Annotated in this window: 65 protein-coding genes, 1 pseudogene and 1 riboswitch (1 of these 67 only partly in view); of the genes and pseudogenes, 16 read left to right on the forward strand and 50 right to left on the reverse strand. The window is 37.3% G+C overall.

The features are described from left to right. Nucleotides 1-177: 177 nt before the first annotated feature. A pseudogene (locus BTHG_RS09900) lies at nt 178-915 on the reverse strand (REP-associated tyrosine transposase); the annotation flags it as partial. A gap of 310 nt (nt 916-1,225) precedes the next feature. Here BTHG_RS09900 and BTHG_RS09905 point away from each other — a divergent pair. Next, nucleotides 1,226-1,621: an NUDIX hydrolase gene (locus tag BTHG_RS09905; protein WP_010676595.1), complete on the forward strand. Its 396-nt coding sequence runs from the start codon at nt 1,226-1,228 to the stop codon at nt 1,619-1,621. A 3-nt stretch (nt 1,622-1,624) separates the two neighbouring features. On the opposite strand, the gene BTHG_RS09910 is transcribed toward BTHG_RS09905, so the two are convergent. From BTHG_RS09910 to BTHG_RS10000, 18 genes are all read right to left on the reverse strand, one after another. After that, nucleotides 1,625-2,131 (reverse strand): hypothetical protein, encoded by a 507-nt coding sequence (locus BTHG_RS09910; RefSeq protein WP_010676596.1) that lies wholly within the window; start codon nt 2,129-2,131, stop codon nt 1,625-1,627. Nucleotides 2,132-2,312: 181 nt separating this feature from the next. After that, the gene (gene uvrA / locus BTHG_RS09915) at nt 2,313-5,180 is read right to left on the reverse strand and encodes an excinuclease ABC subunit UvrA (RefSeq protein ID WP_010676597.1); all 2,868 of its coding nucleotides are present in this window, start codon (nt 5,178-5,180) and stop codon (nt 2,313-2,315) included. Nucleotides 5,181-5,188: 8 nt separating this feature from the next. Next, a complete protein-coding gene (gene uvrB / locus BTHG_RS09920) occupies nt 5,189-7,168 on the reverse strand; it encodes an excinuclease ABC subunit UvrB (RefSeq protein ID WP_010676598.1) in 1,980 nt (659 codons plus the stop codon). A gap of 332 nt (nt 7,169-7,500) precedes the next feature. Further along, the gene (locus tag BTHG_RS09925; RefSeq protein ID WP_010676599.1) at nt 7,501-7,728 is read right to left on the reverse strand and encodes a DUF2198 family protein; all 228 of its coding nucleotides are present in this window, start codon (nt 7,726-7,728) and stop codon (nt 7,501-7,503) included. Between the two features lie 76 nt (nt 7,729-7,804). Further along, nucleotides 7,805-8,758: an ABC transporter substrate-binding protein gene (locus BTHG_RS09930; protein ID WP_010676600.1), complete on the reverse strand. Its 954-nt coding sequence runs from the start codon at nt 8,756-8,758 to the stop codon at nt 7,805-7,807. Nucleotides 8,759-8,923: 165 nt separating this feature from the next. Continuing rightward, complete coding sequence (locus BTHG_RS09935) at nt 8,924-9,715, reverse strand: ABC transporter ATP-binding protein (protein ID WP_010676601.1); 792 nt, start codon at nt 9,713-9,715, stop codon at nt 8,924-8,926. A gap of 9 nt (nt 9,716-9,724) precedes the next feature. Next, entirely contained in the window at nt 9,725-10,783 is a 1,059-nt protein-coding gene (locus BTHG_RS09940; protein ID WP_010676602.1) for a FecCD family ABC transporter permease, read from the reverse strand. A 57-nt stretch (nt 10,784-10,840) separates the two neighbouring features. After that, a complete protein-coding gene (locus tag BTHG_RS09945) occupies nt 10,841-12,424 on the reverse strand; it encodes a peptide chain release factor 3 (protein WP_010676603.1) in 1,584 nt (527 codons plus the stop codon). 393 nt (nt 12,425-12,817) lie between these two features. Continuing rightward, nucleotides 12,818-12,902, reverse strand: a riboswitch (cyclic di-GMP riboswitch). A gap of 25 nt (nt 12,903-12,927) precedes the next feature. Next, entirely contained in the window at nt 12,928-13,497 is a 570-nt protein-coding gene (locus tag BTHG_RS09955; protein WP_010676604.1) for a phage protein, read from the reverse strand. Between the two features lie 131 nt (nt 13,498-13,628). After that, nucleotides 13,629-14,084: an NUDIX hydrolase gene (locus BTHG_RS09960; protein WP_010676605.1), complete on the reverse strand. Its 456-nt coding sequence runs from the start codon at nt 14,082-14,084 to the stop codon at nt 13,629-13,631. A 12-nt stretch (nt 14,085-14,096) separates the two neighbouring features. Then, nucleotides 14,097-14,381: a hypothetical protein gene (locus BTHG_RS09965; protein ID WP_010676606.1), complete on the reverse strand. Its 285-nt coding sequence runs from the start codon at nt 14,379-14,381 to the stop codon at nt 14,097-14,099. A 254-nt stretch (nt 14,382-14,635) separates the two neighbouring features. Then, nucleotides 14,636-16,033, reverse strand: coding sequence for a S1C family serine protease (locus tag BTHG_RS09970; RefSeq protein ID WP_010676607.1), 1,398 nt, complete (start codon nt 16,031-16,033; stop codon nt 14,636-14,638). A gap of 210 nt (nt 16,034-16,243) precedes the next feature. Then, nucleotides 16,244-17,650: a sensor histidine kinase gene (locus BTHG_RS09975; protein ID WP_010676608.1), complete on the reverse strand. Its 1,407-nt coding sequence runs from the start codon at nt 17,648-17,650 to the stop codon at nt 16,244-16,246. Continuing rightward, on the reverse strand, nt 17,647-18,348 hold the full coding sequence (locus tag BTHG_RS09980; RefSeq protein WP_010676609.1) for a response regulator transcription factor: 702 nt from the start codon (nt 18,346-18,348) through the stop codon (nt 17,647-17,649). Before BTHG_RS09980 ends, BTHG_RS09975 begins: the two co-directional genes overlap by 4 nt. Nucleotides 18,349-18,421: 73 nt before the next feature. Then, complete coding sequence (locus tag BTHG_RS24645; protein ID WP_010676610.1) at nt 18,422-19,705, reverse strand: serine hydrolase domain-containing protein; 1,284 nt, start codon at nt 19,703-19,705, stop codon at nt 18,422-18,424. Nucleotides 19,706-19,755: 50 nt separating this feature from the next. Further along, complete coding sequence (locus tag BTHG_RS09990) at nt 19,756-20,703, reverse strand: cation diffusion facilitator family transporter (RefSeq protein WP_010676611.1); 948 nt, start codon at nt 20,701-20,703, stop codon at nt 19,756-19,758. A gap of 12 nt (nt 20,704-20,715) precedes the next feature. Then, nucleotides 20,716-21,024, reverse strand: coding sequence for an ArsR/SmtB family transcription factor (locus BTHG_RS09995; RefSeq protein WP_010676612.1), 309 nt, complete (start codon nt 21,022-21,024; stop codon nt 20,716-20,718). A 16-nt stretch (nt 21,025-21,040) separates the two neighbouring features. Beyond that, a complete protein-coding gene (locus BTHG_RS10000; protein WP_010676613.1) occupies nt 21,041-22,090 on the reverse strand; it encodes a flavin-containing monooxygenase in 1,050 nt (349 codons plus the stop codon). A 196-nt stretch (nt 22,091-22,286) separates the two neighbouring features. Here BTHG_RS10000 and BTHG_RS10005 point away from each other — a divergent pair, with 196 nt between their 5' ends. Genes BTHG_RS10005 through BTHG_RS27345 form a run of 3 tightly spaced genes read left to right on the forward strand, consistent with a single transcriptional unit; the run spans nt 22,287 to nt 25,218 of the window. Further along, nucleotides 22,287-22,730: a hypothetical protein gene (locus BTHG_RS10005; protein WP_010676614.1), complete on the forward strand. Its 444-nt coding sequence runs from the start codon at nt 22,287-22,289 to the stop codon at nt 22,728-22,730. Between the two features lie 2 nt (nt 22,731-22,732). Further along, nucleotides 22,733-24,535: a molybdopterin-dependent oxidoreductase gene (locus BTHG_RS24650; RefSeq protein WP_232284448.1), complete on the forward strand. Its 1,803-nt coding sequence runs from the start codon at nt 22,733-22,735 to the stop codon at nt 24,533-24,535. Nucleotides 24,536-24,555: 20 nt separating this feature from the next. Then, a complete protein-coding gene (locus BTHG_RS27345; RefSeq protein WP_232284449.1) occupies nt 24,556-25,218 on the forward strand; it encodes a molybdopterin oxidoreductase family protein in 663 nt (220 codons plus the stop codon). Between the two features lie 53 nt (nt 25,219-25,271). Here the strand turns inward: BTHG_RS27345 and BTHG_RS10015 are convergent, their stop codons facing one another. Next, nucleotides 25,272-25,835, reverse strand: a complete 564-nt coding sequence (locus BTHG_RS10015) for a GNAT family N-acetyltransferase (RefSeq protein ID WP_010676615.1) — start codon at nt 25,833-25,835, stop codon at nt 25,272-25,274. A 167-nt stretch (nt 25,836-26,002) separates the two neighbouring features. After that, a complete protein-coding gene (locus tag BTHG_RS10020; RefSeq protein ID WP_010676616.1) occupies nt 26,003-27,100 on the reverse strand; it encodes an FAD-dependent monooxygenase in 1,098 nt (365 codons plus the stop codon). Between the two features lie 181 nt (nt 27,101-27,281). Here BTHG_RS10020 and BTHG_RS10025 point away from each other — a divergent pair, with 181 nt between their 5' ends. Continuing rightward, entirely contained in the window at nt 27,282-28,106 is an 825-nt protein-coding gene (locus tag BTHG_RS10025; RefSeq protein ID WP_010676617.1) for a PdaC/SigV domain-containing protein, read from the forward strand. A 453-nt stretch (nt 28,107-28,559) separates the two neighbouring features. Here BTHG_RS10025 and BTHG_RS10030 read toward each other — a convergent pair whose 3' ends face one another. The 12 genes from BTHG_RS10030 to BTHG_RS27070 form a co-directional block, all read right to left on the reverse strand. After that, a complete protein-coding gene (locus BTHG_RS10030; protein WP_010676618.1) occupies nt 28,560-29,426 on the reverse strand; it encodes a putative RNA methyltransferase in 867 nt (288 codons plus the stop codon). Nucleotides 29,427-29,795: 369 nt separating this feature from the next. Then, nucleotides 29,796-31,250 (reverse strand): DHA2 family efflux MFS transporter permease subunit, encoded by a 1,455-nt coding sequence (locus tag BTHG_RS10035; protein ID WP_010676619.1) that lies wholly within the window; start codon nt 31,248-31,250, stop codon nt 29,796-29,798. Further along, nucleotides 31,219-31,392 carry a hypothetical protein gene (locus tag BTHG_RS26750; RefSeq protein ID WP_157256165.1) on the reverse strand — a complete coding sequence of 58 codons (174 nt, stop codon included), beginning with the start codon at nt 31,390-31,392 and terminating at the stop codon, nt 31,219-31,221. The genes BTHG_RS10035 and BTHG_RS26750 overlap by 32 nt, the downstream gene beginning before the upstream one ends. A 41-nt stretch (nt 31,393-31,433) precedes the next feature. Continuing rightward, nucleotides 31,434-32,000, reverse strand: coding sequence for a TetR/AcrR family transcriptional regulator (locus BTHG_RS10045; RefSeq protein WP_010676620.1), 567 nt, complete (start codon nt 31,998-32,000; stop codon nt 31,434-31,436). Nucleotides 32,001-32,256: 256 nt separating this feature from the next. Further along, nucleotides 32,257-32,664 (reverse strand): GNAT family N-acetyltransferase, encoded by a 408-nt coding sequence (locus tag BTHG_RS10050; protein WP_010676621.1) that lies wholly within the window; start codon nt 32,662-32,664, stop codon nt 32,257-32,259. Between the two features lie 121 nt (nt 32,665-32,785). Then, entirely contained in the window at nt 32,786-33,331 is a 546-nt protein-coding gene (locus tag BTHG_RS10055) for a DUF1697 domain-containing protein (protein WP_010676622.1), read from the reverse strand. Continuing rightward, complete coding sequence (locus BTHG_RS10060; RefSeq protein ID WP_010676623.1) at nt 33,328-34,017, reverse strand: VOC family protein; 690 nt, start codon at nt 34,015-34,017, stop codon at nt 33,328-33,330. Before BTHG_RS10060 ends, BTHG_RS10055 begins: the two co-directional genes overlap by 4 nt. Before the next feature lie 88 nt (nt 34,018-34,105). Next, the gene (locus tag BTHG_RS10065) at nt 34,106-34,285 is read right to left on the reverse strand and encodes a hypothetical protein (protein WP_026021770.1); all 180 of its coding nucleotides are present in this window, start codon (nt 34,283-34,285) and stop codon (nt 34,106-34,108) included. Between the two features lie 102 nt (nt 34,286-34,387). After that, nucleotides 34,388-35,206 (reverse strand): SDR family oxidoreductase, encoded by an 819-nt coding sequence (locus BTHG_RS10070; protein WP_010676624.1) that lies wholly within the window; start codon nt 35,204-35,206, stop codon nt 34,388-34,390. 26 nt (nt 35,207-35,232) lie between these two features. Continuing rightward, on the reverse strand, nt 35,233-36,777 hold the full coding sequence (locus BTHG_RS10075; RefSeq protein WP_010676625.1) for a collagenase: 1,545 nt from the start codon (nt 36,775-36,777) through the stop codon (nt 35,233-35,235). A 180-nt stretch (nt 36,778-36,957) separates the two neighbouring features. Beyond that, nucleotides 36,958-37,308: a hypothetical protein gene (locus tag BTHG_RS10080; RefSeq protein WP_010676626.1), complete on the reverse strand. Its 351-nt coding sequence runs from the start codon at nt 37,306-37,308 to the stop codon at nt 36,958-36,960. Between the two features lie 31 nt (nt 37,309-37,339). Continuing rightward, nucleotides 37,340-37,504 carry a hypothetical protein gene (locus BTHG_RS27070; RefSeq protein ID WP_198420974.1) on the reverse strand — a complete coding sequence of 55 codons (165 nt, stop codon included), beginning with the start codon at nt 37,502-37,504 and terminating at the stop codon, nt 37,340-37,342. A 206-nt stretch (nt 37,505-37,710) separates the two neighbouring features. Here BTHG_RS27070 and BTHG_RS10090 point away from each other — a divergent pair, with 206 nt between their 5' ends. Then, nucleotides 37,711-38,679: a hypothetical protein gene (locus BTHG_RS10090; RefSeq protein ID WP_010676627.1), complete on the forward strand. Its 969-nt coding sequence runs from the start codon at nt 37,711-37,713 to the stop codon at nt 38,677-38,679. Between the two features lie 22 nt (nt 38,680-38,701). Here the strand turns inward: BTHG_RS10090 and yiaA are convergent, their stop codons facing one another. From yiaA to BTHG_RS10105, 3 genes are all read right to left on the reverse strand, one after another. Beyond that, nucleotides 38,702-39,166 (reverse strand): inner membrane protein YiaA, encoded by a 465-nt coding sequence (gene yiaA, locus BTHG_RS10095; protein ID WP_010676628.1) that lies wholly within the window; start codon nt 39,164-39,166, stop codon nt 38,702-38,704. A gap of 102 nt (nt 39,167-39,268) precedes the next feature. After that, nucleotides 39,269-39,577 (reverse strand): hypothetical protein, encoded by a 309-nt coding sequence (locus BTHG_RS24655; protein WP_010676629.1) that lies wholly within the window; start codon nt 39,575-39,577, stop codon nt 39,269-39,271. 68 nt (nt 39,578-39,645) lie between these two features. Next, entirely contained in the window at nt 39,646-40,371 is a 726-nt protein-coding gene (locus tag BTHG_RS10105) for a hypothetical protein (RefSeq protein WP_010676630.1), read from the reverse strand. Between the two features lie 347 nt (nt 40,372-40,718). On the opposite strand from BTHG_RS10105, the gene BTHG_RS27920 reads away from it, so the two are divergent. Beyond that, the gene (locus BTHG_RS27920; RefSeq protein WP_232284464.1) at nt 40,719-40,847 is read left to right on the forward strand and encodes a YjcZ family sporulation protein; all 129 of its coding nucleotides are present in this window, start codon (nt 40,719-40,721) and stop codon (nt 40,845-40,847) included. 102 nt (nt 40,848-40,949) lie between these two features. Here BTHG_RS27920 and BTHG_RS10115 read toward each other — a convergent pair whose 3' ends face one another. Then, nucleotides 40,950-41,147 (reverse strand): hypothetical protein, encoded by a 198-nt coding sequence (locus tag BTHG_RS10115; protein ID WP_010676632.1) that lies wholly within the window; start codon nt 41,145-41,147, stop codon nt 40,950-40,952. Nucleotides 41,148-41,364: 217 nt separating this feature from the next. On the opposite strand from BTHG_RS10115, the gene BTHG_RS10120 reads away from it, so the two are divergent. Beyond that, nucleotides 41,365-41,562 carry a hypothetical protein gene (locus BTHG_RS10120; RefSeq protein WP_010676633.1) on the forward strand — a complete coding sequence of 66 codons (198 nt, stop codon included), beginning with the start codon at nt 41,365-41,367 and terminating at the stop codon, nt 41,560-41,562. Between the two features lie 16 nt (nt 41,563-41,578). On the opposite strand, the gene BTHG_RS10125 is transcribed toward BTHG_RS10120, so the two are convergent. Then, nucleotides 41,579-41,914 carry a YnfA family protein gene (locus tag BTHG_RS10125; protein ID WP_010676634.1) on the reverse strand — a complete coding sequence of 112 codons (336 nt, stop codon included), beginning with the start codon at nt 41,912-41,914 and terminating at the stop codon, nt 41,579-41,581. Between the two features lie 409 nt (nt 41,915-42,323). On the opposite strand from BTHG_RS10125, the gene BTHG_RS10130 reads away from it, so the two are divergent. Both BTHG_RS10130 and BTHG_RS10135 read left to right on the forward strand, forming a co-directional pair. Continuing rightward, complete coding sequence (locus tag BTHG_RS10130; protein WP_010676635.1) at nt 42,324-42,866, forward strand: sigma-70 family RNA polymerase sigma factor; 543 nt, start codon at nt 42,324-42,326, stop codon at nt 42,864-42,866. Continuing rightward, a complete protein-coding gene (locus BTHG_RS10135) occupies nt 42,847-43,815 on the forward strand; it encodes a DUF4179 domain-containing protein (protein WP_010676636.1) in 969 nt (322 codons plus the stop codon). Before BTHG_RS10130 ends, BTHG_RS10135 begins: the two co-directional genes overlap by 20 nt. A 198-nt stretch (nt 43,816-44,013) precedes the next feature. Here BTHG_RS10135 and BTHG_RS10140 read toward each other — a convergent pair whose 3' ends face one another. Continuing rightward, nucleotides 44,014-44,397 carry a hypothetical protein gene (locus BTHG_RS10140; protein ID WP_010676637.1) on the reverse strand — a complete coding sequence of 128 codons (384 nt, stop codon included), beginning with the start codon at nt 44,395-44,397 and terminating at the stop codon, nt 44,014-44,016. A gap of 71 nt (nt 44,398-44,468) precedes the next feature. Further along, nucleotides 44,469-44,888, reverse strand: coding sequence for a hypothetical protein (locus tag BTHG_RS10145; RefSeq protein WP_010676638.1), 420 nt, complete (start codon nt 44,886-44,888; stop codon nt 44,469-44,471). A gap of 194 nt (nt 44,889-45,082) precedes the next feature. On the opposite strand from BTHG_RS10145, the gene BTHG_RS24665 reads away from it, so the two are divergent. Further along, the gene (locus BTHG_RS24665; protein WP_010676639.1) at nt 45,083-45,700 is read left to right on the forward strand and encodes a hypothetical protein; all 618 of its coding nucleotides are present in this window, start codon (nt 45,083-45,085) and stop codon (nt 45,698-45,700) included. A 155-nt stretch (nt 45,701-45,855) separates the two neighbouring features. Here BTHG_RS24665 and BTHG_RS10155 read toward each other — a convergent pair whose 3' ends face one another. The 7 genes from BTHG_RS10155 to BTHG_RS26755 form a co-directional block, all read right to left on the reverse strand. Continuing rightward, nucleotides 45,856-46,356, reverse strand: a complete 501-nt coding sequence (locus tag BTHG_RS10155; protein ID WP_010676640.1) for a DUF1259 domain-containing protein — start codon at nt 46,354-46,356, stop codon at nt 45,856-45,858. Nucleotides 46,357-46,677: 321 nt separating this feature from the next. Further along, entirely contained in the window at nt 46,678-47,874 is a 1,197-nt protein-coding gene (locus tag BTHG_RS10160; protein WP_010676641.1) for an MFS transporter, read from the reverse strand. An 88-nt stretch (nt 47,875-47,962) separates the two neighbouring features. Then, nucleotides 47,963-48,469 carry a GNAT family N-acetyltransferase gene (locus BTHG_RS10165; RefSeq protein WP_010676642.1) on the reverse strand — a complete coding sequence of 169 codons (507 nt, stop codon included), beginning with the start codon at nt 48,467-48,469 and terminating at the stop codon, nt 47,963-47,965. Nucleotides 48,470-48,586: 117 nt separating this feature from the next. After that, entirely contained in the window at nt 48,587-50,104 is a 1,518-nt protein-coding gene (mqo, locus tag BTHG_RS10170; protein ID WP_010676643.1) for a malate dehydrogenase (quinone), read from the reverse strand. A gap of 521 nt (nt 50,105-50,625) precedes the next feature. Continuing rightward, nucleotides 50,626-51,006 carry a YkvA family protein gene (locus tag BTHG_RS10175; RefSeq protein ID WP_148361192.1) on the reverse strand — a complete coding sequence of 127 codons (381 nt, stop codon included), beginning with the start codon at nt 51,004-51,006 and terminating at the stop codon, nt 50,626-50,628. Between the two features lie 87 nt (nt 51,007-51,093). Beyond that, nucleotides 51,094-51,336, reverse strand: coding sequence for a glutaredoxin family protein (locus BTHG_RS10180; protein ID WP_010676645.1), 243 nt, complete (start codon nt 51,334-51,336; stop codon nt 51,094-51,096). 385 nt (nt 51,337-51,721) lie between these two features. Beyond that, entirely contained in the window at nt 51,722-51,859 is a 138-nt protein-coding gene (locus tag BTHG_RS26755; protein WP_157256168.1) for a hypothetical protein, read from the reverse strand. A gap of 90 nt (nt 51,860-51,949) precedes the next feature. On the opposite strand from BTHG_RS26755, the gene BTHG_RS10195 reads away from it, so the two are divergent. From BTHG_RS10195 to BTHG_RS10215, 5 genes are all read left to right on the forward strand, one after another. After that, a complete protein-coding gene (locus tag BTHG_RS10195) occupies nt 51,950-52,969 on the forward strand; it encodes a DUF2332 domain-containing protein (RefSeq protein ID WP_010676646.1) in 1,020 nt (339 codons plus the stop codon). Between the two features lie 2 nt (nt 52,970-52,971). Next, nucleotides 52,972-53,127 carry a hypothetical protein gene (locus BTHG_RS27075; protein WP_187370773.1) on the forward strand — a complete coding sequence of 52 codons (156 nt, stop codon included), beginning with the start codon at nt 52,972-52,974 and terminating at the stop codon, nt 53,125-53,127. Nucleotides 53,128-53,400: 273 nt separating this feature from the next. Then, nucleotides 53,401-54,330, forward strand: a complete 930-nt coding sequence (locus tag BTHG_RS10205; RefSeq protein WP_010676647.1) for a hypothetical protein — start codon at nt 53,401-53,403, stop codon at nt 54,328-54,330. After that, nucleotides 54,330-54,899, forward strand: a complete 570-nt coding sequence (locus BTHG_RS10210) for a hypothetical protein (protein WP_010676648.1) — start codon at nt 54,330-54,332, stop codon at nt 54,897-54,899. The genes BTHG_RS10205 and BTHG_RS10210 overlap by 1 nt, the downstream gene beginning before the upstream one ends. Beyond that, complete coding sequence (locus tag BTHG_RS10215; RefSeq protein ID WP_010676649.1) at nt 54,900-55,331, forward strand: DUF4275 family protein; 432 nt, start codon at nt 54,900-54,902, stop codon at nt 55,329-55,331. Between the two features lie 120 nt (nt 55,332-55,451). Here BTHG_RS10215 and BTHG_RS10220 read toward each other — a convergent pair whose 3' ends face one another. The 3 genes from BTHG_RS10220 to BTHG_RS10230 all read right to left on the reverse strand — a co-directional run. Further along, entirely contained in the window at nt 55,452-55,832 is a 381-nt protein-coding gene (locus tag BTHG_RS10220) for a RidA family protein (protein ID WP_010676650.1), read from the reverse strand. Between the two features lie 22 nt (nt 55,833-55,854). Then, nucleotides 55,855-56,511 (reverse strand): carboxymuconolactone decarboxylase family protein, encoded by a 657-nt coding sequence (locus BTHG_RS10225; RefSeq protein WP_010676651.1) that lies wholly within the window; start codon nt 56,509-56,511, stop codon nt 55,855-55,857. Between the two features lie 77 nt (nt 56,512-56,588). Then, nucleotides 56,589-57,671, reverse strand: partial view of an APC family permease gene (locus tag BTHG_RS10230; protein ID WP_010676652.1) — the 3' portion only. It continues 294 nt past the right edge of the window; 1,083 of the gene's 1,377 nt are visible here — the last part of the coding sequence; its start codon lies off the right edge, out of view; it ends in the stop codon at nt 56,589-56,591.

The raw sequence follows: 57,671 nt of genomic DNA on the forward strand, positions 1-57,671 counted from the left end.
AAAAAATAGCTCCTAACAAAATCTCAATAACTCGAATCGTGATTTTCATTTTCTCCCTCCTTTTGGTGAACCATAGGGACGGTTCTTGTGGTTCCCTTATTTTTAACTATTCCGAAAATTGTGCAAGATGGTGCCAGGAGAACCGTCCCCGTGGTCCCTGGTTCCCTTGTCCCGTGGTTATATTTTTGATATTACTTTGCGGCTAATTCCGGTAAGTCGTGCTAGCTGTCTTGAGGAGAGTCCTTTTGATTTTAGTTTTTTGATATGTGTATCTCGAGTGTCTGGATTTGTTATTTTTTGAAGGTCTATGCAGTGGTCTACTTCGCAGATATTTTTGATGATTTCTATTGCTTGTTTGTCGGTAAGTTTGGTATTTTCATTGATTTCAAGGTAATCCACTTCAGATTCTTGCATGTGGAATTTTTTGAAATGAACCAGTGCTATATTTATATCTTTATGAAACAATTTCAGAATAAAGTCCTTTTCTATGATTCTAGACTTTCCGATATATTCACCATAGCTACTCCATGGGTAGCTTAAAAGATTCTCAACAATTCCAGCTTTTAATGGATTTTGGTGGACATATCTAAGTACATTTAATAAATATGAAAGATCCTCAACCACCTCACTTTTAAATCTATCTTGAAACAAATGCCCGTTTCGCTCATACTTTGAGTTATACCAATAGACAAAGCTTGTACCAACACGCCTCATTATACTGCCAATCTCTTCATCCCCCTCCTTTAAGAGAAGATGAACATGATTCCCCATTAAACAATACGCGTAGATTTCAAAGCAACTTTTCTCTTTAACTCTCCTAAGAGTCTCCAAAAATTTTATAGCATCCTCTTTTTCCTCAAATATTGTTTGACGATTAATACTTCGTAAAATGACATGATAAACATTTGTGCGACTTTTTTTCCTTGCCGTCCTAGGGCATAAACATCACCTCATACTATTTTTTATACGTTGGGAATTTGAAACAATCAAGGAAGGAATAGCGGAAAATAGAAAAGAATTAAAAGAAGAGTATAATGGAGAAACTTACCAAATATATAGTATCATAATTTACAAGAAAAAACGTTAGATAATTTTATGGCTATCCCTGAGAAAACCATGGGGAACCACAGGGACGGTTCTCGTGGTTCAGTTCTTTTTGGGAATGACATTCCAATATCCCCTGCTCCCTACCATAGGAGTAGAATCGTAGTAAAGGAGAATTTAAATGAGGGACAGAGGTTCAGTGGTATTAATTGAAAACAATAAAGTTGGTCTTATCAAAAGGGTTTGGAATAATCTTGTTTATTATGTATTTCCTGGCGGTGGCATGAAGGATGGAGAATCCCCCAAAGAATGTGCGGTAAGAGAGGCCTATGAAGAAATAGGGGTCAAAGTCAGGATTCATGAATGCATTGGAACTGTCGAATATAAAGGAACCCAATATTTTTTCTTAGCAGAGATCATTCTAGGCGAGTTCGGAACAGGCACTGGAGATGAGTACTCTGATACGAATAGAAACAGGGGCTCATATACTCCCGTTTGGATAGAACTAGAACAACTTCCATTACTCGACGTAAAGCCAAAGGAAATTGCTATAAAGATCCAAAACCTGTTCGCTTAAAATTTAACTGCGGTAATTCCTCAACTCCCGCGCCAAAATCGACCGGCGAAAGCCTTTTTGATGGATGAACTCTTTTATTTCCTCTACGATCATATAAGAAAGGCGAATGTGATAATAATTGATATGTTCGATGATGGCAAATCCATATAAGAAAAGATACCAATAAAGTCCTTTCGAAAACGTGGTTTGGTAGACAAGTACAGGTATGCCAATCATAATTAATACGAGATTACTAACCTTAAAGAAACGAAAACGTGCAAGATGTTTATCAGTTAATGAAGAACTTTTGCCTTGTTTGACCTGTTTCCACTTAAGGCACCAATATAAACTCCCCTGGAGTAAGATGTATTCTAAAATACAAAAAACAAATATATGGGGAAATGTGGTTAGATAATGATTAGACCAATCAAACGTTGGGATATATATCATCCATAAGATTGGGAATAGAACGGCAGCTGATAATTCTCCGGTCCAAAGACTAAATAACTTTTTCTGGGCTTTTTCTTTCATGGGTATCACCTATCAGTTAGATTCTCTTAACAGAATACCATATTTTCCCTGAAACGAAAGAATTAATTAAAAAATCCCGTTCTGCCTCTTTCGCAAGAATCGGGATTATTTTGATGCGAGGAGCCACAAGAACCGTCCCTGTGGTTCCACATTGGGACCAAGAGAACCGTCCCCCTGGTTCCTAAACGGTTTCTTTTTCTTTGATTAGTTCTTTCATGCGCTGGCGGTCGCGTTCTAGGACTGGTTTTAGGTAATGTCCGGTGTGGGATGCTTCGATTTTTGTGATGTCTTCTGGTGTACCAGTTCCTAGGATGGTTCCACCTTTGTCACCGCCTTCTGGTCCTAGATCAATGATGTAGTCGGCAGCTTTGATGACATCGAGATTATGTTCAATGACTAAGACCGTATCACCATTTTCTACAAGTCGTTGCAATACCTTAAGCAGTCTTGAAATGTCATCCACATGTAGGCCTGTTGTTGGCTCGTCTAAAATATAAAATGATTTACCAGTGGAACGACGATGTAATTCTGAAGCGAGTTTCACACGTTGCGCTTCTCCACCAGACAAGGTTGTTGCAGGTTGTCCCAATTTGACATAGCCTAACCCAACATCATAGAGCGTTTCAATTTTACGCTTGATACGTGGGATATTTTCAAAAAAGGATAGTGCATTCTCAACTGTCATGTCTAAAATATCTGAGATATTTTTGTCCTTATATTTTACTTCTAATGTTTCACGGTTATAGCGTTTCCCATGACAAACTTCACATGGCACATACACATCGGGTAGGAAGTGCATTTCAATTTTAATAATCCCATCACCACGGCAAGCTTCACAGCGTCCACCTTTTACATTGAAGCTGAAGCGTCCCTTCTTGTAACCTCTTACCTTCGCTTCATTTGTATTAGCGAATAGGTCACGGATATCGTCAAAAACACCAGTGTAAGTAGCTGGATTTGAACGAGGTGTTCGTCCAATCGGTGATTGATCAATATCGATTACCTTTTCTAATTGCTCAATCCCTTTAATCGCTTTATGTTCTCCAGGTTTAACTTTGGCACGGTTTAGTTTCTGTGCTAGTGCCTTCTGGAGAATTTCATTTACTAATGTACTTTTTCCAGAGCCTGACACACCAGTTACCGCAACGAACATACCAAGCGGAAACTTCACCGATACATTTTTTAAGTTGTTTTCTTTCGCTCCAACAACTTCAATATAACGTCCATCTGGCTTCCTTCTTTCAACTGGAAGTGGAATGAATTTTCTTCCAGAAAGATATTGACCGGTTAAGGAATCTGGGTCCTCCATTACTTCTTTTGGTGTACCCGCTGCAATAACCTCTCCACCGTGAATTCCAGCGCCCGGCCCGATATCAATTAAGTAATCAGCAGCAAGCATTGTATCTTCATCATGTTCAACCACGATTAACGTATTTCCAATATCCCGCATTGTTCTTAATGTCCCGATAAGTCGATCGTTATCCCGTTGATGTAAACCAATTGATGGTTCGTCTAAAATATAGAGAACACCGGTTAAGCGTGAACCGATTTGAGTAGCAAGACGAATTCGTTGTGCTTCACCACCAGACAAGGTTCCAGCTGCCCGACTTAATGTTAGATAATCCAACCCGACATTAACTAAGAAACCAAGTCTTTCTTTGATTTCTCGAAAAATGAGATTAGCAATCTTCATATCTTTTTCAGAAAGCTCTACATTTGCAAAAAACTCATACGCTTCATTAATTGAAAAATCGGTAACATTGGAGATATGCTTACCCGAAATAAGAACAGCCAGGCTTTCCTTTTTTAAACGGTGACCTTTACAGGTTGGACAAGGCCGTTCTGCCATGTATTTCTCCATTTGTTCACGAATATAGTCTGAACTTGTTTCTTTATAGCGTCTTGCCACATTATTGAGGACTCCCTCAAACTGAATAAAGTTTTCACGAACTTGGCCGAAATCATTTTCATAATGAAAAAAGATTTCCTCACCGTCACTACCATATAAAACCTTATCCATAAGATGTTTCGGTATATCCTTTACAGGAACATCCATATCAATTCCGTAATGATTACAAACCGCTTCAAGCAATTGCGGATAATATTGTGAGCTTGTTGGTTCCCATGGGGCAATGGCATGCTTTCGAAGTGATAAATCCCAGTTCGGAATTACAAGATCAGGATCCACCTCAAGTTTACTACCTAACCCATCACAATCGGGACATGCTCCAAATGGACTGTTGAAGGAGAACATTCTTGGCTCAAGTTCCCCAATTGAAAAGCCACATAATGGACATGAATGTAGCTCACTGAACAATAGCTCTTCTTCCCCAATCACATCTATGATTACTTTACCTTCCCCGAGACGAAGGGCTGCTTCAAGGGAATCTGAAAGTCTTGCTGTAACTCCCTCTTTTACTACAATTCGGTCAATAACAACCTCTATTGAATGTTTTTTATTTTTTTCAAGTTCAATCTCTTCAGATAGCTCAAGCATTTCCCCATCAACGCGAACCCTAACATACCCCTGCTTTTTAATATCCTCTAAAACTTTCACATGGGCACCCTTACGACCTGAAACAACAGGAGCAAGTACTTGCAACTTTGTTCGTTCAGGATATTCTAAAATTCGATCCACCATTTGCTCAACGGTTTGAGAAGTGATTTCGATTCCATGATTCGGACAAACTGGTTTTCCGACACGTGCAAACAACAGTCGTAAGTAATCATAAATCTCCGTGACTGTTCCAACGGTTGACCTTGGGTTCCGACTTGTTGTTTTTTGGTCAATAGATATCGCAGGGGAAAGGCCTTCGATTGAATCGACGTCTGGTTTATCCATTTGTCCTAAAAATTGACGTGCGTATGCAGAGAGGGACTCGACATAACGACGCTGCCCTTCCGCATAAATGGTGTCAAATGCAAGGGATGACTTTCCTGAGCCAGATAGACCTGTTACAACAACTAATTTATCTCTTGGAATCGTCACATCAATATTTTTTAGGTTGTGTGCCCTTGCACCTTTGACAACTATCTTTTCTAATGCCATGTTTTACGTCATCCTTCCGCTTTTAACTCCAAAATTAAATCACGTAATTCAGCTGCTCGTTCAAAATTAAGTGCTTTTGCTGCTTCTTTCATTTCTACTTCCATATCAGCAATCACTTTATCGCGCTCTTTCTTCGATAATCCGGTTAACTTAGGTGCTGCTTCGTAGTTTTCCGTTTCCTCGGCCGCAACAGTAGCACGAATGACATCTCGAATATCTTTTTTGATGGTTTGCGGGGTAATTCCATGCTTTTTATTGTATTCCTCTTGGATTTCACGACGACGTTTTGTTTCATTAATCGCAATTTCCATAGATTTTGTCATCTTATCCGCATACATGATGACTCTTCCGTTCGCATTTCTTGCCGCACGACCAATGGTCTGGATAAGTGACCGTTCAGAGCGCAGGAATCCTTCCTTATCCGCATCAAGAATCGCAACAAGTGACACTTCTGGAATATCCAAACCTTCACGGAGAAGGTTAATTCCTATTAAAGCATCATGTTTCCCCATCCGAAGATCGCGAATTATTTCAATCCGCTCAAGGGTCTTGATTTCTGAGTGTAAATAAGTTACTTTGATTCCGATTTCCTTCAGGTAATCCGTTAAATCCTCTGACATTTTTTTCGTTAATGTTGTAATAAGAACTCGTTCATTCTTGCTCACACGATCTTGGATTTCACCTAATAAATCATCAATTTGGCCTTGAATTGGTCGGACATCAATGATTGGATCAAGTAATCCAGTTGGACGAATGATTTGTTCCACCATCTCATCCGTATGTTCAATTTCGAATGGTCCAGGTGTTGCGGAAACATTAATAATTTGGTTAATATGCTTTTCGAATTCCTCAAAACGTAAAGGTCGGTTATCCAATGCTGAAGGAAGACGGAAACCGTGATCGACCAATACTTGTTTCCTTGCTTGGTCACCATTAAACATACCTCGAATTTGCGGTAATGTAACATGGGACTCATCCACAACAATTAACAAGTCTTCAGGAAAATAATCCAACAATGTATATGGTGTTGATCCAGGTGGTCGCAATGTTAGATGACGTGAATAGTTTTCGATTCCTGAACAAAAGCCCATCTCACGCATCATTTCAAGATCATAATTTGTCCGTTGCTCTAGTCGTTGTGCTTGTAGAAGTTGACCATTTTCTCGAAGTTCTGCCAACCGTTCTTCAAGCTCTGCTTCTATATTTTTAATCGCAATTTGCATTTTTTCTTCACGTGTTACGAAGTGGGATGCTGGGAAAATTGCAACATGCTCTCGTTCACCAAGTATTTCCCCGGTTAGAGCATCGACCTCACGAATCCGGTCGATTTCATCGCCAAAAAACTCCACACGAATACAGTGCTCATCACGTGAGGCTGGAAAAATCTCTACTACGTCCCCTCTAACACGGAAGGTTCCGCGCCGGAAATCAATGTCGTTTCGTTCATACTGAACGTCCACTAATTTATGTAAAAGTTCATTTCGTTCGATTTCCATTCCTGTACGGAGGGAAACAACGAGTTCCCGATATTCCTCCGGAGAACCCAATCCATAGATGCACGATACACTGGCAATGATGATGACATCACGTCGTTCAAAAAGCGAAGATGTTGCAGAGTGGCGTAGTTTATCAATTTCATCATTGACGCTTGAGTCTTTTTCGATATATGTATCAGAGGATGGAACATACGCTTCCGGCTGGAAGTAATCATAATAGCTGACAAAGTATTCAACAGCATTATTAGGAAAGAATTCTTTAAACTCACTATAAAGCTGCCCTGCCAACGTTTTATTGTGTGCGATTATAAGTGTTGGCCGATTAACTTCTTTGATGACATTTGAAATCGTAAATGTTTTTCCTGTTCCAGTCGCACCTAACAAGGTCTGATATTTTTTTCCCACCTTAATTCCATCAATAAGTTCTTTGATTGCTTTCGGTTGATCACCTTGAGGTGAATACTTGGAGACTAATTCAAATTGATCCTTCATTTGCCTTCCTCCCATCTATTTTTCGCTATCTATCTGAACTGTTTTGTGTAATTTTCGTTGACTATTTCTCGATAGAAACATTGTACCACAAACTGACCTAAAACAAACAAAAATACGAACTGATATTCGATTTTTTTAAAATCATTTTCTTTGAATTCGGGATAATTAGGAAAAAGGAGTTTGAACTAGTAGTGGAGCAACTGGAAACGTAGACATTAAGAGAGTCATAATCGAAGTTTGAGAAGATTATTAATGTGAAAAGTTCCACTCTAAAATGATTATTCAGAGCAAAACCAAAGAAAAAAATCCTTCATAACTCGATGAAGGACCTTTTATTTTTTCGCTCTTTTTCCCATATTTCTCGCGTAGAGGAAACCTGCTCCGAGCGAAATGATATCCGCAATGATTACAATAGTGAATTCCGCGTATCCTTTATAAATAGACGCAGCAATAAGGGCAAAAGCTAGTAATAAACCTACATAATAATTATAGGTCACCCTTGTAAAAAAAACGACGAGTACACCCGGAAGAATGATCGCCAGCAATAATTTCAATAGCATCAAATTCGATTCCTTTCAACATTTTCATAGTTTAAATATAACAAAACTATGAAAGTAAAACACGTTATTAACACTTCTATTTAAACAAGTCCGGATAAAACCCTTTCGCCATTGTCTCTACTGCATATGCCATGCGATTTCCTGGCAATACGCTCTCTAACGAAATGACGAGAAAGTTTTCATTTTTGACACTCTCCAGTTGCGAGAGGGCTGGATCATTTTTAATATCCTTTATTTTTTGCTCAATCGACGGAGCATCATAGTCGTGAATGAGTATGACATCTGGTTGCCTTGAGAGTACTTCCTCGTAGCTAACAGTTGTCCATTGTTTATCTGTAATATCGTCAAAAATGTTTCGGCCGCCAGCAAGTTCAATCAATAGTGTTTCAAAATTTGTACCCCCTGCAGTGAATACTCCATTTCCACCACTATCATACACTAAAACATCAACTGGATCCTGACCTGACAATTTATCCTGCACTTTAGCAATTCGTTCCTTTTGCCCGGCGACAAATGCCTCAGCCCGGTCTTCGATTTCAAAAACCTTACCGATATCACGAATTTCCTGATAGATTTCTTCCAGCGTTGTCGCTTTATTCATATACACCTTGATTCCATAACTTTCTAACTCATCGACATCAAGGCCTTCGCTTCCGAATTCCCAATCGATACCGTAGATAAAATCAGCTCCGCTTGTTAAAACAGCTTCCCTAGTAGCAGAACCGTAAGTGAGCTCAGGAATCTTATCATAATCATCCGCATATTCAGGTAAGGCACCACGACTGTGATTGTCCAAGCTATTTCCAATTACATAATCAGCTAGCCCTAATGCGATAAATAACTCGGTCGCATTTGGTCCCAATGTTAAAGCCTTTGAAGGCTTTTCTGTGATTTCTACGTTTCTCCCATAATTATCAATAAGTAGAGATTGCTCAGATTGCTTTTGAGGGGTAGCAGCTTCTTCCTCTGCACCACATCCTGTTAATACTAATATAAGAATACCAGTGAAAAGCAAAACTAGTTTTTTCATTTATTTTTCTCCTTCAGATCAAATACACCTCGGCGTATGTACGCACGGTTCTTTGTGCCTACACAGGTGGGTCTCAAAAGACGGTACCACAGGAAACTGCGTTTTTAATCTTTTATCGTACGCTCGATAAGTTTCCTTTGAAAATCTGAGGCATCCGCCATAACTTTATTCAGCTTCATCTGGATAAAGCAAACTTACTGGTAAATAGGTCACAGTTACTTTTTTTGTTGCTGGATGAATATTTACATCAGTTCTGACTCCGTAAATCTCATAAATCGATTCAGGGGTTAAAACCTCTTCAGGAGTTCCTGCTCTCAACATTCGGCCATCCTTAACGACGTATAGCCTGTCACAGTAAAGAGCAGCCAGATTTAAATCATGGATAGCGGAGATTACGGTAACTCCCAACCCTTTAATTAAATCAAAGATTTGCAACTGGTGTTGAATATCTAAATGATTCGTAGGTTCGTCTAAAAGCAGCAAATCGGTTTGCTGTGCAAGCACTCTGCCTAGCAATACACGCTGTTTTTCTCCACCTGATAGATTACTATAATTTCGTTTTTCCATATCGGTCATCCCAATATGTTTTATCGCATTTGCGACAATCTCTTTATCTTTCGCACTGTCTCCAGTGAAAAATCCTTTGTATGGGCTTCTCCCCATCGCAATGATTTCTTCGACCTTAAAATCAAATGGAATGACTTGTTCTTGTCCGACGACCCCGATTTTCATCGCGACCTTTTTGGAATTCATTTTATCAATATTATCCCCATCTATAAAAACTACCCCGGAGTCTGGTTTACGCGCACGATATATATTTTTTAGAAGGGTTGATTTCCCGCTTCCATTTGGCCCGATGATTCCAATAAATTCGCCCTCTGAGACATGTAGATTCATATCTTCAATAATACTTTTCTCATTCAATGAATAGTTCAAATTCTCAACCTGAAGTTTCAATTTTTCACCTCATTGTTTTTTTGTTTTTAATAACCAAATAAAAAAGGGACCACCGATTAATGCGGTTAAAATTCCAATAGGAAGCTCTTCTGGCGCAATGATCATTCTTGCAGCAACATCGGCCCATACGACAAAAATTCCACCCAGTAATGCACTTATAGGAAGAACTCGTTTATGGTCCGAACCAACGAGAAGTCGTGTGATATGTGGAACCATTAATCCGATAAACCCAATTGTGCCACTAACCGCGATTGTGACACCTGCTAGAAGTGAAGCAACGAGGATTAACATGTTATGCAATCTACGGACATTAAAGCCCAATGTCCCCGCAGTTTCATCGCCAAAAAGCAAGGCATTCAGAGCACGATATTGACTCATTAATGCAATCATACAAATGATAGCCACAATAAGTGGAAGAGTTAAATAGCCCCATTTTGCTCCCGCCAAGCTTCCTGACATCCAAAAAGTGGCATTATGTAATCCCAACGCATTCGGAGCACTTAATGTGATAAACCTAGTGAGGGCATCCATCATCATTGCAAGCGCAACACCTGAAAGTAATAGATGAGTGACATTAATTCTTCCGTTAACCCTTGAAAGAATATAGACTAAAATAATGGTCACAGCCGCTCCAAGAAAAGCGCTGATGGAAAGAGAGTATGTCCCAAAAATTGAAAAGACACCAAATAACATTCCTAATGTTGCCGTTGCGGACGCACCTGATGAGACACCGAGAATGAACGGATCTGCCAAGTGGTTTCGAACCAATGCCTGCATGACAACACCTGTTATCGCTAAGGAAGCACCAACAATGATCCCTAATAACACCCTAGGTAGGCGCAAGCCCCAAACAACATTAACCTCAATCTGTGTCCAGTTATGTTCAATCGTAAGAAATGGAAGTTTTGCGAGTAGGATTTTGATAACTGTTAACGGATGAACAGAGACAGGCCCGATGCCAATTGCCAATAGGATGGACAAAATGCTTACCATAAGCAGAAGCAATGTGATAACCTTCATATTCGGTTCGTCTTGATTAAAAATTTTTCGAATCGAATTCCTGATCATACCTAATCCTTTCTACAAAAACACGAACGCCCAGATACGTGTTCTGAGCGTTTTGTTTTACACACTTTTATAGTCATTGCTTTCATATAAATCGATAAGTTCGATATCTTTATGCTTATCTTGGAAATAACGATACGTAAAGTCATTTTCAAATAATACAACAAAACGGTCATTACGGTCACGAACAAGTAGACTTCTTGAATCAAATTGACGTGTATCCACATCCTTGTTTGCAATCCATCTTGGGATACGACTTCCAAGTGACGTGAACTCGACAGTAACATTATACTCTGCCTCTAATCGGTATTCAAACACATCATATTGAAGCTGACCAACCGCCCCAAGAATGAAATCATCATTGGTTTCCTGTCTGAATAATTGAATCGCACCCTCTTGGACGAGTTGCTCAATCCCTTTTCTAAATTGCTTCGCCTTCATAACGTTCTTAACGCGAACTTTACGATACATTTCAGGTGGGAACACTGGAAGCTCCTGATAATGCATATCTGCTTTACCTGCCGTTAATGTATCACCAATTTGGTACACGTTCGGGTCATAAATCCCAATTATATCACCTGGATAAGCCTCATCAACTGTTTCGCGGCTTGCTGCCATAAATTGCTGGGTCTGATTCAATTTTATTGATTTACCTGTACGAGTGATAGTAACACTCATTCCACGCTCAAACTTTCCAGAGCAGACACGTAGGAACGCAATTCGGTCACGATGTTTCGTATTCATGTTTGCTTGGATTTTAAAAATATAGCCTGAGAATGTTTCATCTTCTGGTGGAATTAAGCCAACATTTGTTTTACGAGGCTTCGGTTCTGAAGCAAATCGTAAAAATGTGGTAAAAAAGGTTTCCACTCCAAAGTTAGCGAGCGCACTCCCGAAGAACACAGGTGTAAGTTCACCATTTACTACACGCTCCACATCAAAATCGTTTCCGGCCTCGTCTAGTAAAAGTAATTCATCTTGTGTACTGTCATAAACAGGGGTATCTGTAATTGCTGGATGTTTTCCATCCTCTAATTCCTGTAATGGAATAATTTTTTCATCTTCGTTTCCGGTAAAATGAACAAATTGATTGTTATATCGATCAACAATACCTAAAAAACGTTTCCCCATTCCGACAGGCCAATTCATTGGATATGACTCGATTCCAAGGACTTCTTCGATTTCGGCTAAAAGATCTAATGGATCCTTACCTTCACGGTCAAGCTTATTAATGAATGTAAAAATCGGGATTCCTCTCATTCGACAAACCTTAAACAACTTAATCGTTTGCGGCTCAACACCCTTTGTGGAGTCGATTATCATTACAACACTGTCCACAGCTGTTAACGTACGATAGGTGTCCTCACTGAAATCCTCGTGTCCTGGTGTATCAAGAATATTGACATAGTAGTCCTCATAAGGAAAACTCATGACACTTGATGTAACCGAAATTCCACGTTGCTTTTCAATCTCCATCCAGTCTGATGCAGCAAATTTCCCTGTTTTTTTTCCTTTTACCGTACCTGTTTCACGAATTACATTTCCAAAATATAATAATTTCTCAGTCATCGTCGTTTTACCGGCATCCGGGTGAGAAATGATGGCAAATGTTCTTCGTTTTTGAACTTCATCTATATAGCTCATGCAAATTATCCTTCCGTTATCACAGTTTCTATCTAAAAAAATATATCATATTAAAAAAAGAACTACAACGTGAATTGATTCCAATTTCGCAACGGATTTTTTTGAAAAAAGGGGAAATCTGTGATACAAATCACAGCCTCGCATGTAGGTGCACACTATACTAAATGTAGAAATAGAAAATCAATAACGAGGTGAAGGTACATGTTTGCAGCATATTTTATAGTTTTCAGTCTTGTTTTGATTTGCGTAGGTTTTACAGTACAAATAATGAACGGTGTTAAAGAAATAGATCGTAAATCACTAAACAAATAGAATAGAAAAAGAAAAGGGGAGAACTAGTTTTCACTAGACTCTCCCATTTTTTCGTCATCAAATAAAGGTACCCTTCCATTCTATAGCAACCCGGCCACCTTAGAGAATCCTCCTTAGGCCCGTGGCTTTGCGTCATTGTCTTTCAACAATTTTGCCTTTTGTATAGTTTGGCTTTTATCTATGATGGTTTTTTATTTTGCGGCTTTACTCATACGTTGATATTTTCGTTGAATGCTAATCGGGCTACGATTTAGTCTTTTTCCAATGTCGGAAAAGGTTGTACCAGTTGCCACAAGCTCAATCATCGAGTGAATTTCAACAGTTGTCCATGCTCGATAATTAACCCTTTTTTGCTTAGAGCGTTCCCCTTCTACCCAACTTGGCTCAGGGACGATTGCATTTTTCTCGATTTTTGAAAAGTCAATTCTGTCTTTATTACACCTTGCCCATTCCCAAAAATCCTCAGGTTTAATAAAATAAAATTTTCGTGTATTTCGTGTTGCCTTTTTAGTGTACTTTAATCCATGGTTATCAATCCAAAGCTTTACAGATTTCGGATCAATTTTTAATAGAGTTGCCAATTCATGCATCGTCAACTGGCCAGTGAAGGATTTCGTATTTGAAATCCCTAATCTTTTAATCTTCAACTCTACCGCTGTTTCGGTTCTATGTAGCTGATTAGCAATAGTAGAGATTTTCATACGACCAACATTATCCTTCAAAAACTCTATTTCCTCATACGTCCATGTTCTTCTTTTCAAATCAAAAATCCCCTTTTCATTCTTAATCGTACTAAGAATGAAAGGCCTTTTGATGACATACTAATCATATCATACTATTGTACTAAAAAAACACCGGTATTTTTAATTTTGCAAGAATTGTCAAGTGCTTTTTATACTTTTCTAGTTTGAAGGTATGTATGTAGCACATTTGGAATAAGTGGATTTATGTTTTCTGGAAGTTGATATAGACCAAAAAATTGTGCATCCAGACCTTCTTCTTTGTTCACTTCAAGTTCTCCCCCAAGAATCTCTTTTGTGACATAGGCAATTGTGATTGGATAAAATTCATCACCATTTGGTAGCGTAACGAAGTGCTCTTTACCAGAAAATACACCTACCAGTTCCAACTTTCCAATTTGAAGCCCTGTTTCCTCTAGTACTTCTCTCCTACCAGCATCTTCAGTCGATTCCCCTAACTCTAAAAATCCACCTGGAACACCCCAAACTCCATTCAACCGTTGCTGAAGCAGGATCTCGCCTTTTTGATTCAGAACTCCAACTGCCGTACCAACTAAATTAAGTGGACGGCTACCAACAATTTTTCTTAAATCCTCAATATAGCCCATTATAAAACCCTCCTATCTTTTAATCTCTGAAAATAGATAGATAATGAGTCCAATTAGTGCAACCCCAATCGATAAATTCCCATAAAGCTCAACTCTTTCTGGATTGATGAAAAAAACATCTAAGTACTGAACTGAATCCCCGCCTGAGTAGTAGTTATTATTGTGGAGTGCTAATGCATTTAGAGTCCCAAGAAGCATCAGTGACACACCCGCTTGTTTGGCATAATTCTTATGTTTGTTTTTACAAATTCCAATCACAATAAAAAGAAGAAATACACATATGATTGTAAATTTCATATTTCACCCATTTTTTAAATGTTTTATTTATGGAAATATTAACATATTTTGAAATTAAAAGAAATTTGAAATTTCCCGTTTTTTAAGATTCTGTCGTTATATTAGACATGTCGTCAATACATTTAAATTGCTGTCATGAACAAAAACTTGCTGTCGTTTCCCGGGAAATGTTGTCGGCGATAGAAAAATTTGTCGGAAGTATTTCCAACATAAAAGGACTCAAACTATATTTGGTTTGAGTCCTTTTATGTTGATTATTCAATTCCTGTATTATTGCTGGTTAAGGTTAGTTTTGCAGTTTGGAGCTTGTCACCGCGATAGAAGGTTAATTCGATTTCATCGCCTATTTTTACCTTTGAATATAAATATTTACGAAGGTCCATTGAGCTTTTAACCTCTGTGTCATTGATTTTCACGATGACATCGGTCATTTTCAAGCCAGCTTTTTCTGCTGCGGAGTTTTGTGCAACACTTGTAACGATAACTCCTTCTTTTATATCTTCAGGAAGGTCGGCGTAATACATTCTTGGAATTTCCGCTAGATCCGCTAAGCCAATCCCGATAAATGGACGTTCAATTTTTCCATTTTCAATCAAACTGTTAATAATCGGCACAACATCATTACTAGGAATGGCAAATCCTAATCCTTCCACACCGCTATTTGCAATTTTTAAGCTGTTAATACCAATGACTTGCCCTTGCGAATTTAGTAAAGCTCCACCACTATTACCAGGGTTAATGGCAGCATCGGTTTGGATTACGTTTAATTCCCAGCTACCGGCAGAGGTATCAACAGAAATGCTACGATCCTTTGCACTTACAATACCTGAGGTTACTGTTCTTGACAAATCTAATCCAAGCGGGTTCCCAATCGCAAATACCTGATCACCAGGTCTTAGTGACTCAGAATCACCAAATTGAAGAACTGCCTCTACGTTTTTAGAATCTATTTCTAAAACAGCTAAATCTGTTAACGGGTCTGTTCCAATTAACTTAGCCATTGTTTTTTCGCCATTATATAGTGAGATTTCCACTTCATTTGCATTTTCAATTACGTGGTTATTTGTAACGATATACGCTTTATCGCCATCTTTTTGAAAAATAACCCCAGAACCTGTTCCACTTGGGACACTTTGTGAACTGCTTCTGTTAAAAGGATTTTGCTGTGCTTGCATGCTTGTAATTCCAACAATTCCTTTTGATGCATCTTCCACCATATCTGCAACAGATGACGTTGAGTCGTTTACTGCAGTAGGTTGGATTTTTACAGGTCCAGATGCTTCAATCACTTCTGATTGCCCCTCATTAGCAGGTGCACTGGAATTGAAATACCCTTGTAATCCGTCAATATGTGGTGCAACTCCCAGGGTTAATGCCGAACCAAGGACACCCGCTGACACCATACCTAGAAAACCTTTCATTTTTCCTTTTGATTTCTTTTCTTTTGGATTTGATGAGCGAAGTGTCGATTCATTACTGACTGCAGATTGCTGAATCGTATCTTCTTCAACTATCTCGGATGGCACTTGCTCTTCCTCTCGCTCAAGTTTCATTTCTTCCTGTTCGGAATGAATTTCCTTAGTGTTTTCTTCTAGGTTGCTGGACTGCTCATCTGTATGATTAAATTCATCAAAACGTTTTTCGTTTTCCATTATGAATTCCTCCTTGACTAACTCCTTGTATATATCATAGTCAAAAATTATGAACAAAATATTAACAAACCTTGAAAAGACATGGAATTTTAGAAAAGCGCAACCGCCTTGTTAACCCCCACTAGTGCTGGAACTAGGCATCAAAAATTACCTTCATATTGAAATCTATTCTAGCTACTAAAAATCCACCAGTAATTGTGGTGGATTCATTCAAACGGAATGCGGAATGCGGATTTCGAATTTCGTGCCTTTTCCTTTTTCACTTGTTACCTCAATTTTACCGTCATGAAGTTGGACAAGCTGTTTTACTATGGAAAGCCCTAGGCCAAATTGCCCGAATGGTGTTCCAGTTCGCGACACATCTGCCTTGTAAAAACGGTGCCAGATTTTCTCGATTTCTTCTGGGTCAATACCAATTCCTGTATCTTCAATTTCAATGATTGTTTCTTGTTCACCAGCTATTCCACGAATCCAAATTGTGCCGTTTTCGGTAAACTGAATGCTGTTTTTTGTGATATTAATTAGTATTTGAATGAGACGATCGTAATCTGCTGTAATTGGTAACGAATCTGGAACTTCAACGATGATTTGGTCGTTTTTTTCCTCTGCTTGTGGCTCAAGTGTATCTTGAACGATTTCAAGCACATCAAGTAGTTCAATTGTCTCTTTTTTTAGGGTCACTTGATTCGAGCGTATCTTTTCATAATCAAGATTTTCATTCACAAGCCGAATAAGACGCTTCGTTTCTTCGCTGACTAATTGAACACCTTTTGCTTTTTCCTCGACAGGAATCAGGTCATTTTTCAACCCTTCAATTACACCACTAATGGTTGTCAAAGGTGTCCGCATTTCATGAGAGACATCCGCCATGAATTTTCGTCTCCTAGTTTCAAGATTCTCAATTTCCTCCATTGATTTCTGTAAACGCTGCGCCATTTTATTAAAATCCTTTGATAGCTCCCCAATTTCATCAAAATCAGATGAAGGCAATTTTACGGAATAGTCACCAGCAGAAATCATCGATGTTGCCAGCCTTAATCGCTTGATACGCTTCACATGGATTGTCGACAAAATCCAACTCATTAAAAGTGCCACACCCAGTGCCAAAAACATTGTGTAAAACAAATATTGGTTAATATCATGTATCATTTCTTGTGTTCCGCTTATCGGTGATGCAAGTAGAACTCCACCAACAAAGGTTTTACCAATCATATATGGCATTACAATAAACGTCACTTCCTGTTCGAAACGCTTATAATCCTGTTTGACTGAAACGATATGCCCACTGCGAACCTTGTCCCATTCCTTCTTTTTTAATTCCACTTGCGGTACAAAACCACCGGCAGTATTAAGGCTTACACCATTTTCATCAAATACCATAAATAAAATGTTTCGCTCGCCTAGCATGTTTGAGTATTGACGAATCAATGAATCCACATTCGATGAACGACCGAGATCACTGATAATGTTTTCACCATATGTAGTTAATTCTTCTACCTTTTCTTCAAAAACAAGGTTCCCAACATAATGCGCGAACACAATACTTAAAATAATAAATGCCACCACAATCACACTTATGTGACTAACAAGCTGCTGAAACATGTACCGAAATTTCATTTTTCTTCCTCAATGGACTCATCAAATTTGTAGCCTACACCCCATACTGTATGAAAAAAGGGCTGGTTAGCTGTACCTAATTTTTTACGTAGTCGTTTAATATGGACATCCACTGTACGCTCGTCCCCATAAAACTGGTAGCCCCACACACGATCCAATAACTGCTCCCTAGAAAAGACCTGTTTTGGGTGTTGTGCAAAATAATACAATAAATCAAATTCCTTAGGGGTTAAATTCGTAATAGGCGTGCCATTAAGAATGACTTCTCTTGTATTCTTGTTGATTTTAAAATGTTCGGTTTTAAGAGTCTCAGTATCAACTACCTCTTGAGCGGTGTTATTGTAGCGACGAGTGACTGCCTTTATCCGTGCCATTAAGGCAAGTGGGCTAAATGGCTTTGTGACATAGTCATCGGCCCCCATCTCAAGACCTAATACTTGGTCAGATTCACTGTCTTTTGCTGTGAGCATGATAATAGGAACGGTGCTTTTCTCTTCACGAATTTTTCGACAGATGGTTACCCCATCCATTCCAGGTAGCATCCAGTCAACAATTAGTAAATCCCAATTTTCCTCTTTAAAGCGGTTATATCCCTTAAGTCCATCATGAACAAACTCGCCTTTGATGCCTTCCTTTGAGAAAAACATCTCAATCATCGAACAAACACTTTCATTATCCTCTATTACAAGAACTCTCATGTTTCCAACTCCTAATATAAAACCGTAGATACTTCCATTTTACTATACAAAACCCTATTACAAAAAGAAGTGCTTATTTTTTTGTAAACTGTTGTTCACACCCATAACTATCTATATAATGCAGGCTCGTTTTGGTGTTTTCTACTTTAAATGTCAAGGTTTCGTGTAGGAATTCTGATTGGTAAATTAGTTGATTGTCGTCCTTTTTTACAAGATTAATAGGATATGTATAAGGCACTCCATATTTTTTAGGAGCTGTAAAAAATAAAGAAGCGTTGCTGTTGCTTTCAATTATTATCCTTACATTCTCGTTTTCATATTCCCCTACTATTGCCGTTGTGTCGAACTCACTTTTAATTTTTTGTTGGATTTTAAGAGGATGAAGGTTCTCACCAAATACTATCTTCTTAAGATCATTGCTGATTTTTTCGACAGGTGTAATATTTAGATTTGATAATACAATAATGGTTACATCTTTTTCTAAGTACAAATAAAAATCACTTACAAAACCATTCACATCCCCAGAATGGCATGCCACTTTCTCAGGTGAATCCAGTAAAAACCAGCCATATCCATAGCCATCAAGATTTGGGGTAAACATGAGGTCTATATAGTCTTTTCTTAAAATGTCACCATTGTGTAATGCCTGTCCCCACTTAAATAAATCCTCGACCGTGGAATATATTCCGTACGCTCCTAAAGGAAATGACATATCAATATATTCTGTATGAATGATTGTTTCATGTAGGGTGTGACCTGTTGCTAAATAAGGGATTATCGTCCTTCCATCATCAACACCAGTATCCTTCATTCCAAGGTGCCGAAAAATGGTTCTGTCTATAAAATCAGAATAGGAATTACCTGAAATTTTCTCGATAAGAGCCGTTAATACAAGATAACCTGTATTGCAATATTCCATTCTCTCACCTGGCTCAAACTGAAGTGGTAAATCCTTAATGGAATCCAGTACCTTTTCTAGGGTGGACGGAAGCCTCATATTAGTAGTCCAATAGTCAGGTGAGGAAGTGAAGTCAGCAATTCCAGATGTGTGAGATAATAAATGATGAATGGTTATTTTGCTCCCATACTTAAAATCTGGTAAAAATATATCAATCGTATCTGTTAATTCCAGTTTCCCTGCTTCAACTAATTTTAAAATAGCTGCTGCTGTAAATGCTTTTGAAAGTGATCCAATCCGGAACTTTGTTGTTGAAGTGGCAGGTACTTCATATTGGAAGCTTGCATATCCATAGCCCTCTGAGAGCAAGATACTCCCTTTATTTGCTACAAGTACGGCTCCATTAAAATAGCCATGGTCAGAAAGAGCTTTCATATAATTTTGCAGGTTCTTGTTCATAGATTCCTCCTATGTATAGGCAGGGCTATTTTAGTAGCCCCTATTTGTTGCTACACGCGCATTTCCCCATGCTCAATTGCTGATTTCTCAATTTGAATTGTCGTGTGTTCGATTTTGAATTTCTCGCGTATTTTATCAATCACTTGCTGTAAAATTTCCTGACTGTCATGTTCGTCCTTGATGAGAATATGACAAGTAAGTGAATCCATTCCAGATGTAATCGTCCAAATATGAAGGTCATGAACATCGATAACTCCGTCAATCTCCTCAAGAGTGGATTTTACCTCTTTTTGATCAATCGTAATAGGTGTGCCTTCCATGAGGATGTGAACCGAATGTGTTAAAACTCCCCATGCACTTTTTAAAATAAGGATAGCTACTACAACTGAAATAATTGGATCTGCAATATACCACTCAAAAAGTAGCATCAAGAGGCCTGCGATAATCGCACCAACCGAACCCAGTGCATCACCAAGAACATGTAAGTACGCACTTCGTAAGTTGACGTTATTTTTCACATCACCTTTACTAATCAATGACCAGGCACTAAGCAAATTCGCCAAAAGCCCAATTCCGGCAATAATCATCATTGTTCCGCTTGCAACAGTCGGCGGCTCGAAAAACCGCTGAATCGCCTCGTATACGATAAATCCTGCAATGATAAATAACGTAACCGCATTAAAAAGCGCGGCTAAAATCTCAAATCTGTAAAATCCATAGGTTTTCTTCGGAGACGCCGGTCTTGTCGCAAACCAAAACGCTACTAGACTTAAAAAGAGAGAGCTGGTGTCACTTAGCATATGACCAGAATCAGAAAGTAAAGCTAAACTATTTGTAAAAAGACCACCGAAAAATTCAAGTAGCATAATACCTGCTGTAATCAATAAAGCAATCAGTAAACCTTTTTTATTTCCTTCTCGCACCTCATCGAAATGATGGTGGTGATGGTGATGACCATGATGATCATGCCCATGGTGATGGTGATGATGATGTCCCATCATTTTCCCCTCCTATTCATGTTCAATATGATGAATCACTTGGTGTAGCAAGGTAATGACATGTTCATCATCATATGTATAAAGGAATGAGTTACCTTCGCGTCGGTATGTCACCAGGCGAAGATTTCGAAGCAGACTTAACTGATGCGATACGGCTGATTGTGACATTTCGAGAACTTCTGCGATATGAGTAACCGAGCATTCCTCTTGAGATAATAAATAAAGAATTTTTATTCGCGTTGGGTCTGCTAATGCCTTAAAAATGCGTGACGCTTCGTCAATTGTTACTTGGGATAAAAAAGAATGATCCTTTTGTTCCAATTTTTCACCTTCTTTCTTACTGTTGTTTAGTATCCTCGATATGCTGAACAATGTATTTTGCATCGTCTGCGATCCCTTGCAATAAGGCTGAACCTCTTCGGTATTGCCAAGGTAGACCTAAAAAATAAAGACCTTTTATATTTGTAACTCCTCTTGTATGTTGTGGCCGGCCATTTTGATGGAAGACATTTGGAATTTGTAACCAAGGATAATTGGATATAAAGCCTGTGGCCCAAACGATATTAGGGACCTTGACCTCACTTTTATCTTCAAAACAGAAAGTATCTTCTTTTATGTTTGTCGTTCTTGGTTTTATCGTAACTTTTCCAGATTGAATGGCTTTCTTTAATTCAAATCCGAATATGGGATCTGGTCGACTTTTTATAAAAGTACCTAATTTCGATGTGGTACTAGCTTTGAGTATGCCCAATTTTTCAAACCACCAAAAAATGCTTTTGCCTCCAATATCTTGTGGGATAAAGGTGAGTTTTTGACCTACGGAAAGGTACACCCTCCGGTCCTCTGCCAGTTCAACTGCAATTTGTGCTCCAGAGTTTCCTCCACCTACTACTAATACAGGTCCGTCTTTGAGTTGAGTTGGATTTTTGTATTGTGACGAATGGACTTGACGTATATGATTGGGTAGGTTTTTTGCAAAGCTTGGGATAAAAGCCTCTTGAAATGGACCTGTTGCAATTACCACATTTTTCGCCTGAATTGTTTCTACGGTCGTTTCAATTTTGAATTCCTTTTCTTCTTTTGTAACCTTTGTTACTGTTGTATTCATTTGAATCGGTATAGAATGGTGTGATGCGAACTGTGCTAAATAATCGGCGACCTCGTCCTTTGTCGGGTAGCCCTGTCTTGGTCCCTTCAATTCAAGGTTAGGAAGCTCACTGTAAGCTCTTGGTGTAAAAAGGGTTAGGGAATCATACCGGTTCCGCCACGTTTCACCGATTTCCTTTGCCTTATCTAAAAGAAGGAACGATTGATTTGTCTTTTTTAAATAGAAGCCCATCGCTAAACCCGCTTGACCTGCTCCGATTATCACAACATCATACATCATTCATTAAACCCGCTTCCCATAGAAAGTATATGAACATATGCTCATATATAATATTACAAATAAGGATGAATGGTGTCAATTACAATTGGAAGTTTTTTTCAGAACAATGAACATGTCCCTCTGTCCCCGTTCCTACTCTATGAATAATCACATTCCTGCTAGCATAAATTGACTTGAATAGAAAGGGGATGATGGTGTGTATTCAGAGCTTTATCGCCATTTTCATAAGAGTTATCAGCTGATTCAGGAATTGCTGAAGGACTTTCCGGTGAATAGTAACCCTATGGAAATGATTCTTGCCCCTTTATTTCACGAACAACAGGCAAAGCTTTGGGAAGCAATGTACCTTTTGCAACACTCTACCCTTCAGCAAAATAAGTTGCGTGAAGTTATTTCCGTATTATATAGAAGCAACGAAGCCTTTGATCCCGCTTATCGTGCTTGGATTCGGGCATCCAGGTGGATGAGTACTGCGCCCCCAGATGTCTTAAATAAAAAAGAATCACTAGCTAAAAGCCTGCATGGTCAGTTAGAAAAGGCTGTTCCAATGATTCAAAAGATATACGGGAAGCTAGATACACGCTTTATCATTCCACCATTATACAGGTCAGAGCCTATAAAAGTTTCAAAGGAGGATTAAATATGGTATGGAATGGGAGCCGTACCGATATGAATGTGTACACACAAGGGGAAGTTGAAAAATGGGTGTACAGTACTTGCAATATTTGTTCGATTGGCTGCGGATGTTATATTGCTACAAAAGACAATAAAATTGTCGGAATCAAAGGGAATCCAAATCATCCTGTCAATCGAGGCAGGCTTGACCCAAAATCAGAAAATCAGTGGTACGCAAACAATAGTCCCGATCGTTTATTAACTCCATTAACTCGCAATAAATCTGGTAAACTAGTAACCACCTCATGGGATGAGGCAATTGGTCTTCTTGTGGAAAAAGCAAAAGAAACATTGCGAACGATTGGACCTAATGGGATTGCTATTTATTCTACTGGACAATCTACGCTTGAAACATATTATACAATCGCGAAAGTCGGACGTGCCGGTTTACGTTCTCACCTACTTGACGCAAATACACGACTTTGTACTGCCACCATCGAATGGTGCTTAATCGAATCGTTTGGTTCTGATGGTGTTCCTGCATCATATGATGACCTAGATGTAACGGATACGGTATTTATGCTTGGGCATAATCCCGCGGAAACGGGAACGGTATTATTCGAAAGAATCATGGCACGAAAAAGGAGTACTGGAAAACCTTATTTAATTGTCGTTGACCCCAGGAAAACAGTAACGGCCAAGGAAGCAGATTTATTCCTACAAATAGCCCCCGGAACAAACCTTGCTCTCATGCAAGGAATTCTTCATTTACTTATAAAAAACGGAGTTGTGGATCATTCCTTTATTTCCACCTATACAATTGGGTTTGAAAAATTAAGAGATTCTGTTAAACAATGGACACCTGAATTAACATCCAAAATAACCAATATCCCGATTGAGCAAATTATTCAAGCCGCTAATCACCTTGGTAAAACTAAGACACTCGTTTCTACTAGTCTTCAAGGTGCTTTTCAAAGTGCTGACGCGACAAGTGCATGTGTGGCTATTAATAATCTCCATCTCATCCGCGGTCTCATTGGAAAGCCTGGATCTGGACCGCTTCATATGGCAGGGCAGCCAAGTTCATCTGCCAATCGAACCGTTGGCGGCGTAGGAACATACCCCGGCCAACGGAATCCAAATAACCCCAAGCATATCGACGAAATGGCACGACTTTGGAATGTGGATCCATCGATGCTGGAGATTGGTCCTGAAAAAGGGATTGAAGAGATTGTTTATTTAATGGAGCAAGGAAAGATTGGGCTATTCTGGAACATTTTCACCAATCCAATGGTTTCTTTGCCCAATCGGAATCAAGCACGAAAAGCGTTTGAAAACACTTTTGTCGTCGTTCAAGATCCCTTTTTAACGGAAACAACAGAGGTTGCAGATATCGTCCTTCCCCCTGCCATGTGGGGTGAAATAGAGGGAACGATGGAAAATGCAGACCGTAGAATTAATCTGATGAGAAAAGCAGTCGACCCTCCGAATGGGGTTCTCTCTGATTTTGAGATTCTACTTGATTTTTCAAAACGAATGGGATTTATAGATAAAGATGGAAACCCACTAATCTCCTATACTACTCCAGAGGAATGCTTTGAAGAATGGAAAAAAGTTTCAAAGGATCGTCCTACTGAAATGACAGGGATTACCTATGAAAAACTTGAAAAAATAATGGACTACGCTGGCCTGTTAATGAAAAAAATCCGATTGGAACACCGCGACTTTATTCGGATTTTACGTTTCATACCGCAAGTGATTACACACAGTCCTATGGGAAAGATTTATTTACCGGACGGCCGAGAACGAAAAAAGAATATGAGGATTTAAATCCCAATGGGAAGGCCATATTGTATCCAACCTACTATGTACCACCTGTTGAAGTACCACGCCCTGAATATCCATTCTGGTTAACAACTGGTAGACTTGTGTGGCAGTGGCATACCAGAACTAAGACAGCTCGCTCTCCTTATTTACAGTTGATTGCACCTGAGGGTTACGTAGAAATCAATATTGTCGATGCGAAAAAACTAGCGCTCCTCCCGGGAGAAATGGTGAAGATTGTCTCACCACGTGGTTCTATCCAAGTCCCAGCCCGAATTGTGGACACAGTTCAGCCCGGACTCGTATTCGTCCCTTTCCATTACGGAAGCTGGGAGAATAACCAAGCTGCTAACGAATTAACCGCGGATTATACCGATCCGTTGTCGAAGCAACCAACATTTAAACAATCTTCTTGTCGGATTGAAAAACTTCGAAAAACAGTAACCGTAACGGATCAGGTATCTTTAAACGAAATAGCCTCTAATTATGGTTATACCCTTGAAGAACTGGCAAGGGCCAATAAAATGATGCCACCATTTCGCGCCGATATTGGTGATCAAATTGAGGTTCCACTATCTATGAAAAATGTTGATATTCCTCCCTATATGCCCTATCGAAATATTGAGAGACTTCCACATTTTAAGCAAGCAGATTTGGAGGTAACAAGAATGGATTTGGAAGGGGAGTAAATCATGCCATATAAAAAAGCCTGCATTTTGCCCCGAAATGCAGGTTCAACACATTATCTGGTTTCTTCCCATTCTTCTCTAAGCAACCCCATACGAATCGAATCATAGTAAACACCGTTATAATAGCGGCATTTTCTCATACGTGCTTCGAGTATCATCCCAAGTTTTTGGCCGACTTTAATCATGCGATGATTTCCAGACCAAGTGGTGTATCCGACTCTTTCGATATAAGGTATTGTTTCAAACAAATAGTCAATCCATAATTTTATTGTTTCTGTACCGTAGCCATCACCCCAATATTCAGGAAGGTAAATAACAATACCCATCTCAAGCCATCTTGTGACTTCACTTTCCCAATAAAAAATAACCGTTCCAATGATTTGACCATCCGCCTCAATAATCATTTCATCTAATGGGTGATGCTGCATGCTAAGTTGATGCTCTGCCTTTCTCAAATAAGTCTCTTTATCAATGTACTTGTGTGTGAAGTAGGGAGCATCCCATTTTTTCCATTCAGGATTTGGATCCGCATAACGCAACTCCCAAATTCTAGGCAGATCTTCTTTTTCAACTTGGCGCAAAATAACTTTTTCTCCTTTAATTTTGACTAAATTCATCTTGATCCCCCTGATTTTCTCTATACACCTATTTCCAACATTTTACCTATTCATATATTTTTAATTCGGTATGAAATGAGAAAATCCTTTCTTGATTTTAATCTTCAATTTGAAAAAGTAGATTATTTTCCAGCGCAAAAAAAGCATGCAGTTATTTTCCTGCATGCTTACCTTCCGATAACTTCTAAAAAGTTGTCTTTAAATGATTCTTCTTTTTCAAATTGCATTTCTTGTTGCTGTTCGATTTCGGCTCTTCTTGCTATCTCGAACTCTTTTAATCTTGTTTCGCTAAAGTCGCTATCAAGCAAGGCCTGCTCAAGGATTGGCGCTAAAACATACGCATCTTTTATCGCACAGTTAATTCCGATTGCTGCTGTTGGCGTCATTGTATGTGCGGCATCTCCTAGAATAACAAGGCCATCTTTCGCCCATGTTTCTGCTTTTGAACTGAATACTTTTAAGCAAACAAAGTTTTTCCAGGTTTGGATATGCTCCCGAACGGTTGATTCTAATTCAGGAAAACTTGTTAATAATGGCTCTAAAAAAGGTTCAAGCGGCTGCTTGCGTAAAGAGGCAAATGTACCTTCCTCAATATTCCAGCCGATTTGAATCATCCCACCTGTTTGAGTGAACAATGCCAGTTGGTGGCCATTGACAAACACCATTTTGGTTGAAGGCTCCCAATCAGCTGGTGCTGGAATTTTCGCCCAAAGCACATCATAACCATGTGTTTCTTCCATAGTTGAAATGCCCGCAAGTTTTCGAACAGTTGAATATCGACCATCTGTCCCAACAACAATTGAGCTTGAGATATTGATTTCTTGTCCATTCTGTTTTGCTTTTACACCGGTATAGTGACCTTTTTCGTCTTGAACTAACCCAGTGACAGTTGTATTTAAAAGTAGCTGGTAATTCGGAAATTGAGCTGCTTCGTTTGAAACAGCTCTTAAAAAATGCGGCTGAGGAATATGGATTCCAACGTGATCTTCACCTGTTGGAGTGATTGATTTTACAATGTTTCTGCCATATAAATATTCCACTTTTTTCATTTTTAATAGTCCAAGTGCTTCTATTTTACCGAAAAGATGATGTTCTTTTAAAATGGCTTCAGTTTCTGCGTTGATGTGCTCACCTCTAAATTCACGTTCGTTTCCTGAAGTGCGTTCAACAACAAGTGTAGCTATCCCTTTTTTCGCTAAAAGATAGCCAAGTAAGGCACCCGCAGGACCTCCACCAACAATGCAAACATCTGTCTGTAGATTCATGGTTTCACCTTCTATAGTAATCGTATGATGCAAATTAAGTTTTCTAATAAGAAACAAAGTTCACTAGACGATAATCAAATGATAACAAACTACGTTTTATTCGGTCAACTGATTTTCATTTCCAATCATAATTGTACTAAAATAGAAAGTAGAATGGAGTACGTAAAGGGGAGAGAATTAAATGAAACGATTTATTTCGTTGGTTTTTTTCTGTTTTGGCTTGATGTTAGCAGGATGCGGGAACCAACAAACAGTACCAACACAACAAAATGACGGGGACGAAAATACACCAACACAACAAACAGAAACAGATGAAAATGAAGAGGAAACTACATCGAATGTGGATGATAATGATGCACCTCAACAAGCTGAAGAAGAAGAAAATGAAGACCCTTTTGAAATAGATTCTGCCACCTATGAGATTGGCAAACTTACAATTCATTATCCTCAGCTTACAAAAATGAAGAATAAAGAAATGGAGCAGAAAAGTAATCATCTTATGAAAGAGGAAGCCATTCAGTTTCTGAACGAATATCAAGATAGCGAGGCTCCACTCATAGCGGATTATGAAGTCATACTTCCTGATTCTGATATCTTAAGTGTTCTTTATACTGGTGATTATAATGGTGGGGCGTATCCAACAAACCTTTTTTTCACTACCAATATCGACTGGAAAAAAGGAGAGAAAATCATATTTTCAGATTTATTTGCAATAGACGAAACCTTCCTTGAAATACTTAAAAATGCGAAGTATGTTGATTGGGAGAATCCACCAGAGCCAAATAAGGAAAAACAGGATGCTATCATTGAATACTTGAACACTCTTGATACCCAGAATCTTATTGAAGCGTTTAAAAAAGCAGATCATCCAACCACTAGTGAAAATCTATTTGGAATTTTTTCATACTATGTAAAGGATAAAGTCCTTATCAGCATTCAGGTCCCACATGCACTTGGAGACCATGCGGAATTTGAACTGAATATGGGAGATTTAGTAAGGAAATAGGTAATCTTTAACCCATTACTTCTAGAATAACTTGTTTACTTATGAGGTGCAAAACGGTAAATCGCAAATCACAAAAACTTCACAAAATATTTCACTGTTAAAAAGGCTTAGAGATTCAAATATCTCTAAGCCTTATTTGAATCTTTTTCACGAAAACCACCCGTAAGCGTAAGAATTCATTAGATGCTAAGTGGGTGTGATAAATAAGTGGAGAAATTACCGTTATTTAGAAAAAAGCTCTTAAAATAGCTTTAATAGACGGAGAGATTCCGACTATTGTCTAAAAAAACGGGTAAATTGCTACTTTTTCTTAGCTTAATGGGAATATCTCCGTTTATATCGCCCGACCAGAGCTCTATTTTGCAGCTTAACAGGAAATTGTCCACTTATTTTGAATATCATTCGAAAGTAATGCACTCCTGCTTCAAGAAGCAGGGGGTTCTTTTGATAAAGTTAACAATTGTTCAACCCAATTAATATATCTAAGTCAACCGTAATCTGGGCGTATTCCTTCTTTAAAAAAGGCGTTATTTTTTCTTTTTTCGACCATGTCATTGGTGTCATTTGAACCAACCATTCGAGAGCAGACTTATCAAGGGTCTTGTTGTACGTTAACCTCATCCTCTCAACAGATTGAAAATTCTCGTGAAATCTTTTAGTTGTATCCTCATTAGAATAAGAACGGTTTTCAAAAATCTGTTCTCTTAGCTCCTTTAGGTAACCACTTTGAGGAACAATTTTAATGACAATTCCATTTATCTTCAAGAGTCTATGAAATTCAGTATAATTCGATGGAGACAACATATTGAGTATGACATCAAATGATGCCTCCTTGAATGGTGTTTTTGCAAGGTCTGCCACCGCCCAAATCTTATCGTTGTAACTTTTGGCAGCAGATTGAATTCCTTCCTTCGAAATATCAATACCTACACCGACGACATCTTTATTCACACTCCTACAAATACTCGATAAGTGCGAACCTTCCCCACATCCCGTGTCAAGGATTGATAGTGTATGTCCTAATTGTGCATCATTGATTATCTCTGCAATTTTACGGCTTAAGGGCTCGAAAAAACCACCTTCAACAATAAGTTTTCGTCTTGCTTCAAAAAGTTCCTTGTTATATTTCGTGTTAACTGGACGAGTCATAAAATTCAAGTAGCCTTGTTTTGTAAAGTCAAACGTATGATGTTTGGAGCAGATTATGCTTTTAGACTCCCTAACCTTCATAGGCAAATGACAAATAGGACAGGCGAACATTGACTCAAATTTACTCACATAATTTGCACTTTGCATTAATCTTTTATTCTGTTGTAACAAAAAAGCCACCTCATTCATTCGTTTTTTAAAATGAAAAAGGCATAGACAAATAAACCCTCACCATTCTTTTCAAAAAAAGTGGGGCCAACAAATCGTCTATACCCATTTCTATCTATAACGAATGAATTGAATAATCATGAAAAATGACTCCTTTGATTTCGTTTGGGACTCTCACCCAATTTTATGGTAACAGGGCTATATCCACAAATCAATCTACATTTCTATCCAAACCTTTTTATTACATCCCATCCTTCCCGATAAAGTCCTTATAAGACGAAAGCAGCATACTAATGGCTTCTTTTTCCTATTTTCCAAAAAAAGAAACCATTCGCATTGGTTACCACTTACGAATGGTTTCTTGAAATTTAACTATCCCTGGACAGGTTCTGTTGCTTTTACTGTTGCTGCAGATGTTTCCTTGACACATGTTCTCTTTTTTACAAATAAAGCTAAAATGAATGTAATAACTGAAATTCCAGTAACAAAGGAGAATGCATATTTTACACCTGCGGCTAAAATTTCTGGATCTGATGCATCAGGGACGTCAGCCATATAACTTCCTTGACCAGCTGTAAATAACGTAATCGCTATCGCTGTACCTGCTGCCCCAGCTACTTGATTCAATGTATTCATAGCAGCTGAACCATCACCATATAATTCACGTGGCAACTGGTTTAGTGCGTTTGTTTGTGAGGGCATCATTACCATCGTTATCCCAAAGAAGAAAATCATAAATGCAACAATTATTTGCCAACCCGGAGTTGATTCTGAGATAACGAATGCAAACATGAAATTTGCAATCAAAATAATGATAGAACCGATAATGACAAAAACACGTGGTCCAAATTTATCAAATAGAGTACCAACAATTGGTGACATAATAACATTGACAGCATTACCAGGAAGTAATAGTAAACCAGCCACCGCTGCACTATATAATAAAGCATCCTTTAGATACATTGGTAAAAGAATACCAGCTGATAAAATCATTAAAATACCGAGGAACATTGTAGCTGTTCCTAAAGTAAACATTGGGTACTTAAATACTTGTAAATTAACCATCGGCTGATCCATTTTCATTTGGCGAACGCCAAATAATAGGAGTGCAATTACCCCAACAACTAAAGGTGCCAAAACTTTAGGGGATGAGATTGCTGCTTCGGCCATCGTTGCAAGTGCGTAAATTACTCCGCCAAAACCGATTGATGATAAAGCAACCGATGAATAATCAATTTTGGGCCTTGTAATTTCTGACACATTTTGAATTTTGACGACAGCTACAAGTGTCAATAATACATATAAGAGAGTGCTAATCCAGAAAATATATGGCCAACCTAACGTACTAATAATGACCCCTGAAAGTGTTGGACCTAATGCAGGTCCTAATGTAATAACAAGTCCCATAATCCCCATTACCACTCCACGTTTATGAACAGGGAAAATAATTAAAAGAACACTCGTCATAACTGGTATTAACACTCCGGTTCCTATTGCTTGCACGATACGGCCTACTAAGAGTGTTGCAAAATTAGGAGATAAAGCAGCCAATACCGCTCCTAATAGTGATATGACAAGTCCCCCAATAACTAGTTGTCTCGTAGTGAACCACTTCATCAATAGTGCAGAAATTGGTACCAATATCGCCAATACTAATAAATATCCTGTTGTCAGCCATTGGGCAATAGCTGGTTTTATTGAAAATTCACTCATAATATTTGTTAAAGCCATGTTTAATGCTGTTTCCCCAAATAATCCTATAAAGGTACCAAACATTAAAATAAAGGCCATTGTTTTAGGATTTTTGACCTGTAATTGTGTATTCATAAAAATCTCCTTTTTCTTTGATTTGACCAGTTTTTTGTCTAATTTTTTTCGTTTCCCCTATTTTTTGCAAAATAAAGGCCAATCCCATTTTTACTAGAGCTGCGCTCATGAAAATTGGAATTAGCCGTTTTTCAAAAACCATATTATTCACTTTTCGGGGTGGTTAGTTGCTATCTGCAAAATTCACTTCGTATAGTCCTTCAAAATGTTCGGGATAACCTGTGAAATTATCTTTAGCGGATGGCTAGATTTTTGTGTTAAACAAAGCATCATTCCACCCTCTACAGTCGCTACCATCGTGAGTGCAAGCGAATTAGCTACCTCTGTCGAAAACCCATCTGCTACTAACTTCTTCGAATAAATTTGTTGCATTTTTGAATATAAGAGGGAACACGCATTTCGGACTGGTTCACTAAGTGAAGCCATTTCGCTGACAATGCTGCTAAACGTGTATCCAGTTATGGTTCCTTCCGTTTCAAAGTTAAGAATTAATTTATCAATCATCGCTTCTATGGCTTCGTTTGTAGTTGAAAACTGATTAAAAATGTCTTCAATATCTTGTGTAATCACTTCATTCAAAGAATCCAGACAAGCAATGAGTAATTCTTCTTTTCCATCTGGAAAGTGATGATAAAGCGAACCTTTTGAAATATTGCATGCTTTTAAAATTTCACTTAGGCCTACACCTATATACCCTTTTTCCTGGAAAAGCTTTGTAGCTACTTCGATGATTAGCGATTTTGTATCCATTCCCGTCGTGCACCTCCACCATACCAACCGGTCTGTTTGTAACTATACCAAAAAATTTTTCTTATAGTCAAGGGTTTATTCATCACTATTATAGTGTTAACTAAATCTTAGAATACAATAACAGCTTTTTGAGTTTAGATAAGTTATAACAATTCCTTTTTTAATTAAACAGGTTAAAAAAATGACAAAGAGCAATGCGATAAGTCACATTGCTCTTGTTGATTGGCACCTGGTTTACAATTTTTTTTTAAATCCTCTAACTTAACTTAGCAAAAGCTACTAAAGAACCTTTATCACATGATTCGAAGCCATTCTTTTCATAAAAATGTCTTACATCAGGGGCTTCTTCTGTTAGTAATACCTTTTGACGAACATTTTTATATTTCTGAAGAACTTTTTGCATTAGTTGAGTAGCAATTCCTTGGTTTTGATAAGCTTGTAACACAAGAATATCTTGAATATAAATAATTGTTAATCCATCACCTACAACACGAATTAACCCAACCAATTCTTCGCCATTCCATGCTGATACAATTTCTAATGACTGTTCAACTGCCTGTTGCAGAACATCTAAATCCTGTGTATAAGCATACCATTCTACATCATTATATAGTTTTTCTAATTGTTCTCTTTCTATCATTTTTCTATTATTAAAAGTTATCATTATTCTTTTTCCTCCTCAAAATTTATTATTTTGAAGAGCTGATCCATAATTTATCCAATGTTTTTATACCTCCTTTCAATTCTTAATTAAGCTATTTACTTGTTTACATTTATCTGAAGGACTACCTGTTTTGTGCTTGCATCAGTTCATATATCTTACGAGCAGTATTGACATTTCTTACGGTAACTTGCTTATATAACTTTGTTCCAATGATCTTTGACATTCCGCTTTTGGTGACATTTTTCTTGTCAACGGACCATAGAATCGCACCCGGGACATATTTCACCGTGTCAATATTGGGTTTGATGACCAATTGCTCTAGTACAGATTCATCATCCATTTCATCCCATAAAAACATGACATCACTTTTCATATTGTTGTCATTTTTCCATGATTCAGGAATTGCGTCAATGATTCCTCTGACATCATCGATACTACGAACTACCACTTTTATTTGTAATTCAAACTCATTATGTATTGCTTCTTCCAAAATACGTGAGAGTTCCGTTTTGGATTGGCCATTGGATGTAAAAATAATATTACCTGTATTGATGTATGTTACCACATCATTCATACCTACTTGTTCAAACATTTGTTTAAGCAACTTCATATCAATTTTATTTTTCCCACCAACATTAATCCCGCGAAGAAGTGCAATATAAATCATAACCTTCCACCTCCTTTATAGATTTCTACTTGATTATCAGAGCGAACCGTAATTCTACTGCTATCGTCTGTGAGGATTTCAACAGGATAGACTTCAGATATTTTATTAGAGAAAATCCATCTTCTCCCAGGTTGATTAAGGATAATAAAGATTCCTTTTGATTTCTCCCCCATGAAATTGAGTGACGTTTGGCTTAATGGGCCATTATCCCGTTCATATATACCAATCTCCATTAACTTATTTCCTGCTTTAACAGCATCATCTACAGTAAGACCTATTTCGCTTATATTTAAAACATTTTCTATCGAAAATGTTTTCGTTTCTGTTTTTGAGGTGTTTCTTGAAATAAATTCTACAATATTTCCAGCTGGATCATAGAAATATAGGGCATTTGCTTCAAAGAAGGAAAAATAGACCTCATCTTCTCCATCCTCGACATTTAATTTCACTTTCTCTTTAACCCATGACTTCGCTTCATTGAATTGGTTAGACGGAATATTAAAGGCAAAGTGATAATAGGGATGACCTTTTACTTTCTCCGATGTGAATTCCAACTGGCTTGAACCCACTGCAATTCGAAAGCAATCTTTATCTTCTTTTATCAAAGGAAAACCAAAGAGGTCCACATAGAACTTCTTCATTTCATTGATTCTATCTGTTTGTAAGATTAGTAATTTTATAACCATTATCAAGGCTCTCCTTACTAAATCATTTATAAATACATTCAACATAAAAAGTGTTAATCCTCTATCGATTAACACTTTTTCAAACTGATTACGTTTTTAAAATAAGTAAGACAATAAGGAAAATGATGAGCCCAATCATAAAAATCGTACCAAGGCTTGCACTGTAAACAATATACACATTCACATGAAGAATCACATGGACAATGAGGATAACAAGTATCAACATAAGCAATAAGATTGCTACATGAATATTCTTATTCCTATTCAAAAAATCAGCACCTTAACGAAATAAAGTAGGAAGGCTTGTATTATAACGTTTATTCTGTAGTCGATACCAATATTCCTAATTCACATTAATCAAAGTCCATGTTTATGAATGAGGACGCCAACGGCCAAAGCCACCCTCTGTATGAATGATTTGTCCGGTAATCCAGGATGCTTCTTCCGTTAATAACCACGCAATAAGCCGTGCAGGGTCTTCAGGTTGTCCCATTCTACCAAATGGAAACATTGGTTTCAGACTTTCCCACAATTCTTTCGTCATATACCCGGTATCGACCGGCCCTGGATTCACGGTATTGACAGTAATATTTTGATCAGCCAGTTGATCAGCTATTGTGAGCGTAAGATCAGCTAGTGCTCCTTTTGATGCAACGTATGCGATTTCACCAAACATTGGCCCTAACCTTTGTCCCGAAGTCATGAAAATGATTCTGCCCCCGCCTGAATGAGTGTCGTGTTGTTTCGCAAAAAATTGTGATAGTAAAATTGATGAGCGTGCATTAACTGCCCAGTGTTTATCTAGCATGTCTACAGTTAACTCGCCAATTGCACCATCACTTCCACTCATTGCATGATTGCAAACAAGAGCATCTATATGGCCACAATTTTTACTGATTTCATCCATCAGCCTTTTTGGTTCTGCCGGGTCTAAAAAATCTCCACTACTATCATACAGAGATGCATCATCTCGTAGCTCAGCTTTTATTCCTTTAACTACTTCGCTCAAATCGTCTGCGCCCCAGGCTTGTTCTTTATCATGTGACTGGAAATGATGAATAATCACAGATGCTCCCCATGCTGCCACTTGACGAGCAATTGCATACCCGATACCTTGGCGACGACTAACTCCAGTTATCAATACTTTTTTACCTTTAAGTGGGTATTGGTCTCGAATTAAGTGACTCATTATTCGTGACCTCCTTATTCGTTAGATTAAAATTCTCCAGGATATTTCTCTTTTGCTTGCCGTTTTAATTCACCCATAATTGTTGTTTGGTTTGATAATTGTTCGCTTTGAAAAATAAATCGGTAGGCTTCAACTTCTTTCCCTTGATTTTTCAATTGATGAAAAATTGATATTTCATTCACCCATTCTTGATAGAATGGAACATTTCCAAATGAGTCCATTTTTGATAATTCTAAAGCTTTGTTTGCCATATCAAGAGATTCCTTAGTGTTGAAAATTATAAGAAGATAGGATAAATTTAGAAATGAAACTCCATCGTTCGGTGTTAACTGGGAAACTTTACGTCTAGCTTCAAGCGCCTCATCCCACCGCTGTTGTTCTTCAAGTAAGAGTGCGAATTGATGCCATGCTAAACTTTCATCAGGGTATTTCCTAATAATTTCAAGATACATTTTCTCTGCTGTTTCATTGTCACCTTCCTGCCAAGCACGCCATGCTTTATCTAATTCTTCATTTACTGAGAAAATGGTTTGGTTCAAGGTACTCAATTGTAAGCCTGTTATCTTTTCGAACGATACCTCGAATGAATCAGTTTCCTTTTGGTCTAAAAGAATACTAGCTAATATTTTCTTACCATGTTGTCCCACAAGATAATCAATTGCTTTTTTCGCTAAGTAATAGGTGTCCGAGCTCTCAGATGCGGAGTTCCAGTCTTTTGATGTATGTAGGTCTGAGAAGGATAAATTTGTGTCTAAAATTCCTGGTGTTCTGGGGGTGTCAATGATTTGATAATGGATGTATTCGCTTATTCCTTCGTTATACCAGAGTGGTACGTCATCATGTTGTAGTCCAACTTTCAATGAAAAAAGATCTAAAAGATAATGGGTGTACTCGTGTGCGAAAGCCCCCACCATAAATGTTTCATCTTTACTGTTCTGGTAAATCAGCACCGTTTTATTTTTGTTGTCGTAGGCTCCATCAATTAATTCAGGTAAAAACGGCATTAACTCATAATAATCGTTTGAATTACGAAGGACAACGACTTCTAAAGGGTCTCTTTTGGCGATTGCCTGACCAAACATTTCCTCTTCTACTCTTTTGATTTCCTCCATTGATTCAATGAGTTTATATACTTGTTTTTCTGTTTCAGGATGGTACTTAAAAGTGATGTGTTGATGTTCTAAAACCGGGTAGTCCTTTGTCATCATTGTTTCTGAAATCTCTCTTACTACTGTGATTTGTTGCAGAAGTTTCAACTTATCTCCTACCGACATGTCGCCAAATTTATAGTGAAGGATAAAATGATAAAAACAAATCCCGCATAGTAATATAATTGTGGCAACTAAATAAACGTACGTCAACAAAATGCAACTCTTATTTTGTATAAATAAGAATTTTCTTTTGCCTAAACCAACTGCCACAATTATCATTAATGTAACCAAAGCTATTAAACCGACAACTAGAATAATAAGTCCTATTATGTTATTTACAAACAGATAAATGACTGCTATCAAAAAAGCTGTTAATACAAGGCTAGATATTAAAAATAGTATATTTCGAGCTATTCGCATGAAAGACCCCCAGCAAATTCTTATATACTCTTCTAAATTAGCACATTTTTCCAAATGTTACATCTATTTTTCCTACCATTTGGAAAATTACAGGTTTTAACAAATTAGAGATTAATAATTACGGTTGCCCTTTTTCACATAAAAATAAGCCCAAAGAATGTCTATATGACATTCTTTGGACTATATCTTCCTTGCTACTTTATTAGCTTTGATTTTCATAATCCACTTCGTTATTAAGTGAGTTAAAAGCACTAGTAACGTATTAAGACCTATAATTACGATTGAGAAAAGCACATATGCAACTAATAACCACCCGATCGCTTCAGCTTGTTGTCCACCCTTGTTGGCTACATAATACACATAGAGTACAATAAAAACAATTTGGACTCCAGATGCTAGTATACAATTGATTGCAAAAAACTTATCTAATCTCTGGCTCTTTCGAGTTGCTCTTATTTGTAATGGTATTCCCACTACTGCGGGGCTTAAAGCAACCATATAGAATAAAAATCCCTCTATCAATTCCCCCATGCTTGACCTCCCTCGATACTCTCAATGATTATCATTTCCTCTTCTCTTCTTTTACTGCTAGAATCTGAGTTTCTGTCCCGTATTCTCTGCGAATGGTTTTTCTCGCTTCTGCGGATGTCCTTGCATTGACTGGCATCACTTTTGTTTTAGCATCTATTTCGATTTCGACAAGAAAGCATTTAGCACCACATCTCAAGAGAATCCCTCCACCTAGTTCCAGTTTCATCCATTTTTAACATGATTCATCCAACTCCACTATATATTTTTATGTCTTGAAAAGAAACACTTTTATACGCGCCATTGCATTTTCAGCCGAAAAGTCCTGTGGTACATTAGTCCCATTTCCAATGGAGATGGAGTTTCCTATACTTATAGAAAAAGGAAATATAAGGGAGTTAATCAATGAAGGAAATTAATTGGTCGAAACTGCTGGCTTTCGCAACATTTATCTTTATCATTTATACAAATTACGACAATCTTCAGGAGCATAAGGAGTTTCTTAAGGAAGCGAACGCAAATCAGGTTGAAGAGAGAATTTGGCGTAAGTATATTGTGAATGGTTTATTAGAGGGTCCAATCTTTACTGTTCAAATCGGAGCGTTGCCTGAAAGTAGTATCCCCACAAAGCATAATGATTCAATGGTTATTATCGATCATGATTTATTTGAACAAGTGGACGTTGGAGATACGATTCCAGGTTATGAAGTGGACGGAAAATTTTACACAGATACGCTGTTAAAAGAGGAAGTTCGTTGGTTTTATATCCTTTTATCCGTTTTTAGTCTGTATCCAATCGGATATATTTTATATTGGCTTTTCAAAATTAGAGCCATTTGGGAATTGTTCGCCACCCTCTCAAAACGTTTATACCTGGATAAAATTGCGGGTTTTGTTATTTCCTTTTTCATTTTTGGCGGTGTGATTGGCGCAATTCTTCTCTTTCTATCGACTGATACAAAATCAGCAATTGAAGATGGGTATGAAAAATATATTGGAAAAAATCACGCTGAAACAACAGCAATCGTTACAGATCGTGGTTTTGATAGAGGAACATCAAGATATAACACAACTGAGTATTACATTTCCTTGATGTATAAACCGAAGAATCATGAAAGTATTTTTATCGTTAAGGGTGTGACACGGCATACATATAACAAATATACGAAGGAAATGCCGATTATTTATAATGTGGATAACCCGTATCAAGTCTATGCCAAAGAAATGGATTTTAAGGATTACACCGATATCCTTCTGACAGATACCATGTTTCTCACGGCCATGTCCATCATTCTTATCATTTTATTAGGCTGGCTTCCATTTCTGTTATGGAAACGGAAAAAACACAAATCACAAAAGGACCATCCATTTTAGAAGTGGATGGTCCTTTTTTACATTAATCTCTTTCTCTTGCCTTTTGTGTATCACGAATGTTCTTTTGAACAGTAATTGCCGCAAAAATACTTAGCACGAATGCCATCCCGTAAAATCCTTTTTCGCTTAATACTATACTTCCAGCGTTGTATAAACCGATAGCCATCAATGAAATCGATACAATAAGAGCAACCCAGCTAATTCCATAATAAATACTTGTAACTGGAATTCCCTCTTCTTTATCCCTTACTGCTTTTTGTAAAGAAACCGATGCATACAGACCGAATATTAAAATCGCAAAATAATATCCTTTTTCATTCAGTTCCATTGCTGCATTAAATAAACCGATAAGATAAGCGGAAACACCAACCAATAACGCTCCCCAGGAAGCTCCTTTAAAGGCTGCAGTCGGTTCTCCTTCTTTCCGCTCCACTTTCACTTTTGGTTTTTCATGCTTTTCTTTATCAACAATGATTTCATTCTCCATTGAATATGTCCCCTCCATTTTTCATCTAAAACTTCCACATAAACCCATTATACAGAAATTTCTTAACTTTATTCTCAGATTCCAAACCTGTTCTTGGTTCGTCTAGGAATCCACGTATTTTTTTAACAGCCGATAACCACCGATTATGACATAAGATGCGAACCCTAAAACGATGAAAAGTCGAATGATAAAATGTTCAGTAACTTGGAGTACAAAAATCAATGATATAAGGAATATACATACACCTGCCATAAATTTCGTATAACGAATAGCATCATCCGAAAACTCAGGTTCTTCTTTATACATCCATCTTTCCCCAAACAGCATACTCTCTTCAGGGTTAAAATAGGTCCAAATTAACACGGCATACACAGGAATCATGAAAATAAAATACAAAATGGCATCTGCCAAAGCATTCCCCCCTAGTGATGGTATGTTCTTTTGTATATCATACGTACGAACTCATGTATGGTTTCATATTACTCTGTCTTTGTTATCCATTGGATAGTATATGCATCTATATATCTAGTACTTTTCATTGTTGATAAATCCATAATATACGTGTGACCCACTGAATCTTGAAAAAGCCCCTCTAAAATTGTTCCTAACGATGTTACATGCTCCATTGAATGATAAACAAGATATTTTCCATCCGGTGAAAATCCAATAGGAGTATATCCAGTAAATTTTTCGTTCCCATCATAAATACCGTGGAACTTTTTAATCACTTTTTCATTCCCATCTTCCAATAAATAAAGTGAACCTTGTTGATCGATAACTGAGAGATTTTCAAATTGATTTTGAATATATTCTGTATGTTCCATCATTTCTTGCTTATGTTTCAATGTTGGCTTGGTTTCTCCATCCTTTAGGGAAAACATACTCCAAGAACCATCATGCATCGCGATGAAAGATATCGTTTGATATGCTTTGTCATAATGAAAGTCGATAATATTATCATTATTACCCCCGTAGTTATCCTTACCCTTTCCTTTATGGCTATAAATCAATGTCTCATTTTGCAATGAAGCATCTGATTTAAATAGCGTAAGTACCCCATCTACTCTTTTCGTATAATAGATTGTACCTTCTACATCCTCTAATAGATTAGCGTTCATCGTACTTTTAAAATACTGAAAACCATTTAGGAATATAACAATGGATGCCAATAGGAAAAGAATAGTGATGATTACTGTTTTCTTCAAACAGGTCCACCTCCTAATCTCGTATGATATAGACTAAAAAATTGAATCATTTATCCATTTCACTACACATACATACGAAAATATGACATTATTTGTTGCTTTTTATCCAAGAAAGAGCATCACAGGTATGAGCACTTTACCTTCGTGACAATGACCCATTTTCATGGTGAATCGTAGCAAATAAATCCTAGGTGAGTATACTGTAGGGAATCTACACAATAAAGAAAAGGAGAATGAATATGGATCTAAATATTTCTAACGTAAATGCGTTACAAAGTCAGTACTTGCCACCACAACCCACTTATGTAGCACCACAACCAACTTTTGCAGCACCTAGCTATGATTACATTGAGCCTAGCTATGGTTATGGGTATGGGTACGCTGGTCCTGTACATTGTCACAATACTTTTGTATTAGTCGTTGTGTTGTTTATTTTATTAATCATTATAGGTGCTTGCTACTTCCCTAAATGTTAGTTAAATGTTAGCATTCAAACCAACACCACACAAAAACAAGAACATACCTCGTTTATGTTCTTGTTTTTTTGATAAAATTATTGTCTTTAGGAGTCTGATTACTTAATGCTTTTTTTTCACCGAATCTATCAGGTAGTAAAGAAGGGCAATAACAAATGCTTGAAGTATAAGAATGATGGTACCGAATGTATAAACTGCTGATTCGACGTGGTCCCCACCATCAAATACGTTTAACAATGCATAAAAGAAAACGATACAGATTAATAGGGTTAAGAAAAAGATACTCACGAACTTTGACATACTTTAGCCCCCAACTATCAAATTATAAAGGCGTTTCTCTACACAAGAAGCTCCATCAAACTCATTTAATTTACCTACTATATATTCTGGAAAACTCACCATATTCCTTCAAGAAATAGTTAGTCCTTCTTCATTTATATTTATTGCATACACTACTATACGTGTTCATATATTTGAATAGGACAACCAGTCTTGGAGTCAAATGGGAGGGATTATTTTGGATAAGAATGAAAATGCTCCACAAGCGAAGACAGATAATAGAAATTATATAAGAGTGAATAACAACATTCAATTCACCATTAACTTTGGTGATTCTCTCAATTTGCTAGCCCTGATTGCAGGTGTATTTTTCATTAAAACAGTCTCTAAAAAACGTAAAGCCGATAAACGAAAAAAGGCGTTGATCCTTCCATAGATCATCGCCTTACTTGTTATTGTCGCGGTGCAAATAACATGACTGATACACCAATTATACAGATACCGGCACCTAGCCAATCGTATAAATCCGGTGTTTTTTTATCAATTCCCCACCCCCATAGGACTGAAAGAACGATAAAAACTCCACCGTAGGCAGCATATACTCTTCCGAATGATGGAAAGGTTTGAAAGGTCGCAATTACTCCGTATAAAGCTAAAGCAATTCCGCCACCAATTCCCCAATAATAGGGTTTTCCTTCTCTCAACCAAAGCCAAATTAAATAACCTCCGCCTATTTCGGCGAGTCCCGCTAGTATAAAAAAGAAAATTGCATGAATGATGTAAACCACGTCCTCATTCTGTAAATTATGATAGGCTCATTATAGCATTCATGTACATCTTCTAAATGTATTAAAACTTCATCTCAGAAAGAGCCGCTTATGTACTTTTCATCTCGTTCCTTTAATTATCCTGAACATTTTCAACGTGTCGTAAAATATTCAGAGGCATTTGGGTTATAAAAAATGGAGGGATGTTCAAGGTTTGAACGTGTGAACGTGTGAACCTTTGAGCACCTCCTTTTTATTATTATTCTTTGCCACAGTATTAAATTCAACATTTAAAGTCTACCTCCTTCATAGGAAACTATCGTTTGAAACTTTTTTATACAACAAAATGTTATATTAGATTATACATATTTTATTTGTTGAAACCTTTTACTCTTTATCCTGCCTCTAATAGTTGAAAGGAGGTTACTTAATGTCGAATTCTACGAAATTAGCTGAGTTGGCTATTGCTGGTGACAAACAAGCATTTGAACAACTTATTAAATTTGAAAGTGAAAAGTTATATAAAATTGCGTATCTTCATATGCGGAATAAAGAGGATTCACTGGATATTATTCAGGAAGCTACTTACAAGGCCTATATTTCCATACACCAATTGAAATCGCCCGCTTTTTTTAGTACGTGGTTGGTGAAAATCCTAATTCGTACCGCCTACAAAGAACTTGCACGGAAAAAGAAGGTGGTACAACTACCGGAAGAGGGATTAGATTATCTCATTGATTCGAGTCAAACACCTGAGTTGAACCTGTCAATCGATTTATCGGAGGCACTTGAGTCGTTAAATGGGAACTATCGAAATGCAATCCTACTTTTCTATTATTACGATTTACCGATTCGAACGATTTCTACAGTTCTAGATAAGCCACAATCTACGATTAAAACATACTTACGTCGTGCAAAAGCTGAATTAAGAAAAACGTTAGGGGCTGATTATTATGGGAAAAGATTTATTTAACGAGATGGAAATTCCAACACACGAACTACGTTCAGCAATTGAGAAAGGTATTGAACGTGGGGATAAGTTTCGCAAAAAAAGAAAATACATACAGCCATTAAAAAGAACATCCCTAATTACATCTGGGGCTGCTGCTGTACTCCTTGTGTCAGGATTTATTTTTTCACCTATTAATCAGGTTCTAGCGCAGGTGCCGATTATTGGAGGGATTTATGAAAATTATCAAATGCCAATCGGTCAGGATTTGGCTGAAGAGCAACTTATTACGGAGATCAATGAAACCGTTGAAGATAATGGGGTCAAAATGAGTATTACATCCATTTTTTATGATGGATCATATGTTGGTTTAACCTTTAAAGCATCTGGTGAAAACTTATCCGATACATTTGGGGGAGAAACAGGACCTGAGCCAGGTTACGCCTATGAGATGTTCGACGGAAAGGATGAATCAGGATGGGGAGGCGTGATGGGAACATTAACAAAACAAGGTAACGACTATGTCGGTGCGATGATATTAGAAACCCGTAACGTGAAAAATTCTGAAGAGTTAACGCTCCCGATTACATTTACGCATATGGCTGGGGTATTCGGAGAATGGTCTTTTAACCTCTCTGTCAAAAAATTACCTTCAAGGGAAATAGAACTAAACCAAACACTACATTCATCAAACAATGACTATAGCTTGCTTTTACGTGATATAAACATTGGAAAGACGAACGCTATTTTAACCTATGAAGAGATTGAAACAGCTGGAGTTGAGGGTGAGAACTTACATTTTGCTATCGTTGATGAGCAAGGTGAAAATTTATCCTTAAATTCCGTTTCAAATTCTACTATTATTTTTGAAATAGATAGTAAAAAACCACCGAAATTTATACAGGTGCAGCCTTCGTATAAACTTGGGAACAAAGAAGTACATTTGGATGCGTTAACGATTGATTTGAAGTAGGGTATATTGAAAAATCCGGACTATTTTATGGTTCGGATTTTTTATGTACGAATTCTATTAAGAAAGGCATCATCTAATTATCACTGCCTTATAACCTCTCATAAAATTTCACAATGTTTCTCTCATTAAAGATATCCTTATTTCCCACCTATAAAGTATATCTAAAAATGATTCTACAACTTTCACATCCGATAGAAATTAGCCTTCTAGCAATAGCATGTAATATAAAAGACTTCCATTTTCCGTTTCTACTACAATCATTCCAGTATCCCCGTCATTCGTATCATACAGGATTGTTCCCTTAGGTAACTTTGTAGCTGAGAAATTAGTAAAGAATAGAAATGAATCTGTTACATTTTTGATTTCCCCAATTTCTTTTCCTTTTTGAAATTTACTCTTATCTTTTTCAAACCACTCAAGATTAGTGACATTACTGTACATAAAACCATTGTATTTTAAGACATCCGCATCTTCATCCTGGTTTAAAACATCTCTTGCGGTTACTTTACCACCATCAGCACTACAACTAACAAGAAAAATAAGAGATACAAACGTAAATAAAGTAACAAGTGATTTACTCATGACATCCCCTTTTTTATATAGGCGGTGTTTATCAATACTTACAATTAACCATTAAACGAAACACTACAATTTTAATTTGATAATTTTTCCCCGGTTACTATTTCAAATAAAGCAGCAGAATCCTTCTCATTTAATTGAGCATACTTACTTTCGGCCTCTATAACGAGTTCTACTTTATCTTTATTTGGACTTATCCATAGTTCATATAATACAGCTTTAGCTTCTGCATTAGGATTCTTAAATTGAAATGCAAATCTGTAATCAGCAGGACGCGCCATTTCCACTTTGGCCATTTCCCAATCAACATCACGTACTATTTCCTTCACTTTTTGAACTAGCTCATGGTCAGAAATCTTATGGAAATCTTCATAGTTATTTTCTTCACCCACACGCTTCTGCACATCTATTATTTGTTCTTCGTTTTTCGCACAACCACTACCTACTAATAACAAGAGTGTAATTAAAACAATAAAATACTTTTGCCATTTCATACTTATCCCTCCTCTCTTACTTAGACGACAGTTTTTAAAAAAAGTTCCATGAAAGGACGTCAGTAACAATCGTTAATAAAAACAGGAAAGGTTGAACTAGACTTATCTTAATAACTCCGAAATATCATTTAGAGCTAAGTATAATATGCTAATTGTTGGATAAATTACCATTATTAACTTAAGGAAGTGTTTGAATGAGGATTTGTAAAAAAGAAGGCTGCAACAATGAAATACCAAGTTTTGTTATTCACTATGGAGAGAAAATCTACTTGAGTAATGGCGGGCGTAAGTATTGCCTAAGTTGCTCACCTTACAAAGCTCGAGAGTTGCTTGGAGACAAGTTTTGCAAAAACAAATACTGCTATCGATTAATTGAAAAAACAACAGAAGTAAATGGAAAGGTCATTCGCCTTAAATCCAACCGGAAATATTGCTTAAGATGTTCTCCTTATGTTTCAAGAAACAGGAGTGAAGAAGAAAAACTACAAAGTATTGAGAAAAGAAAGAAGCAACGTGTTATTGCCACAACCAAGCGAAGAAAAAAGTTAACGATGATGGCGATTCAATATAAAGGTGGAAAGTGTTTAAGATGCGGATACAACAGATGCATTAGAGCCCTGGAATTTCATCATCGTGACCCATCAAAAAAAGAGTTCAGCATTTCAAACAAGGGATTAACTCGTTCGTGGGAAAGAATAAAGAAAGAGCTTGATAAATGTGATTTATTGTGCGCGAATTGCCACAGGGAAGTTGAGAATGGTATATTAAAAAGTAGTTTTCTTCTCAATAACAAAAGACCACAAAAAAGCTGATCGATGTAGATCAGCTTTTTATTTAGGGTTCCTTTTCAGTCGTCGAAAGTTTTTTGAACGACAGTACTCATTTGTTTTAATTACATCATTTATAAACTAATTTTTATAAGACTTCGCCTAATGACACACGGAGATTCAAATGTCTATTATACTGCTTATTTTTTGAAAAGCCCTGCTGCTTTAGCTGCTTCAAAGCTTTTTGTAGCAAAATCAAACGAATTATCCTCAGCATTCTCCCAATGCATATACATTAACCGTGGTTTATCAAATAGCCAGTGGTTATGAACGGCAGTGACTATTAATCCTCTTTTTCGTAATTCTGTCAGGAATGGGTTAATTTCTTTTTGTAGAACGACCGATTCTCCTAAGTTTAAACCGTTATTTTCAAAGGAAAGAGCAAAAGGAAGGGCTAAAGGAGATTGAGTTTTAAGTCCCAAAATCGTAGCATCAATATTTCGAAGACGTTGAACGACACAAACTGGAGCTGCTGTAACAACCATCCCCCCTATAATATTGGCAAGTTGTTGGCATGTAGATGTATTTATACCTCTTACTTCACCACGAGACATATGAGTATTTCTTTTAGATGAATTTGTATCAGTATTTTGTGAATATCCTAGCCATTGTCCGAAGTGGCCAGATTCTCTTCTATTCATAAAATCACCTCCTTGTCCGTACTATATTAATAATTTATTCTGAGATGTTTTTAAATGAATGGACGAATAGTAGAAGATAAAGGCCTTTTTATAAATAAATCTGAGGTTTATAAGTTAATAGAACTACTGTCTTTACTATTTTTCTAATTTGACAACTCTGTTTTTTAGTTGAATTAAATCAATAAAAAAAGCGCATTAATCCATCTTAGATTAACGCACTTGGTATGAAAATAAATCTACTGATTACTAAAAATGAAGAATCCCATGTAATGGATGCCTCATTTTTAGAGTAATGGGGAATACCCCTTATTTGGAATATTGTTAACTTGCTTGTGAATACGAGTTTTGATTTGCTGCTTTTTTCCCATGCAGAACAAAGTATAAAAAGATACATAAAAAAATGACAATCGCTAATGTTACATATAATCCCCGGAAGCCGAACATCGGAATGACGGCTCCTAATACAAACGGGCCAACTCCAACCCCAAAATCTATACAAATAAGATAAGTGGAGGTGGCGAGTCCAACTCGGTGTTTTGGCGATTCTTTTATGGCGATAGCTTGAAAGCAAGACTGCATTGTTCCAAATCCAAGCGCAATGAACACACTGGATAAGAGGAAGGTAAAGCTATTATAAGATTGACTAAGAATCAATAGACCTATCGCAAATGAAAGAATCGATGGATAGGTAACAAAGTTATCCCCTTTCTTATCTAGTAATTTGCCAGTGAATGGTCGTGAGATTAATAGAGTAATTGAATAGACTAGAAAGAAGAAGCTCGCGGCTTCTATTAAATTAATTTCAGTTGCATAGGCAGTAAGAAAAGACAAGATTCCTGAGTAAACAAATCCCATGATTGTAATCATTAAGGACATCGGAACGGCTTTTTTTTCAAAGAAATTTGATAGTTTAAACCCCTTCAAGGAATTGCTCTGGTCCTCAGTTATCACTGGCCTTGGGATTTTTAGAAATAATGGAATGATTACGCTAATACTAGACAGAATGGTACACACGATGAAAATCATCGAGAAGCCTGCATGTTGATTAAGATATAATCCCAGGAATGGGCCAATCGAAGTTGCTAAGGTATGATTCAAAAAGAAGTAACTAATTCCTTCCCCTCGACGTTCCTTGGGGATGATATCGATTACGATGGTTGATAAGGCAGTTGTTGATATTCCGAATCCCGCCCCATGAATAAAGCGAACCAACAATAATAGATTCATATTCGAAACGGTAAAATAGAGCAGGGTCGGTACAAAAAATAACAGAGCCCCTACCATTAGCACCCTTTTACGTCCAATTGTTTCTAAATACCTACCTGTAAAAAGCCGAGAAATAAAAGCTCCAATAACGAAAATACTAGCAGCAAGACCAGCCATACTTTCTGAAGCGTTAAATTGTTGAATGGCATAAACAGCCATTGTTGTGACTAATAAGAAATAAACTAATGTAATGAAAAAGGACGTAAAAAACATAATAATAAAGTCTTTCGTCCATAATTTTATTTGCCCCAATGTTATTACCTCTCATTCTGTTATGAATTATGCGATAATGGAATGTTCTTCTTTGTATTTTTATTGTTCAACTATCCCAATAAGGTTCTTACGGTTCTTTATTCCCCGAATACACATAGTGGTTTTTATCAAAAAGAAATGATTCTTTTTCTTTCGTAAACCCAATTTTCTCAGCGACTCGGATAGAAGGTAGATTTCTTGGGTCAATGATACTTATCAACTTCGTGAATCCCAGTTGATAAAAGCCATACTCCTTACATCCTTCAGCTGCTTCGGAAGCATATCCCTTTGACCAATATTTTTTATTGATATGGTAGCCGATTTCCACCTCGAATTGGCCATCTACGTTTTGCGTAACAAGTCCGCAATCACCTATCAATTCATTGGTTTCTTTTAAACAAACTGCCCATAAACCAAAGCCATCTTCTATGTATCTCTTCTGGTTTTTGATTATCCAGTTTTTTGTTTGTTCTTCACTAAAGGGGGCTGGGTAATATTTCATTGTTTCAGGATCAGAAAAAATAGAATGAAGAGAATAAATGTCTTCTTGTCCATATTGTCTCAAATACAATCTTTCCGTTTTTAAAAGTAACAATGACTCTCCCACCTGTCCTTTGAATTCGTTACAATGTAATGAATTGAATGATAAAAACCTTCAATCTCATTCAAGATTGAAGGTTCTTTTATCTATATTTCTTTTAATCTTTACAGATTAATTTAAGACGAGTTCCTTTTCCTCTTTTGTTTCCTTTTCGATAAGGCCAAGAGCTTCACCTGTTGAAACATTGATATCCTCTAGAAGATCTGGGTGTTCCATGAGAGATACCCCAAATGAAGGAATCATTTCTTTGATTTTTTGTTCCCATTCTAACATATGTTGTGGGAAGCACTTTTTGATGACTTCAAGCATAACATGAACAGCAGTTGATGCACCTGGTGAGGCACCTAGTAAGGCTGCAATTGAACCATCTGCTGCCGTGATTACCTCCGTCCCAAACTGAAGGGTACCTTTTCCAGCTTCAGTGTCTTTGATAACTTGAACACGTTGGCCAGCAACAATTAAATCCCAATCCTCGCTCTTAGCGTTCGGGATGAATTCACGCAATTCTTCCATGCGTTGTTCTTTTGTTAACATAACTTGTTGAATCAAGTACTTTGTTAGGGCCATTTCTTTTACACCTGCAGCTAACATCGTTAACAAGTTGTCATGTTTGACAGAAGAAATTAAATCCATGTTTGAACCTGTTTTGAGGAATTTTGGTGAGAATCCCGCAAATGGTCCAAATAACAATGATTTTTTATTGTTGATATATCTTGTGTCAAGATGCGGAACAGACATTGGTGGAGCACCAACCTTCGCCTTTCCGTATACTTTGGCATGATGGTTTTCAATCACTTCTGGATTATTACATACCATGAAGATACCGCTTACCGGGAATCCACCAATATGTCTGCCTTCTGGGATGCCAGACTTTTGGAGTAAGTGTAGACTTCCACCTCCGCCCCCAATGAAGACAAACTTCGCTTGATGGCGTTCAACTGCACCACTGTCTAGATTTTTCACCTTTACATCCCATAAGCCGTTACTCGTACGCTTAACATCTTTCACGCTATGTTTGTAATGGATGCTGACATTTTTGTTCTTTAAGTGTTCAAACAACATCCGGGTTAAATTTCCAAAGTTTACATCGGTTCCAGCGTCTGCTTTTGTAGCCGCGATTGGCTCGGCAGATGTACGCTCCTTCATAATAAGTGGAATCCACTCCATTAATGTTTTAGGATCCTCGGAAAATTTCATTCCTTTAAACAAAGGATTGTTTGAGAGCGCTTCAAACCGTTTCTTTAAAAAAGCAACGTCATTTTCACCTTGCACCATACTCATGTGTGGTAACGGCATGATAAAATCTTGTGGGTTACTGATTAGATTTTTCTTAACGAGATAAGCCCAAAATTGCTTGGAAACCTGGAACTGTTCATTCACTCGAATCGCTTTTGTAATATCGATTGTTCCGTCTGGTTTTTCCACAGTATAATTTAGTTCGCACAGGGCAGCATGCCCTGTTCCAGCGTTATTCAATTCGTGAGAGCTTTCCTCTCCCGGTTTGTCGAGCTTTTCAAAAACTTTAATGTTCCATTCAGGCACAAGTTCCTTCAAGAGTGTCCCTAATGTCGCACTCATGATACCAGCACCGATTAAAATGACATCTGTTTTAGTTTCTATGTTGCTCATATTTATCAACCTTTTCTTTTAAAAATTTGGACAAAAAAGATGAAGGCGGTCACAAAGTTGAGATCACCGTTGTCGGACAATCTTTCTCATCTCAATCTTTGCCATCAAATGATGGCAGTTTTTAAAAATTTTTATTAGATTTATATTTCAATATTATAAGATAATTATAAGCTATTTAAAAGCCACATAAAAGTGAGAAGTTCATCCAACAGGTCTCATGGGCCAACAGCAACACCTTTCTTTATCGGATAAGTTTTTGCTTAGAGCCACTTCTATGAACCTTAGAATCTTCAATTTCACTTTCATTATTATAACACGGAAAAAAACATAAACATCAGATTGAAGAAAAATTAATCATAATAATTTGACAAGTGACAGCGCTTTTTTATAGAGTTTTGTCCATCCACCCGTAATAATTCTATTCTGTCTTCGTTATTTTTGTTCTACCATTGAAAATGCTTTTTTATCAGAATCCGCATTTTCCCCAAAAGAAAACCTGCATTTCACACGGAAATACAGGTTTACAATAAATACTCATACGCTTTTATCACCATCCAGATAAAAAGAAGGACCCAGAGTAAAATGATTAACGACCCAACAACCCAGTTTTTTGGCTTGCCGTTTTTCATCATTTCCTCTGCTTTCACTTCGCAATCTGCAATGACTGCACTTGGTATCATTTTCAGCGCGAACATGATTCCAATTGGGACAAGAATAACCTCGTCAAGGTATCCAAGTATTGGTATGAAATCTGGAATGAGGTCAATCGGACTGAATGTGTAAGCCACCACACCGGCCGTAAAAAGTTTCGCATACCACGGAACTCTTGCATCCTTGGACGCAAAGTATAAGACGAATATTTGTTTTTTTAGGCGCTTTGCCCAGCTTTTAATTTTTCCCATAGGTTCACCCATTGATTTTGATTCAATATTTTATTCCTTTATCTCTCACACGTGAATTACGTATAGTCTTCCCTATCATTACCACATTTAACCTTTTTTCAACGGATCCAATAATTCAATCAGTTCAGGATTAAAACCTTTAACAGCTCGGTCTCCTACAACTGTAACAGGTACACCTAAGAAACCATAGCGTTCTACTTCTTTTTGATAAACTTCGCTTTCGCCAATATTCCGTACGTCAAATGGAATCCCATTTTCAGTGAGAACCTTTTTGACAAAGGTACATTCAACACAGTCATATGTGGTATAAACAATTACCTTTTTATTCATATATTCCATCTCCTTTATTCTGCGAGTGGTCCAAATTTTCCTGCATGAAATTCACAATCTCTTCCTTTGAATTTTCAAAAAGGTCTAGTAGAGTCATCTCTCCCTTAGTGACCCCATGTATGGTTCTTTCTAGTATTCTTACCTATTTGGATTTTATTTTGACATGTTAGAGGCATTTGTACAAAAATTATGCTTTGCAGCGCCCTATTTTTGTGTATATTTGTAATAGTCAGCATAATTGACTATAAAGACTGTTGAATAACTAATCATCTATGATTGATTACTAGATTGCAGGAGAACTGATTTGACCAAGTGGAAAAGTAAATAGGGGAATGGAAGTAAGTAGAAGAGTCATAAAAACAAATAAACCCCCAAGGGTTAAGCCCTAGGGAGTTCTCAATAATGATTCCATTTCTTCTTCGGTTATGGTTTTCCATTTTATATCTTTAAACATATCTTTATCAATTGAATCAAGAAGTCGGTCGATTTCATCATAACTAAACTGTTTCGTACGTTCATTCATGTAGCCCACCAAACCTTTCACTAGATGATTCGGATGGGCTTTTATGAATCTGTCGGTCAAGTTTGTAAAAAATTTCTGGGAGGGACTCGTATGAAAATCATACTCTCAAAAAAGTTTCAAAACTTCGCCATTATGGAGTGCAAGGGCTCAAGTAAATTATATGAATTTCTTTCCTTACAAATAGCCGATGACGATGAAATTCTTGAGCTAGCTTCATACGCTCGAGAAGGTCAACCAGCATCCAACTTACTGTTTGGGGCTGTACACTACCTTTTATTAAAAGGAAAGCAACATTCACTTCAGGACTATTACCCAAGTATGACGAAGAATCCTCGGAATGTTGAGGAATCCTTTTTCCCTTTTAAAGATTTCTGTAGACAATTTTCAAATGAGATTATTCAGCTTTTGCAAGAGAGAATGGTTCAGACAAATGAAGTGAGACGGTGCTCCTATCTTTTTCCTTCTTTTCAACATATTTATCGTGTTATTGAAAAACCGCTAGCTTTGATTGAAATTGGGACAAGTGCAGGGTTGCAGCTATTATGGGATCAATACAGCTACTCGTATGGAACGAGTGAAGTATTCGGAAATAAACAGTCCACTTTACGTATTTCAGCTGAGATTCAAGGAGATAAGTCTCCTACTCTACAAGACTTCATTCCGCCAGTGGCTACACGAATTGGAATCGACCTTCATCCTCTTGATTTACGAGATGAAGAGAATGCGCTATGGCTAAAGGCCCTCATTTGGCCAGAACATCATGAAAGACGAGAATTACTGGAAAAAGCAGCTGATTATGTGAAGGCAAATGAGTTACGGTTGATTGAGGGCAATGGTGTTGAATGGCTTCAGGAGTTGTCTGAGGACATCCCAAAAGAATACGCAGTTTGTGTATTTCACACACATGTCGCAAATCAAATGCCAATCGAAGTGAAAGCAAAATTGCTAGAGCATGTACAACGTATCGGAACCAAACGCGAGATTTTTCATTTGTATAACAATATACAAGACCGTTACCTTCATCTGGATTATTATCTTAATGGGAAAGAGTACAAATATGTCGTCGGCGAAACAGAAGGACATGGAAAATGGTTTACGTGGAGTTTGTGAAAATGTTACGGGCATTTGGTTCGTATCCAAATGCCCATTTTAATCAAGTAACGTCTATTCGAAGAAAATGTCTTTTATTCCCAACCTTTTATGTAAGAAATGAGCAATGTGATAAATGGAAGAAGCAGGGTAATTATGAAAGCTTGTATAAACGTTAGAAGGACATCCTTCTTCCATGAATTGCGCGTTGGGTAACGGTTATTTACACGTTGAAAAACAAGAAAGATAACCCAACAGAATAGTAGTATAAAAATGACATCTCTGACACTATCGTAATACACCTAAATCTCCTCCCCCATTGTCCCTTCTAGCATTAGATGTTCTCATTAACCATCTTAACACTAATTTCCAGTTTAATAATAATATATATAAAAATTTCCAATATCAGATGGTAAAATAGGTTTAGAGATTTATAAATTGGGGGATTTGATTTGAAGGAGAAAATATTTTGGGTAAGTCTAGCGGTAATTGTCCTAAGCTATATCGGAAATTATCTATTTTTCCAATCAAAGCAATTGGATGAACCGATATTTTTGGAGCATTATTATGAGCTTGCAATAAATGAGCAGGAAGAGCCGATGCTCACTTTCTATTACGTAACGAATAAGTCGGACACGTCGACAGTAAACTTTGTAAGGATTAACGGAATTGAAACATTATCTGTTGCAAATGATGACTTTTTTATGTGGAATCCGCAAGAACCTCAGTATGAACAGGAATTTACTCATCATTATTTAAAATCAGTTAACGTTACATTCCCTGCAGCACTTGAGGGTGATGGCCCTTTCATTTTTTCCGATATGGAGGTCCATTTTTCTGACGGCCAAACCGTTCTTGCCGATATCGGCAAAGTTATTCTTCTTAGCAGTACGGATAATCATGATGTGTTAGAAACACAAATAAGCTCGAGCAGTAATCTACATCGAGAAGAGAAATCGATGGTTGCATTACAACCAATTACGCTAGAAAATTTTGAGATTCCCTTTGAAGAGGATTTGTCTGATGACATCCTGATTAAGGTTGAACTCGATCAGGAAAAGCTACGTGAATTAGAAAAACTCAAGTCTGGATCGAACCCTCCTAATTGGTTTGATGAAGATCGTGATAAGGAATGGGAAGAACTACCGGGTGACTTGGTTAGTGACAATTTACTTCCGTTTTCCTTGGAACAAAATGAATGGATTCGTATCATGTTCCAGTATAATCCAACACGATTCAGTTACTACCAATTCAATATTAAGATTATCGGAAAAACAAAATCAGGTGAAGAGTTTGTGAGAAAGCTTCCAATTAATGATTATCCTTATTTAGACCAAAAAGCGATTAACCGAATCATCGAGAGTAAAAGAGGTGAGAGCTAATGAATTTTAAGCGAATATTCTGGGGCTATCTTTTTATTTTACTAGAAATTCAACTATTTGTTGTTGATATTTTACCAGAACCCTTAGGTTATTATCTCATCTTTTCGGGAATAGCAACGGTACCAATTGAAAATCGAACTGGGAATAAACTTAAAAAACTTTTAATTGGGCTGATTATTATCAGCATCCCGACGGTGTTTATTCAACAAAATGGTAACCTAAATGATTTAGGTACTGTTGCCGGTATTTATCCATGGGGCATCTATACAAGCATCCTTGAAATTTTCAAATTGATTGTTGCGTTCTTTATTTTCCAGTTAATCATAGAGGCTGTAACTGCCCATGGAGATGAATTTTTACTTAGAAAAAGCTCACAAACATTTAAAATCTATATGACGGTAATGCTCCTTATCACGCTTTCCCATTCATTTGCGATGAATTTGTCTACCGACGTGATTGCAGGATACCTGTTCTTTACAATCCCTATAGGTCTTATCATGGAAATCATGTTTCTTGTGTTTTTATGGAAGTTGCATAAGTACGACGAACTTCAAGGAGTCACTTTTTAAATGGACATAGTAGACAAACTCAAAAGGAAAAAAATTAAGGTACGGGAAATTCCAAAATGGGGAACTTACTTAAGAAGCGAGTGGGAATCCCATTTTGCCAGTCATTTAAGTGAACAAGAAAAGAGAAACATCCTTTTGACTTCTGAATTCGGTTATTTGTGGCATCTGTTTAGTTATAAAAGAAAGGGCTGTTTAGATGGCGAACCGGCTATAGATGCTTTTCATCGGGAGCCAAAAAATAAATGCTATGTGTTTTACCAGCATTGGGACTATGCCCTCCTTGTTGAAAATGCCGCATCACTACATATAAGCGATATAGGGGACGAAACAGATATATATGTTGTGGATAAAGAATTCCAGTGGACATTTGTGATTACGCACGAAACTGGGTGGTTGGGGCCCTATTTTTCTAGGAATGATTGTTTCCGGTAGTAGCAGAAATGATATAGTACAGGACTTCTTGTTTACAGAACTTGATAAATAGAGATAAGCCGATCTCTCCTACTTATGGAGGAAAGCCGGCTTATCTGGTATGTAACCCTATTATTTTTCTTAATTAAAAGATGCCACAACCTCAATTTCAATGAGTACATCTTTTGGTAAACGGCTTACTTCCACCGTTGACCTAGCAGGACGATGGTCTCCTAACTGTTTGCCATACTCTTCATTTACAACGGCAAATTGGCTCATTTCTTTAAGAAAAATTGTTGTTTTTACGATATCCGTAACGGAAAGTTGTTGTGCTTCTAAAATAGCCTTTATATTCTTCATTACTTGTTTTGTTTGAATCACAATATCGTTCTGAACTACTTCATTTGTGTCAGGATCAACGGGGATTTGTCCTGATAAAAATAACAAATTACCAACTTTAACTCCTTGTGAATATGGCCCAATTGCTTTTGGAGCCTTATCAGTAAAAATAGCTTGTGTCATATGAAGACTTCCTCTCTTTTTTTCAGTAGTCATAAGCATTCAGTGCATTGACGCTATGCGCAAGGGCTGATCCGGCTTTGAGTGCGGTAGCTACGAAAATGGCTTCTGCTAACTCTTCATGTGAAGCCCCTAGTTTTTTTAGATTTTTCGTATGAATTTCTATACAATACGGACAACCTGTTACATGGGCAATGGCTATAGCAATTAATTCTTTGTCCTTTCTACTAATCAATCCAGGCTTCATTGCCTCTCTATCAAATTGATTAAATGAGCGGAATCCTTCTGGACTTAACTCTGCAAATTCTTTGAATCTTGCCATACTTGATTTTTGATAAAGGTCTCCACTATTTTCTCCATCGTAAGCTTCCAATGCATTCAAGCCATGTGCCATAGCAGAACCTGCTTTTAATGCTGTAGCAACCATAATGGCTTCCGCGATTTCTTCTTTTGATGCTTCTAATCTCTTTGATGCCGTTACGTGTGCATCGATACAATATGGGCAACCCGTTACATGTGCAACAGCCACAGCTATTAACTCTTTCGTTTTCTTCGGAATCAAACCGTCAGAAAGAGCCAACTTGTCAAACTCCACAAATGCCTTGAATGTACCTGGTACAAGCTTTCCTAGTTCTGTCAATCTTCTACTATATGATTTTTGATATAAACTATTCTGTGACACTTCATATCCTCCAAATGTTTATTTTGAATTATTGTGAAATCGTTTACAATCAATTGAACAATCCTTAAACCTTCTACTTATGCTTCTTCATAGCTTATTTCCATATCAATCTTGCCAGATTTATCTCTCCAAACGGCATATAAAATAGCCAAAATGAAGAGGACAATGTTTCCAATAACCAATGGTGTAGTTAGATCTTTTAATAATAAATACACTTGAAAAGCGTTTGATCCAGTTGCTACAAGACTAATAATCCAAAGATTTGTTTTTGAGGTTTTGAATTTTGATTTTTCCCACATAGAAGGAAGAACCCTTGGCAATCGAACTGTAGCTAATGCGATGATTAACCATAAAACATTGTTCAGGATTAAAGCAAAGCTTGCAATTCCACTTATATCCCAACCAGTAATAATCGGTACCAGACCAATGAAATAAAAGATTGTCAACAAAACATGTGGGGTCTTAAATTTATCATTAATGGCTCCGAGTTGTTTAGGAAGCCATCCATCAATACTAGCTTGAAGTACCGGCTTTGTTACCCATCCTAATGTTGCATTTAAAGTGGTACTTAAGGCAAACATTGCTCCACCTACGACAAAGAATATATATAATGGATAAGGTAAAATTTCTAGGGCTACAACCGTTAAAGGTTGATTGGCAACCTGACTAACCGGCAACACACCTGCTGCAACTGTTGCCATTAAGGCGTAGACTAGCGCTACTGAAACCGTTGATACAATGATTACGAATGGAATGTCTTTTGTTGGATTTTTCGCTTCTGCTCCTAGGTTTACGATAACATTCGCTCCACCTGTTGCAAATGTTAACAAAGCAGCGGCTGTAAATATTCCCATCATTCCACCAGGCATTAAATCTTCACCAGAAAAATAACCAGGCTTAACTTGAGGCATACCATATACAATGAATAAAGTTAAGGCGACTGCCATAGCAATGACCATTGCATTTTGTACTCTCGCTGCTTCCTTAACCCCAAATAAATTGGCTAAATAAAAGATAGTTAGAACTACGGCAGCGATTAACGTTGCATTTAGTCCGGGAATAAGTGCTAAAAAATAATCAGCAAAGGATAAGGCATACATGGCTATGGCAACATTAGTAATAATAAAGATAATGGTATAAAATCCTGCAAATCGCTTTCC

It is taken from the genome of Bacillus timonensis (genome assembly GCF_000285535.1).
Lineage (GTDB): Bacteria > Bacillota > Bacilli > Bacillales > Bacillaceae_L > Ferdinandcohnia > Ferdinandcohnia timonensis.

What these genes read in the sequence shown, in the direction of transcription:
- BTHG_RS09905 (WP_010676595.1), top strand. Translation starts at nt 1,226, where the DNA reads ATGAGGGACAGAGGTTCAGTGGTATTAATTGAAAACAATAAAGTTGGT.
- BTHG_RS09910 (WP_010676596.1), bottom strand. Translation starts at nt 2,131, where the DNA reads ATGAAAGAAAAAGCCCAGAAAAAGTTATTTAGTCTTTGGACCGGAGAA.
- uvrA (WP_010676597.1), bottom strand. Translation starts at nt 5,180, where the DNA reads ATGGCATTAGAAAAGATAGTTGTCAAAGGTGCAAGGGCACACAACCTA.
- uvrB (WP_010676598.1), bottom strand. Translation starts at nt 7,168, where the DNA reads ATGAAGGATCAATTTGAATTAGTCTCCAAGTATTCACCTCAAGGTGAT.
- BTHG_RS09925 (WP_010676599.1), bottom strand. Translation starts at nt 7,728, where the DNA reads ATGCTATTGAAATTATTGCTGGCGATCATTCTTCCGGGTGTACTCGTC.
- BTHG_RS09930 (WP_010676600.1), bottom strand. Translation starts at nt 8,758, where the DNA reads ATGAAAAAACTAGTTTTGCTTTTCACTGGTATTCTTATATTAGTATTA.
- BTHG_RS09940 (WP_010676602.1), bottom strand. Translation starts at nt 10,783, where the DNA reads ATGATCAGGAATTCGATTCGAAAAATTTTTAATCAAGACGAACCGAAT.
- BTHG_RS09945 (WP_010676603.1), bottom strand. Translation starts at nt 12,424, where the DNA reads ATGAGCTATATAGATGAAGTTCAAAAACGAAGAACATTTGCCATCATT.
- BTHG_RS09960 (WP_010676605.1), bottom strand. Translation starts at nt 14,084, where the DNA reads ATGGGCTATATTGAGGATTTAAGAAAAATTGTTGGTAGCCGTCCACTT.
- BTHG_RS09965 (WP_010676606.1), bottom strand. Translation starts at nt 14,381, where the DNA reads ATGAAATTTACAATCATATGTGTATTTCTTCTTTTTATTGTGATTGGA.
- BTHG_RS09970 (WP_010676607.1), bottom strand. Translation starts at nt 16,033, where the DNA reads ATGGAAAACGAAAAACGTTTTGATGAATTTAATCATACAGATGAGCAG.
- BTHG_RS09975 (WP_010676608.1), bottom strand. Translation starts at nt 17,650, where the DNA reads ATGAAATTTCGGTACATGTTTCAGCAGCTTGTTAGTCACATAAGTGTG.
- BTHG_RS09980 (WP_010676609.1), bottom strand. Translation starts at nt 18,348, where the DNA reads ATGAGAGTTCTTGTAATAGAGGATAATGAAAGTGTTTGTTCGATGATT.
- BTHG_RS24645 (WP_010676610.1), bottom strand. Translation starts at nt 19,705, where the DNA reads ATGAACAAGAACCTGCAAAATTATATGAAAGCTCTTTCTGACCATGGC.
- BTHG_RS09990 (WP_010676611.1), bottom strand. Translation starts at nt 20,703, where the DNA reads ATGGGACATCATCATCACCATCACCATGGGCATGATCATCATGGTCAT.
- BTHG_RS10000 (WP_010676613.1), bottom strand. Translation starts at nt 22,090, where the DNA reads ATGATGTATGATGTTGTGATAATCGGAGCAGGTCAAGCGGGTTTAGCG.
- BTHG_RS24650 (WP_232284448.1), top strand. Translation starts at nt 22,733, where the DNA reads ATGGTATGGAATGGGAGCCGTACCGATATGAATGTGTACACACAAGGG.
- BTHG_RS10015 (WP_010676615.1), bottom strand. Translation starts at nt 25,835, where the DNA reads ATGAATTTAGTCAAAATTAAAGGAGAAAAAGTTATTTTGCGCCAAGTT.
- BTHG_RS10020 (WP_010676616.1), bottom strand. Translation starts at nt 27,100, where the DNA reads ATGAATCTACAGACAGATGTTTGCATTGTTGGTGGAGGTCCTGCGGGT.
- BTHG_RS10025 (WP_010676617.1), top strand. Translation starts at nt 27,282, where the DNA reads ATGAAACGATTTATTTCGTTGGTTTTTTTCTGTTTTGGCTTGATGTTA.
- BTHG_RS10035 (WP_010676619.1), bottom strand. Translation starts at nt 31,250, where the DNA reads ATGAATACACAATTACAGGTCAAAAATCCTAAAACAATGGCCTTTATT.
- BTHG_RS26750 (WP_157256165.1), bottom strand. Translation starts at nt 31,392, where the DNA reads ATGGTTTTTGAAAAACGGCTAATTCCAATTTTCATGAGCGCAGCTCTA.
- BTHG_RS10045 (WP_010676620.1), bottom strand. Translation starts at nt 32,000, where the DNA reads ATGGATACAAAATCGCTAATCATCGAAGTAGCTACAAAGCTTTTCCAG.
- BTHG_RS10050 (WP_010676621.1), bottom strand. Translation starts at nt 32,664, where the DNA reads ATGATAACTTTTAATAATAGAAAAATGATAGAAAGAGAACAATTAGAA.
- BTHG_RS10055 (WP_010676622.1), bottom strand. Translation starts at nt 33,331, where the DNA reads ATGATTTATATTGCACTTCTTCGCGGGATTAATGTTGGTGGGAAAAAT.
- BTHG_RS10060 (WP_010676623.1), bottom strand. Translation starts at nt 34,017, where the DNA reads ATGGTTATAAAATTACTAATCTTACAAACAGATAGAATCAATGAAATG.
- BTHG_RS10070 (WP_010676624.1), bottom strand. Translation starts at nt 35,206, where the DNA reads ATGAGTCACTTAATTCGAGACCAATACCCACTTAAAGGTAAAAAAGTA.
- BTHG_RS10075 (WP_010676625.1), bottom strand. Translation starts at nt 36,777, where the DNA reads ATGCGAATAGCTCGAAATATACTATTTTTAATATCTAGCCTTGTATTA.
- BTHG_RS10080 (WP_010676626.1), bottom strand. Translation starts at nt 37,308, where the DNA reads ATGGGGGAATTGATAGAGGGATTTTTATTCTATATGGTTGCTTTAAGC.
- BTHG_RS10090 (WP_010676627.1), top strand. Translation starts at nt 37,711, where the DNA reads ATGAAGGAAATTAATTGGTCGAAACTGCTGGCTTTCGCAACATTTATC.
- yiaA (WP_010676628.1), bottom strand. Translation starts at nt 39,166, where the DNA reads ATGGAGAATGAAATCATTGTTGATAAAGAAAAGCATGAAAAACCAAAA.
- BTHG_RS10115 (WP_010676632.1), bottom strand. Translation starts at nt 41,147, where the DNA reads ATGTCAAAGTTCGTGAGTATCTTTTTCTTAACCCTATTAATCTGTATC.
- BTHG_RS10130 (WP_010676635.1), top strand. Translation starts at nt 42,324, where the DNA reads ATGTCGAATTCTACGAAATTAGCTGAGTTGGCTATTGCTGGTGACAAA.
- BTHG_RS10135 (WP_010676636.1), top strand. Translation starts at nt 42,847, where the DNA reads ATGGGAAAAGATTTATTTAACGAGATGGAAATTCCAACACACGAACTA.
- BTHG_RS10140 (WP_010676637.1), bottom strand. Translation starts at nt 44,397, where the DNA reads ATGAGTAAATCACTTGTTACTTTATTTACGTTTGTATCTCTTATTTTT.
- BTHG_RS10145 (WP_010676638.1), bottom strand. Translation starts at nt 44,888, where the DNA reads ATGAAATGGCAAAAGTATTTTATTGTTTTAATTACACTCTTGTTATTA.
- BTHG_RS24665 (WP_010676639.1), top strand. Translation starts at nt 45,083, where the DNA reads ATGAGGATTTGTAAAAAAGAAGGCTGCAACAATGAAATACCAAGTTTT.
- BTHG_RS10155 (WP_010676640.1), bottom strand. Translation starts at nt 46,356, where the DNA reads ATGAATAGAAGAGAATCTGGCCACTTCGGACAATGGCTAGGATATTCA.
- mqo (WP_010676643.1), bottom strand. Translation starts at nt 50,104, where the DNA reads ATGAGCAACATAGAAACTAAAACAGATGTCATTTTAATCGGTGCTGGT.
- BTHG_RS10175 (WP_148361192.1), bottom strand. Translation starts at nt 51,006, where the DNA reads ATGGGAAAAATTAAAAGCTGGGCAAAGCGCCTAAAAAAACAAATATTC.
- BTHG_RS10180 (WP_010676645.1), bottom strand. Translation starts at nt 51,336, where the DNA reads ATGAATAAAAAGGTAATTGTTTATACCACATATGACTGTGTTGAATGT.
- BTHG_RS26755 (WP_157256168.1), bottom strand. Translation starts at nt 51,859, where the DNA reads ATGAATGAACGTACGAAACAGTTTAGTTATGATGAAATCGACCGACTT.
- BTHG_RS10195 (WP_010676646.1), top strand. Translation starts at nt 51,950, where the DNA reads ATGAAAATCATACTCTCAAAAAAGTTTCAAAACTTCGCCATTATGGAG.
- BTHG_RS27075 (WP_187370773.1), top strand. Translation starts at nt 52,972, where the DNA reads ATGTTACGGGCATTTGGTTCGTATCCAAATGCCCATTTTAATCAAGTA.
- BTHG_RS10210 (WP_010676648.1), top strand. Translation starts at nt 54,330, where the DNA reads ATGAATTTTAAGCGAATATTCTGGGGCTATCTTTTTATTTTACTAGAA.
- BTHG_RS10215 (WP_010676649.1), top strand. Translation starts at nt 54,900, where the DNA reads ATGGACATAGTAGACAAACTCAAAAGGAAAAAAATTAAGGTACGGGAA.
- BTHG_RS10220 (WP_010676650.1), bottom strand. Translation starts at nt 55,832, where the DNA reads ATGACACAAGCTATTTTTACTGATAAGGCTCCAAAAGCAATTGGGCCA.